The organism is Brachybacterium equifaecis (assembly GCF_023509525.1).
Lineage (GTDB): Bacteria > Actinomycetota > Actinomycetes > Actinomycetales > Dermabacteraceae > Brachybacterium > Brachybacterium equifaecis.
On record NZ_JAKNCJ010000005.1, the window covers coordinates 114994 to 170859 of the forward strand.

Genomic DNA, 55866 nt, shown 5'->3' on the forward strand with positions numbered 1-55866 from the left:
ACGTAGTTCGAGATCACGATGTTCGGGTCGCGGAACTTGATCGCGTACAGGAGCCGGTTGAAGAATCCGCCGAGGCTCGGCCCGCCGTCGCCCTCGAAGGTGTTGGTGCGCTGCGTGCCGGCGTCCTCCGCCTCGGTGCCCGCCTGGTAGTCGAACTCCTGCGGCTCGCTGCCCTCCGGCGCGCCGACGATCGAGTACTCGGGCGAGTGCTTGCCGAAGTAGACGCGCTCCTGGAACTCGCCGAGGGCGCCCTGTCCGGGAACCCCGGACTGCAGGAAGGCGGGCTCGCCGTCGGCGTTGCGACGGTTGCCGTAGGCCGCGGCGACGCCGTAGCCGTGCGTGTAGACGATGTGGCGGTTCACCCAGGGCTGGGTGTCCAGCGAGAATTTGTCGGGGCGCAGCTCGCGCACGCCGATCACGGTGTCCTGGAGGGCGCCGTCGATCTCGTAGCGGTCCACGGCGAGGATGTCGTCGAATCCCCAGTACAGGCGGTTCGCCTCGCGCTGCTCGAACGTCGGTGAGACGACGGCCGGGTCGAGCAGTCGGATCTGCGCGGTGGTGTCGGCGTCCTCGCGCAGCGCGCCGGGCTCCGCATCGGAGGAGGCCGAGTAGGCGACCTCCTCGACGTCGTCCACACCGTAGGCGAGCCGCGTCGCGTCGATGTTGTGCTGGATGTACTCCTGCTCGAGCGCGCGCTCGTTGGGGTTCACCTGGAACTGCTGGATCCCCCAGGGGAGAGCGGAGCCGACCACGAGGGTGGAGAGCACCATCAGCCCGGCGCCGACGGCGGGGATCCGCCAGTCGGCGCGCCAGATCCACAGCCCGAACAGCGCCGCCACGATGACGGCGGAGATCGCGAGGATCGTCTGCGCGGGGATCAGCGCGTGCACATCGGTGTACGAGGCGCCGTGGAAGCGGTCGTGCTGCCCCACGAGGAGGTCGTAGCGGTGGAACCAGTGGGATGCGCCGAGCAGCAGCACGTAGAGCATCGCGAGGATCGCCAGGTGCCGCCGTGCGGCCTTCGTGATCTCGAGCCCCCGCTCCTGGCCCCACGAGAGGCCCCCGTAGACGAAGTGGCCGGCCACCGCGCCCACGGCGCAGACCAGCACGGCGAACTGCGCGAAGGCGATGACCATGTCCACCAGCGGGAGGGTGAAGACGTAGAAGCCCGCGTCCTTCCCGAAGATCGCATCCGCCTGGCCGAAGTCCTGCGGGTGGAGGAAGAGCTGCACCTCCTGCCAGGCCCGCGAAGCGGCGAGGCCTCCGAACGCGCCGATCACCAGGGGTGCGGCCCAGGTGATGCCCTGGCGCAGCGGATCGACCGCGGCGCGGAACTGCTCGAGCGCCTCCTGCTCGCGCGTGACGGGCGGGTACACCGGTCGGCGCGCATGCGTCAGGCGCAGGATCAGGAACAGCGGGATCGCGAAGGCGAGGAACCCGAGCACGAACAGGACCACCTGCGTGCCCCAGCGCGTCAGCAGCACATCCGAATAGCCGACCTGGTCGAACCAGAGGTAGCGGGTCCACACCTCGGAGGCCGCGATGAGCAGCGCGATCAGTGCGCCGAGCGCGCCGACGGTGATGGACAGCGGCGAGATGGGACGGCGCGTGCCGTCCGCGGGTGCCGGCTGAGGGCGGGGAGGTCGGGGCTGGTCGCCGATGGGGGCGGAGAAGCTCACGATGTCCTCTCGGAGAGAGCGGGCAGGATGGCGGCCGGAGGGGCTCCGTCGCCGAGGCCCTGATCGTGCTCTCCGGATACAGTGAAGCGCCCCCGGATGTGCCGGTGGCCCCTCTATTGTGACTGTCGCACCCTGGAAGGACCGTGATGAGCGGCTCAGCCCCCCTCAGCTCCGACTCGACCCCTCAGGCAGGGGCCGAAGACGGCCGCTCCCCCCAGGTCGATCCCCTCGATCCGCCGACCGCCGCTCTCGGCGCCGCGGTGGTGGAGCTCGCGCGCCACACGGAGGACGACTCCCTGCGGCAGGTGCGCTGGTTCGGTCTCCTGCGCAGCGCTCTGCTCCTCGCGGAGCAGCCCTCTCTCGCCTCTCTGCTCGGCGAGGATCTCGCGGCATCGGTCGCGGACGATCCCCTGCACCTGACCTCGGTCGAGCTCGAGTCCGCCTCCCGCAGCGCAGATCCGCTCGAGTCCCTCGCGCAGCTCGCGTGGCCCGGGGGGATGGTCGGCCTCGCCGCCGCCTTCGCGCTCAGCCCCGGATCGTGGCAGGGCCCCTCACGGGATGCGGGCACGGCGCAGGCCGACGGCGACCGCCCCGCCCAGCCCGCGGCGGGAGAGCGCCTGCGGGCGATCGTCGCCGTCCTGGAGGACGGCACGCGGTTCAGCGCGGTGCGCCAGGGCGAGAGCAGGAGCCTCGCCCTGGGCACCGCACTGCTGCCGGATGTCGCCGAAGCGCTCCAGGACGCCGTGGCCGGCGGGCGCTGAGCGCCAGCCATAGGGCACTGCGCACCGCGGACTGCGGAGCGAGCGCCCGGCATATGGCACTGCGCACCGCGCACACCGCGCAGCCGCCGCCCCGGTTCCGGCTGCAGGGCTCAGAACGGGGCCGCGCCGACGAGCTCCGACTCCTCCTGCGCGCTGGCGCGCTCCGGCTCCCGCTCCCCCGCCTGTGCGGGCGCGCTCTCGGCGCGCGTCGGCACCTCCCCGGCCTCTGCCCGCAGCGCGGCGAGGCGGGAGTCGTCCAGCACTTCGCCCGTGCGCACGTCCATCGCGGGGGCGTCCCGCCGCGAGCGCCGCGCGAAGGCGGCCGCGCCCCAGGTGAGGTCGAGCCCCACCGCCTCGGCCTGGATGGTCTGCGAGTAGGAGTCGGCGCCGTCCTCCCCGGTCCACTGGCTCGTGCCGAGACGCCCCGTGACGATGAGCGGATCGCCCTTCTTCACGCTCAGCAGCACGTTCTCGGCCTGCTTCTTGGACATGTAGACGTTGAAGTACTCGGTCTTGCGGTCCTTCCAGGTCTTCGTGTCCTGATCGAAGTAGCTCGCGTTGGAGGCGATCCGGACGTAGAGCGACTGAGCGCCCGCCCCGGGCTTGGTGAACCTCGGATCGTGGGTCGCGTTCCCGAGGACGGTGACGATCACATCGTGCATGGCGGTTCCTTCCGCTGTCCCGGGCTCGTGCCCGGTGCCGGCCTCGTGCCGACACCCCTACGGTCGTCCCTGCGCGCCGAGCGCTCCAGGGCAGGGCGTTGCCGTGGGGACAGGGGCGCGTTGGGGAGGATTCGCGCCTTCCCTCCCGCCGCCCGCCTGTCGGCCCTGGACGCGCAGCGGCGGCCGACCCCCGCAGGGATCGACCGCCGATGTGCGATCTCAGCAGCCGGAGCTGCCGTGCGGGCTGAGCGCATGCGCTCAGGCGCTTGCTCGATCAGGCGCCGGGGTTCACCAGGCCCGTGGTCTTCGTCGCGTTCGCGAAGCGATCGGAGACGTCGGCCCAGTTGACGACGTTCCAGATGGCCTTGACATAGTCGGCCTTCACGTTCTGGTAGTCGAGGTAGAACGCGTGCTCCCACATGTCCAGCTGGAACAGCGGGACCGTCGCGACGGGGATGCCGTTCTGCTGGTCGTAGAACTGCTCGATGAGCAGGTTCTTGCCCAGCGGGTCGTACGCGAGGATGGCCCAGCCGGAGCCCTGGATGCCGAGGGCCGCAGCGCTGAACTGCGCGCGGAAGGCGTCGAAGGACCCGAAGAACTCGTCGATCGCGGCTGCGAGCTCACCGGTGGGCTTGTCGCCGCCGTTCGGGGAGAGGTTCTTCCAGAACACGGAGTGGTTGACGTGCCCGCCCAGGTTGAAGGCGAGATCCTTCGAGAGCTGGTTGATGCTGCCGAAGTCCTCGGCCTCGCGCGCCGCCGCGAGCTTCTCGAGCGCGGTGTTCGCGCCCTTCACGTAGGTCGCGTGGTGCTTGTCGTGGTGCAGCTCCATGATCTTGCCGGAGATGGCCGGCTCAAGAGCGCTGAAGTCGTAGTCGAGATCGGGAAGCGTGTACTCCGCCATGGGATCACCCTTTCAACGTCGGGATGCGAAAGCCGCTGATCGCAGCTCCTCGCCTTCGCAGCCATTGTGCCACCGGCACCTCTGAGACCCCTGGGCGGATCCCGGATCTCGTCTGTCCCCCGGACGGTCCACAATGGGGCGATGACCACCACGCGGCCGGGCCCCGGATCCTCAGCGCAGCCCGAGCGGGCGCTGGATCTCCTCTCCCCCGCGACCGCCGCCTGGTTCCGAGAGGCCTTCGGCAGCCCGACCCCTGCGCAGGCCGGGGCCTGGGAGGCGATCGCGCGGGGCGACGACACGCTCGTGATCGCGCCGACGGGCTCGGGCAAGACCCTCGCCGCGTTCCTCATGGCGATCGACGCCCTCGCCTTCCCGCGCGAGGACGCGCCCGCCCCGCAGTCCACCTCGGTCCTCTACATCTCGCCGCTGAAGGCCCTCGGCGTGGATGTCGAGCGGAACCTCACCTCCCCGCTGGTCGGGACGATGCGCGCAGCCGAACGGCTCGACCTGCCCCGGCGCGAGATCAGCGTGGGCGTGCGCACCGGCGACACCCCCGCGGCTGACCGTCGCCGCCTGATCTCCCATCCGCCGGACATCCTCATCACCACCCCCGAGTCCCTGTTCCTGATGCTGAGCTCGGCGGCGCGGGAGACTCTCGCCGGCGTGCGCACCGTGATCCTCGACGAGGTCCATGCCGTCGCGGGCTCGAAGCGCGGAGTGCATCTCGCACTCTCGCTCGCGCGCCTGGACGCGATGCTCCCCGTCCCCTCCCAGCGGATCGGCCTGTCGGCCACCGTCGAGCCGGCCGACGAGGTCGCCGCGTTCCTCACCGGGAGCGGCCGCCCGCGCGAGTGCGCGGTCATCCGCCCGCCGTCGGCCAAGCGCTGGGATCTCTCCGTCACCCTCCCGGTCCCGGACCTCTCGGCCATCGATCCGCCCGCCGATGCGGTCGACGAGGACGATGTCTCGGGCACGATCTGGCCCCACGTCGAGCGCGCCGTGCTCGATGAGATCGAGGAGCACCGTTCGACGATCGTCTTCACGAACTCCCGGCGCCAGGCCGAGCGCCTCACCGGCAAGCTCAACGCGCTGCACCGGCGACGAGCCCAGGGCTGGCACGCGGGCGAGGTCGCAGCGATCGGACCCTCGGACCTCGTGGATGCAGAGCCCTCGGACCACGTCGCAGTGGAGGACATCGCCCGCGCCCATCACGGCTCGATGTCCAAGGAGACCCGCAAGGAGATCGAGGAGCAACTGAAGGCCGGGGAGCTGCGCTGCGTGGTGGCGACCTCCTCCCTCGAGCTCGGCATCGACATGGGCGCTGTCGAACTCGTGGTGCAGGTGGAGACGCCCTTCTCCGTCTCCTCCCTGCTCCAGCGCATCGGCCGCGCCGGGCATGACGTCGGAGCGGTCTCCCACGGCGCCCTGCACCCTCTCCATGCGGCCGATATCGTCCGCGCCGCTGTCACAGTGCGCGAATCCCTCGCCGGGCGGATCGAGCCGCTCGCGGTGCCGCGCAATGCCCTGGATGTCCTCGCCCAGCACACCGTCTCCGCGGCGCTCGCAGAGGACCTCGATGTCGAAGCCTGGTTCGACCTGGTCCGCTCAGCCTCCCCCTACCGAGCGCTGCCGCGCTCCGCGTTCGACGCGACGATCGATCTGCTCGCCGGGCGCTACCCCTCGACCGCGTTCTCCGAACTGCGGCCGCGCCTCGTCCACGATCGCGAGGAGGGCACCCTCAGCGCGCGTCCCGGCGCGCAGCGCCTCGTGGTCACCAGCGGCGGAACGATCCCCGATCGCGGCCTCTACCCCGTCTTCCTCGTCGCAGGGGCCGACGACTCCCAGGCGAAGCGCGTCGGCGAGCTCGACGAGGAGATGGTCTACGAGTCCCGCCGCGGCGATGTCATCACTCTCGGCACCAGCTCCTGGCGCATCGAGGAGATCACGCACAGCCGCGTCACCGTCTCCCCCGCGTTCGGCCTCTCCGGCAGGATCCCCTTCTGGCACGGCGACGGCGTGGGCCGCCCGGCGACACTCGGCCGCGCGATCTCGAGCGCGCAGGCGGAGCTCTCCGCGATGGAGCCGGAGCGCGCACGCGCCGCTCTCACCGAGCTGGGCCTGGATGCGAACGCCTCCGGCCAGCTGCTGGCATACCTGGCCGAGCAGCAGGAGACCACCGGCATCGTGCCCGGCCCCGACCAGCTCGTCGTCGAGCGCTTCCTCGACGAGCTCGGCGACTGGCGCGTGGTGCTGCACTGCGCGCTCGGGCAGCGGATCACCGGGCCCTGGGCGCTCGCCGTCGGCGCGCGCGTGGAAGAGCGGTTCGGGCTGGACGGGCAGGTGATGGCGGCCGACGACGGCATCGTGCTGCGGATCCCCCACGGCGAGGAGCCGCCCGGCGCCGACCTCTTCCTGTTCACCCCGGAGGAGATCGAGGAGGAGGTGCGGCGGCTCGTCGGCTCCTCCGCGCTGTTCGCCTCCCGCTTCCGGGAGTGCGCCGCCCGCGCCCTGCTCCTGCCGCGCCGGGATCCCGGCACGCGAGCGCCGCTGTGGCAGCAGAGGCAGAAAGCCGCGAACCTGCTCGACGTCGCCCGCCCCTACCCGCAGTTCCCGATCATGCTGGAGGCCGCGCGCGAGTGCCTCCAGGATGTCTACGACCTCCCCTCGCTCGTGGACCTCATGGGCCAGGTCGCGGGGCGCCGCGTGCAGGTGCGCGAGGTCGAGACGGACACCCCCTCCCCCTTCGCGCGCTCGCTCCTGTTCGGGTACCTCGCCCAGTTCATCTACGACACCGACGCTCCGCTCGCCGAGCGACGCACCGCGGCCCTCGCCCTGGACCAGACGCTGCTGGCCGAGCTGCTCGGCACGGTGAGCCTGCGCGAGCTGCTGGATGCGGAAGTCATCGCCGAAGTCGTCAGCCGGCTCCAGGCCGTGGATCCGGAGCGGCGCCTGCGCGGAGCCGAAGACCTCGCCGACGCCCTGCGCCGCCTCGGGCCGCTCACTCCCGCCCAGATCGGCGAGCGCCTCGCGGAGGGGGCCGACGCCCAGGACGCGATCGCCCAGCTGCTCGTCTCGCGGCGCGCGATCGAGGTGCGCATCGCAGGCGCACCGCACATCGCCGCCATCGAGGATGCCGGTCTGCTGCGCGACGCGCTCGGCACCGCGATCCCCCCGGGGGTGCCGGAAGCGCACCTCGCACCCGCGGCCCGCGCGGTCCCGGATCTCCTGGCCCGCTGGGCGCGGGCCCGCGGCCCCTTCACCCCCGATGAGGCGATCGCCGCCTTCGGACTGGCCCCAGGGGTCGCGCGCTCGGCGCTCGAAACGCTCACCACCGACCGCATGCTCTCGAAGGGCGAGTTCACCCCCGGCCGCGAGGGCGAGGAATGGGTGGACGCCGAGGTTCTGCGCCGCATCCGCCGGGCGAGCCTTGCCGCCTCCCGCCGGCAGATCGCCCCGGTCCCAGGCCCCGTCTATGCGGAGTTCCTCTCGCAATGGCAGCACCTGCGGATGAGGGACGCCGAGGGCCGCACGCAGCGCGCCGCGTGGTCGGGGGCCGACGGTCTGCTGTCCGTGATCGACCAGCTCACGGGGGTGTCCCTGCCGTTGAGCGCCTGGGAGAGCCAGGTGCTGCCGGCGCGACTGGCGTCCTTCTCCCCGGGGCAGCTCGATGCGCTCTTCGCGAGCGGCGAGGTGGTGTGGAGCGGCCATGGACGACTCGGTGCGGCCGACGGCTGGATCCGCCTGCACCTCGCGGACGCCCTCGCGCTCGGCCTGGATGCCGGAGCGCTCGAGGCGGCCGCTGCCGCACTGCCCGAGGAGGGCCTGCCAGCTCGTCTCCTCTCCCTGCTGCGCTCCGTTCCCGGGGCCCTGCGCCACGGGGAGATCCTCACGGCACTGGCCGATCAGGGGCAGGCGGCTGCGCCTGCGGAGCTGCACGAAGCGCTGTGGGAGCTGGCCTTCGCGGGTCTCATCACGAACGATTCCTTCGAAACACTGCGCACCTTCGGTCTCGGCCCGGCGCCGAAGCAGTCCTCCCGCGGCGGCCGCTCGCGCCCTGCGAGCCGGCGCGGCGCCGCGCGACTCTCGGCCGCGATGATGCGCTCTGGTGCGAGCAGCCCCCAGGAGCTCGTCACCGCGAGCACGGGCGGGTCGGGCGGGCGCTGGTCGGCGCTGCGGGTGCCTGCGGTCGATGCCGGTGCGCGCTCGGCCGCGATCGCGACGCTCCTGCTGGATCGACACGGGGTCGTCACGCGCGGGGCGATGGGCGTGGAGGACATCCCCGGTGGGTTCGCTGGTGTGTACCGGGTGCTGTCGGCCCTCGAGGAGAACGGGACGTGCCGCCGCGGCTACTTCGTGGACGGGCTCGGCGCCTCGCAGTTCGCCCCCGTCGAGGGCGTCGATCGCCTGCGCGACCTCGAGCGGGAGATCGAGACCGCCGCGGCGCGAGCGCAGGACGTTTCCGCGGCCGGCGCAAGCCGCTCCGTGGCGCTCGCCGCGACGGACCCCGCGAACCCCTACGGCGCAGCTCTGCCCTGGCCGCCGCTGCCGATAGCCCCGCCGGAGGGTGCGACCCTCCGGCCTGCGCGGCGCGTCGGCGCGATCGTGCTCCTGCTGGGAGGCGCTCCCGCCGCCTACGTGGACAAGGGCGGCAAGTCGCTCCTGTGGTGGGCGGCGCCGGAGGAGACCCCGCTTACCGCGCAGCTGCTGGTCGCAGCGGTTGCAGAGGATTCGCTCCTCCCGGCCCTGCAGCTGGAGAGGATCAACGGCCACAGCATCGGCGATGTGCAGGTGAGCGCGATCGCCGAGGCGCTGGTCACCGCGGGCTGCTACCGCTCACCGCGCTCGCTCCGCCTGCGCGCGGGCGGCCGCTGATGCGCGAGATGCGAGGAGGCCCCGGTGCCTGAGGGCGATACCGTCTTCCGCCAGTGCGCGCGCCTGCACGATGCGCTCGCCGGCGGCACGCTCACCCGCGCCGAGCTGCGCGTCGCCGCGCTCGCGACCACCGACCTCACAGGCTGGAGCGTGCGGGAAGTCGTGCCCCGCGGGAAGCACATCCTCATCCGCCTCGATCCGCCCGCGGAGCTCGCGCAGGCCGGGCAGGTGCCGCTGACGCTGCGCAGCCACCTGATGATGGACGGCATCTGGAGCACCGACGGGAAAGCATTGCGCGCGAGCGATGCGTACAGCGGGCCGCGCGAGGCGCACACGATCCGCATCGCGCTCGAGGTGCAGCATCCCGATGGACATGTCGGCCGAGCCCTCGCCTTCGACGTGAAGCGGGTGCGCCTCGTGCGCGAGCGGGAGGAGGCGGAACTCGTCGGCCACCTCGGGCCGGATCTCCTGGACCCGGAGTGGGACGACTCCCTGCGGGACGAGGCGGTGAAGCGCCTGCTCGCGCGCCCCGAGCGCGCGCTCGGTCTCGCCCTGCTGGATCAGCGGAACCTCGCCGGCATCGGGAACATCTATCGCTGCGAGCTGTGCTTCCTGGAGCGCCTGCACCCGGCGAGGCCCGTGAGCGATGTGGCAGATCCGGTCGCACTCGTGGATCGTGCCCGCCGCCTCCTGTTCGTCAATCGCGAGCGCACCGTCCGCCAGACCACCGGCGGCATGATGGGCCGGCGCGACGGGGACCTGTGGGTCTACGCCCGCGACGGCACGCAGTGCTGGCGCTGCCGCACCCGCATCGAGCGCGGAGAGCTCGACGAGCCCGAGCAGGAGGACGCCGAGCCGCGCGTGATCTACTTCTGCCCGCAGTGCCAGCCTCCGCCGACCGACGGCACCCCCGCGCTGCGGCAGTTCGGGCGCCCCGGCGGGCGGCGGCCGCCGACGAGGAGATGGTGAGAGATAATGACGGATCGGCAAGAGACGCCCGCGACGGTGCACGTGCCTGGCTTCGGCCGGATCCCCGCCGGTGAGTACGGCTTCCCCGGACCTCAGCGCGACGCGATCGTTCACGCGATCCTCACCGGCGCGAAGAGCGGGACATCGAGCTTGCTCGAGGAATATCGTCGCGCTGACGAGAGCCTTCCCGCAGCGGGCGAGCTCGAAGTGGTTCTGGACTCCTCCGGGCGGCCCGTCTGCGTGACGCGCACGAGCGGCGTGGAGCTGCTGCGCCTCGCCGACGTCACGGATCAGCATGCGGCCGACGAAGGCGAGGGCTTCGCGGACGCCGCCGCCTGGCGGCGCGCGCACGAGAGCTTCTGGACGTCGCCGGGGTACGTGGAGGCCCTCGGCGAGCCGGCGATCGTCATCGCGGACGACACGCAGGTGGTCTACCAGCGCTTCGTGGTCATCGCTCGGCCCTGACCGGGTTCCCCCCTCATGCGTTCCTGGCTGGGAGCGGAACGACACCGCGTGGGACCTGGCCTCTGCGGATCGGTATGCTCGTGGCGTCCTGCACGCGGCTCCGACCGCCGCAGGCACGCCTCCATAGCTCAATGGATAGAGCAACGGCCTTCTAATCCGTAGGTTGCAGGTTCGAGTCCTGCTGGGGGCACCACAGGCGCAGAGATTTTCCTGCGCGCCTCAGTTCTCTTCCGACGCTCCTCCCCTCCAACGGTGGCGGTGGCGCGCGGCAAGAGCGATCATGGCCCCATGCGCGACGATTCAGGGGAATGGACCCACACGGGCACGCAGGTGCTCGCACTGCTCACCGAGTTCGATGTCTACGGACTGCAGCCCGGCGGTCCCGACGGCTGCCCGGAGGATGAATACGCCCCGGAAGCCACCCAGCTCGCGCGTCACCTGACCGAGAACGGCACGATCGACCTCGCGGCAGTGGACGCGATCTGGCTGCACTGGTTCTCCCAGACCATGAGCGAAGCCGCCGGTCCAGCGCGCACAGCGGAGTTCGTGGAACGCCTCAATGCCCTGGCCCTGCCGCCTGCACCGCTCGACAGCATGTCCTGACAGAGCGCTGCCGCTCTGGGGCGAACCGCTGGCCGGCGGATCACCCTCGCCCGAGCACGACCACCGCCGCCATCGCGCCGAGCACCGCCACCGCCATTGCCCCGTCGCGCCATGTGCACGTGACCGGCTTCCACATCGTGCGCGGTCCCTGCGCGAGGCCCCGGGACTCGAGGGTGAACGCGATGCGCTCGGAGGAGCGGATCGCGCCGACGAGCAGGGCGAACGCGCATGACGCGTGCTCCCGCAACGTGAGGCGCCGCCCCTGCTTGCCCCGGGGAGCGTTGGCACGGCGGATGAGTCGTGCCTGTGCGAGGGTGCGCCACTGCGCGGGCAGGGTGTCCAGCAGCCGGTGACCGGCCAGGAGCGCGTAGGCGTAGCAAGGGCTCACGTGCGCGTGGCGGATGAGGCTCATCATCAGTCGCTTCGGCTCGGTGACGTGCGTGAACGCGACCGCCCCCACCCCGATCACCAGAGTGCGCAGGGCCAGCGCGATGCCGATGGCGATGCCTTCGGCGCTCACCCGCACGGGCAGGTGCGGCCACAGCTCGGTCCCCGGTCTGCTGAGGGCGTTGACCATGACCACGCCCAGGCCGAATCCCGCGAAGGGGATCTGGGCGAGCAGCAGTCGGCGCACGCCGATACGGGCGGTGGCGAGCACCCCGACGACGAGCGCACCGTAGAGGATCCCCAAGGTGCGGATGTCGAGGATCAGCACGCTCACAGCAGAGACGAGGACGAGCAGCGCGAGCAGGACCGTCGGGCAGCGCTGTCCGAGCCAGGAGTCCCTCCCGGCGAGCGCCCGGCTGGCAGCAGCGCCGTTCATCGAGCCGCCCCCTCTCGGCGGCCCTTCGCGACCGGGAGCTCCGCGGCGCCGTCGCGACTGCTCACTGGTCCGGGGATCTCCGGCGCTACCCCTGGGCTCGCGAGAGCGAAGAGCGTCTCGCGCAGCGGCAGTCCCGCTCCGAGGATGCGGGTGAGCAGCGGCGGGACGGACATCCCGGCCCGGGCGGGGATCGACGGATCGGCCGTCAGCGCCTCGGGAGTCCCGCCGCGGGGCAGCGCGTGCAGGCGCCCGTTCTCCAGGAGCAGCGCCCGGTCTGCGCACTGGGCGATGGTGCGCAGATCGTGGCAGGTCATGAGGACCGCTGCTCCCCCGTCGGCGGCCTCCCGCAGCATCGCGAGCACCTCGTGGGTGCTCGCGCGGTCCAGTCCGAAGGTGGGCTCGTCGGCCAGGAGCACCCGGCGCCCGTGCGCGAGCATCGCCGCCAGGGAGAGCCTGCGCTTCTGCCCGCCGGAGAGGGAGAAGGGGCTGCGGCCGGCGAGGTCCGCGAGCCCGAGCCGTTCCAGCGCTTCGCCCGCCCCGGCCGGATCGCCCAGGGCGATCTCCTCGATCACCGTGGGCATGAGGAACTGGTGCTCGGGATTCTGGAAGGCGAGCCCGGTGCGCTCTCCGCTCACTTCCCCCTCCCACGGGTCCAGCAGGCCGGCCAGGAGCGTCAGGAGAGTCGACTTCCCGGCGCCGTTGCGCCCGATGACCGCCGTGATCTCTCCGGCGCGCAGCTCCAGGTCCACGCCCTGCAAGACCGGCGTCTCGCCCCATCCCGCCGTGACCGCCCGGGCTTGCAGCATCACCTCTGCGGCAGGTGCGCCCTGCGTGCGAGGGACCTCTCCCGCTTCGCTCGCGGCGGCCACGCGCCCTGCACCCACGGGGCCATGAAGCGGTGCGGAGTCACGGGACGCTGCTGGATCGAGCGCCGCTGTCCCCTCCTCCAGCCGGCGGGCGAGCTCCGGCAGGAGCGCGAGCTCGGTCTGGGCCGGAACCCAGCAGCCCTCCTCCAGCAGGGCTCGCCCGTGCTCGCGGAGCACCAGGTCCGTCGGCCCGTCGGCCCGCACGCGGCCCGAGCGGTCCAATGCGATCGTGCGGCTGGGCAGGCCCTCCACCCCTTCGCCCGCGGTCCATTCATCCAGGCGGTGTTCGACCAGAATGGTGGTGACGTCCGCGGGGACCACGCGCAGCGCCTCGCGCACCGCCGCGATCCCCTCGCCGTCGAGCATCGCCGTGGGCTCATCGAGCAGCAGCACGCCGGGCTCGGCCACAAGCGCTGCCGCGAGCGCGACCCGCTGCAGCTCGCCCCCGGAGAGCGCAGCGGCATCCCGGTCCTGGAGATGCGCAGCGCCGACTGCACCGAGCGCCAACGTGATGGCCTGGCCGATCAGTGCGGGGGCGACGCCGCGCGATTCGAGCGGCAGCGCGATCTCGTCGGCCACGATCCTCATGGCCACGCCGGCGGCAGGATCCTGGCCGACGAAGCCGACCGCCCCAGCGGTCGCCGCGACACCGCCCGCCACCGGGTCGATGCGTCCGCCCGCGGTGAAGATCTCGAGGCTCCCGGTCACGTGGGCGCGCACGTGCTGGGGGATCGCCCCGGCGAGCGCGCGCAGGAGCGTCGACTTCCCGGCCCCGGAGGGGGCGATGATCAGCACCGCCTCCCCCGGCTCGATCGTGCCGCTCCAGGGGCCGACGCCGTCGCCGCCGGGCAGCACGATCTCGAGCTCGCGGGCGCGGAGCTCAGCACCTTGCACTGACTCAGCGCTCACGCCGGGGCGTCCCCGCGGCCGGATCCGCGTCGGCACCGATCGCGAAGTTCACGAGCACTCCCGTGCGGGCGAGCGCATCCACGATCACCTTCGCGAGCAGCCCGCCGAGAACGATGCCCGAGAGCGCCTGGATCACCAGGCGCAGCATCCAGATGTCCTGGCCGTACCAGCCGAGCCGCAAGCTCGTCCAGAAGAACACGAGCGTCGCGCCGAGCAGCCCCGAGACGGCGAACCGCATCCATCCCCAGCGCCGGTACCGGCCGAGCGCGAAGGGGATCTCGCAGCCGAGCCCCTGGAGGAAGGCCGCCAGCAGCAGGAGGGGGCCGACGGGGCTGCCGAGGAAGACCACCTCCACGACGGCGGCGAGGATCTCCGCGATGATGCCGACGAAGGGGCGGCGGATGATCGCCAGCGCGATCGGCGCCACCAGCAGCCACGTGCCGAACAGGATGTGCTGGGAAAGGTCCCCGAGGGGGCCCATGGCGATCGCCAGGGCCGTCCAGGCCTGCACGAACACCCAGTACAGGAAGCCGAACACCACGCCGAGCACGACCATGAGCACGATGTCTTTCATCGCGAGGCCCCGGCGCGCCGGCACGCCGCCACGCGCTCCCGTCCCCTCTGCTGCGCTCATCGCACCCGTGGCGGCCTTCTCGCTCGCGGTCGAGCCGGTGGGCTCCTGCGCCCCGCTCATCGTGCCGACTCCGCGGCCTCGACCTGGACAGGTGCCTGCGCGGCGCCGGATGCGCTCTCGCCCCAGGAGGGACTGTTCAAGGACACCGTGAGGTGGGAGGTGACGTGCTGGACGCTGCGGCCCGCGATCACCCACGCCCGGACCACGGTCGCGAGGACGTCCCCGAGGTCGCCCTCGAGGCGGGTCGCGAAGTGCTCGGAGACCCGGAAGGTGCCCAGCTCCTTGGCGACCTCGATCGCCGCCCAGATGTCGCGCATGTGGTCGGGATCAGGCGCCGAGCCGCCCGGGACGGCCGCCGGATCGGCGAGCGGGTACAGCGCCCACTCCCCTGCCGCCCGGTGACCGGTGCGTCGGCCCGTCGGCGCCTCCACGGCGCGGGGGCCAGCGCCGCCGGGCGCCTCGCAGGCCACCTCCCCCGGGCAGCCGCGCGAGAGGGTGATCGCGAGAGAGACGTGATGACCGCTGGCGGCGAGAGCCTCGCCGAGATCGGTGAGCAGGCGCAGGATCGCCTCCTCGGACCCGCCTGCATAGGTGGAGACGTCACCGGTGACGGGCGTGAGGCCGCTGGTGTCGAGGGAGTCGAGGGCCCCGGTGATCACGCGCGCATAGTCGTCGGCCATGACCGACGCGGTGATGCGGCAGCCGACGCCGAAGGCGAGGGGGTCGGAGGTGCGAGCTGTGCCTAACGTCGTGGAGAGCGCCATGGAGATACCTTTCGGGCATCGGCACGGGCGCAGGCGAAGATCGCCTGGCGAAGCTTCCTGCGCCGGCATGATCCGGATCAGGTTCTACGGTCGGAGTTGGAGAACTCCCTCTCAGCCCAGCTCACTGGACTCCCGTGCTCGAGCTCGAGCCTACCCCCGCCGGGCCGCCGTCGTACCCTTGAACGGTGAGCAACAACAAGAGCACCAGCGACCGGATCATCTGGGTCGACTGCGAGATGACCGGCCTGGACAAGCAGCGCGACGCGCTCGTGGAGATCGCCGTTCTCGTCACCGACGGCGACCTGAACATCCTCGGCGAGGGCGTCGACGTCGTCATCAAGCCCCCGGCCGAGGCGCTCGAGAACATGGGCGGCTTCGTGCGCACCATGCACACCACCTCCGGTCTGCTCGACCAGCTCGAAGGCGGCATGACCCTCGAGCAGGCACAGGCCGAGTGCCTCGCCTACGTGAAGAAGCACTGCCCCGACAAGGGCAAGGCGCCCCTCGCGGGCAACAGCGTCGGCACCGACCGCGTGTTCCTGGACAAGGACGTCCCCGAGTTCGCGCAGTGGCTCTCCTACCGCACGATCGACGTCTCCAGCCTCAAGGAGCTCGCCAAGCGCTGGTTCCCGCGCGTCTTCTTCAACACCCCCGCGAAGAACGGCGGGCACCGCGCCCTCGCCGATATCCGCGAGTCGATCCAGGAGCTCAAGTTCTACCGGGAGGTGCTGTTCACCGCGGATCCCGGGCCGACGACAGCGCAGGTGCAGGAGGTCGCGCGGCGCTTCGAGATCACGGCCGACGGCGACCCCGCCCACCCCCAGCCCGTCGCTGCAGCTCCGGCCCCGGCGGTCCCCTGGCTCGCGCGCGACTCGCACCGCGAGTGGCTCGCCGCCGAGGGCGAGAACCTGCTGGTGTTCGGCTCGGAGTCCTTGCGCGAGGACGGCGGCTTCGGCTGGCTCGACGAGACCGGCGAGCTCGATGCAGATCGCCCCGCGGAGCTGTGGATCACCTGCCGCATGACCCACTGCTTCGCCCTCGCCGCGACGACCGGCTCCCCCGACTTCGGCCGCTACGCCGACCACGGGATCGCCGCTCTGCAGGGCGTGTTCCGCGACCGCGAGCACGGTGGCTGGTACTCCGCCGTCGCCGGTGAGAGCGTCGTGAACGACGCGAAGGAGGCCTACGCCCACGCGTTCGTGGTGCTCGCTGCCGCGTCGGCCGCTGCCGCCGGCCGCCCCGGAGCCCGCGAGCTCCTCGACGAGGCGCTCTCCGTGCTGGATGAGAAGTTCTTCGACGAAGCCTCCGGGATGAGCGTGGACACGTTCGACCGCACGTTCACGACCTGCGAGGACTACCGCGGCATCAACGCGAACATGCACACCGTGGAGGCTCTGCTCTCCGCGGCCGACGTCACCGGAGAGCGCCGCTGGCTCGACCGCGCAGTGGGCATTGCGACCCGGGCGATCGACGAGTTCGCGCGCGCCCAGGACTGGCTGCTGCCCGAGCACTTCGACACCGAGTGGAACCCGATCCTCGACTACAACGAGGACGAGCCCGCCCACCCGTTCCGCCCCTACGGTGCGACCATCGGGCACTGGATCGAGTGGTCGCGCCTCGTGCTGCACGCCCGCGCCGCTCTGATCGCGCGCGACGGCTCCGCTCCCGAGTGGATGCTCGAAGCCGCGATCGCGCTCATGGAGAAGTCCGACGCGGCCTTCGGCCAGGACGGGAAGCCCGGCTTCGCGTACACCGTGGACTGGGACGGGGACGTGGTGGTGCCCGAGCGGATGCACTGGGTCGCCGCAGAGGCGACGGCGGCCGCGGCCGTGCTGCACCAGGTGACGGGCGAGGCTAAGTGGGCCGAGCGCTACCAGCAGTGGTGGGAGCACATCAGCGAGTTCTTCATCGACACCGCCGACGGTTCCTGGTTCCACGAGCTCGACGCGCAGAACCGCCCGCAGTCCGCGACGTGGGAGGGCAAGCCCGACATCTACCACGCCTACCAGGCGACCTTGATCCCCCGCCTGCCGGTCACGCCGACGCTCGCCGCAGCAGTGCGCGCGGACCTTCTCGATACGATCGGCTGAGGCCCGCGGGGCGGCCTTCCTTCACACGCGCGAGACCGACGTCCTGTTCCAGAAATTGGAACAAGACGTCGGTCTCGGGCGCTGACAGGGCAGCTGCTAGCGCAGCTCCGGTGCGGCAGCTCGGTCGCTCCGCGTCGCGCGCTCCCGCTCCAGCTCCTCGCGACGCTTCCAGGCATCCATCATCCCGGCACGCACTCCCAGGCGGATCACCCAGTAGACGACATAGAGCACGACCGCCCACATGACGACGATGCCGATGAGTCCGGCCGCCCCGATCCCCAGTTCCATCCCGGTACCGCCCATCGCTCAGGTTCCTTCCCCAACTGCGCCTCGGTGAACGCATCTGGCGAGTCTCCGCCGCCGCGTGCCACGATGCAAGCCGGATCACATCGACAAGGGCCCGCTCCGGCGTCGATGCCGTCTGAGGGCGTGTATGCTTGTTTCTCGTTGCGGGTCTGACCTGCGCATGGTGGTCGTAGCTCAGTTGGTAGAGCTCCTGGTTGTGATCCAGGCGGTCGCGGGTTCAAATCCCGTCGATCACCCCTTGTGATGTCTCAGGACATCGTTCATGACGAAGGGCCCCGATCCCGATCGGGGCCCTTCGTCATGTGCGCAGCTCTCAGTGGCGCACCCTCACGCAGTGCGCGGGCGACGACGAGCGGGCTGCTGCCAGTTCCGGCAGCAGCCCTTTCTGCTCAGCTCCCCGCCTGCAGCTTCCCGATCTCCTCGCGAGCGGCCGCGACCAGCTCAGCATTGGTGTACGCGCGGCCCCAGAGTCCCCAGCCGCCCTCGGGCGCCTCGGTCAGGAGCACCCACGTGCGCTCAGCCAGGCTCTCGTCCCCAGCAGCTGCTGCAACGGTCGCCGTCAGCCGGGCGACGACGGCGCTCTGCTTGTCGCGGTCGAGTGCCCCCGCATTGGTGAGGACCTGCACGCGCACGTAGTCGCTGTCGCCGTCCACATTGGAGATGGCGCCGGCGGGCATCTCGTGCACGAATGCGGCCGTGTTCTTGCGGAACATCGGGATGTTCGGGACCTGCTCGATCCATCACTGCGGCGGCGAGATCTCTCGCGAGCTGGTGCGGGGCGGGGAAAGTCCCCGCGGTGGCAAAGACGTCGATCATCGGCATGGTGCGCTCCTTCCGGCGGCGCCCCATGACGCCGCGAACCGGACAATTCTTGGCACTCCGCAGTGTCGCACCTGCGGCGCCGTCAGCGCCGACTGCTCAGTGATGCCTCACAGCGCTCCGAGCACCGCCGCCACCGCTCCCCCGGCCCCGCCGACGAGCACGACCGCCCACGCAGGGACCTTCCACGCGGTCAGCAGCACGAAGCAGGCGAGGGCCAGTATGAACGCCGCGGGCGCGGTGATGGCCGTGGTGAAGACCGGGTCGTACAGCGCGGCTGCGAGGATCCCGACCACTGCTGCGTTCGCTCCGGCCATCGCCGCGCGCACGAGCGGCCTGGCCATCAGGCCCTTCCAGAACGGCAGCACCCCGAGGAGCAGCAGGAACCCGGGGGTGAAGATCGCGAGCAGCGCGATCACTCCTCCGGCGACGCCGCCGGGGCCGATGCCGGCCGCGGCGCCGAGGTATCCGGCCAGGCTGAACAGCGGCCCGGGCATCGCCTGCGCCGCCCCGTACCCGGCGAGGAACGCCTCGGGGCCGACCCACCCGGTCTGCACGACCTCGGCTTCCAGCAGCGGCAGCACGACATGCCCGCCGCCGAAGACGAGCGCCCCGGCGCGCAGATGCGCGTCGGCCAGCTGCGGCGCCCCGCTGCCGGTGGCGCGGGCGAGCAGAGGCATCCCCGCGAGGAGCACCACCAGGGCCGACAGGCACGCGATGCCCGCGCGCCGCCCGTACGGAACGCGGATCCCGCGAGCGGCCGGGAGCGGAGCTGCGTCAGCGCTCAGTCTGCCGCGCAGCAGCCAGAGACCGCCCGCCGCACCGAGGAGGATCGCGAGGATCTGCCCGATGGACCCGCCGAGCAGCAGGGCCGATCCTGCGGCGAGGACGGCGATGCTCGCGCGCGGCGCATCGGGCGTGAGAGTGCGGGCCATGCCGAGCACGGCGTGGGCGACGATCGCGACCGCAACGATCTTCAGCCCCGCGATGATGCCGGTTCCGACGGCGCTGGAAAGGGCAGCCGCGCCCAGCGCGAGGCCGATCATGAGCGCCGCCGATGGCAGGGTGAAGGCGACGAAGGCCGCAAGAGCGCCGAGGATGCCAGCCCGGTGCAGGCCGATCGCGAAGCCGACCTGGCTGGAGGCCGGACCGGGCAGGAACTGGCACAGCGCCACGAGATCGGCGTACTCCCGATCCCCCAGCCAGCCGCGCCGCTCCACCAGCTCCGTGCGGAAGTACCCGAGGTGCGCGACCGGCCCGCCGAACGACGTCAGCCCGAGCAGCAGGAACACGCGGAAGACCTCCGCGACCGATCCTGATCCCGGCATCACGTCATCCCCTCTGCCCGTCGCGCCTCTCAGCCCGCGGGGCGCTCGTACCGCCGGGCGCGGCCCTGGATCCCGGCGAAGCGGAACCCTGATCCCCCGACCTGCGGGGTCTCCTGATCGGAGGCGCTGCTGAGCTCGGCGCTGCGGTGCAGCTCCTCGTACGCATCCACCGCGAGCGGCTCGCGCGCATCGAGCATCGCGAGGCGCCGCGCGCGCCGGCCCGCGGCGTCGCCCTGGTCGCGGACGATGCCGGTGAGCATCTCCCCCGCGCTCCCGGAGCCGTAGCTGAACAGCGCCACGCGCTTCCCGGCGAGGTCGCCTGCATGGTCCAGGAGCGAGGCGAGCCCGTTCCAGAGGGAGGCGGTGTACGTGTTGCCCAGACGCCGGTTGTAGACCTCCGCCTGATCCAGCGGCGTCTCGTCGAGCTCGGCGCCGAGCTTCTGGCTGAGGTGGCGGTGCGCCTTGCGCGCCATCTTCGTGAACGGCTGGTGGTAGACGAACGCGTCGATCTGGTCGGCCGAGGGGCCGCCCTGCGCCTGCAGGTCCTCCCACGCCCCCATGAGCGCCTTCTGGTACGCACCCATCGACAGCCGGCCGTCGACGACCGCGGTCGAGGAGTCGTTGGGCCGCCAGAAGTCGTCGATGTCAGCGGAGTACACGCCCGAGATCGGCTCGATCTCCAGCAGCGCCGGATCGGCGCTGATCACCATCGCGACAGCGCCCGCGCCCTGCGTGGGCTCTCCCGGGGAGGCGAGCTGGTAGCGGGCCACGTCCGAGGCGATCACGAGGACCTTCTCCTGCGGGCGGCGGGCGACGATGCCGATCGCGCTCTGCACGGCGGCCATCCCCGCGTAGCAGGCCTGCTTGAGCTCCACCGAGCGCACATGCGGGGGCAGGCCGAGCAGGCCGTGCGCGATGACCGCGGCGGACTTCGAGTGGTCGATGCCGGACTCGGTGGCGAACAGGAGCGTGCGGATGCCCTCGATGCCGGTGCGCTCGAGCAGAGCGGAGGCGGCGGCCGCTCCCATCGTGACGACGTCCTCGTCGGCAGCGGGCAGGGACATCTCGTCCTGACCGAGCCCGCGCGAGTACTTCGCGGGGTCCACCCCGCGCGTCTCGGCGAGGGCCGACAGGTCCAGGACATGGTGGCCGGTCGCGATCTCGAGATCCTCGATGCCGATCGGCACGGCTCCGGCGGCGGGGGCGTGGGGAGAAGTGGTCATGCGCGCGGTGCCTTCCTGCGCTCGAGGCGGCGATGGGAGTCCATCAGCTCGCCGGGGTTGGTCTGCGCGGCGAGCAGCGACAACTCCCCGCACAGGACGGTCGCGGCCATGAGCGCAGCGAGGCGCCGGGTGTTCGCCCCGGGCTCGCGCTCCTCGCGGCAGCCGAGCCGCTCCATCGCGTAGTCGACGTGGTCCAGGTGCTTGCCGTTGCCGACGGTGCCGACGATCAGGTGCGGGAGGGTGCACGAGAAGTACAGCCCGTCCTCGCGGTCCTCCGCGTACGTGAAGCCCTGGGAGCCCTCGACGATGTTCGCGGCGTCCTGGCCGGTGGCGAGGTAGAACGCGAGCAGCATGTTCGCGTAGTGCGCGTTCGCCGAGCGGATCGCACCGGCGATCGTGGAGCCGACGTAGTTCTTGCGCAGCACGAGCTGGACGATCTCGGCGGCGCTCGAGCGCAGCTGCTTCGCCACGATCTCGTGCGGGATGAGGATCTCGGCGACCACGTTCCGGCCGCGGCCGAGCACGCCGTTGACGGCGGTCGCCTTCTTGTCCGAGCAGTAGTTGCCGGAGATCGAGCCGTACTCGAGGTCGAGGCCCCAGGAGAGGATCCGCTCCATGAGCTGCTCGGCGGCCTGGGTGACCATGTTGTGGCCCGAGGCATCGCCCGTGGTCAGCGCGAAGCGGAGGAACAGCAGATTGCCGACGATCTCGGGGTGGATCTCCTCGAGCCGAGCGAAGCGGCTGCCGGCGCCGACGACCTCGCGCAGCTCGCCGATGCGGTCCTGGACCACGAGGGAGGCCTGGTGGGCCGTCGCCGCATCGGGTGCGACGAACAGCGAGGAGCGAGTCATCCGCTCTCCGATGACGGTGGCGCGGATGCCGCCCTCGATCATCCGGGAGATGCGCGCGCCGCGGCCGACCGACGGCCACAGCGGCGTCTCGTAGGTCGCCAGCGGCACCTCGACCTCGCCCTCCACGGCGTTGCCGGACATCCGCAGCGGCCCGACCCAGCGGGTCGGGATGTCCGTGGTCGGCGCAGGGCCGGGCGCCGCCTGAGCGGGAGAGGCCGGCGCGGTCGGGCCGGCCGCGGTCGATCCGGACGCGGTCGGGGCCGGCGCGCTCGCAGCGGGGCCGGGATTCTGGTCGGTCATCAGCTCTCCTCAGAGGGAAGGATCGGAGTGCGGCTGCTCCAGGCGGCGGCGTCGATGCCCCGCAGGTCGCAGAACTCGCGCAGTCGGCCGCGGATCAGCAGGTCGGTGGTGGTGAGCTCGGCGGCCGTGGCCGCTCCGAGCAGGGCGGCGAGGTCGCGGGTGTGCTCCTGCCAGGTGCGGATCAGCGCGATCAGCCGCTCCTCCCCGCCGTCGACCACGGCCTTCAGGAAGGAGCCCGCCACGCCCACGCTCCGCGCTCCGAGAGCGAGGGCCTTCAGCACGTCCAGGGGGTTGCGGACCCCGCCGGAGGCGAACAGGGTGAGTCCGTCTCCGACGCGCACCCAGCCGTCGGGCCGCACGCTCTCCAGCAGCGCGGCGGGAGCGGACTGCCCGAAGCCCGTGAGGTAGGAGTAGTCCCCGCCGGGGCGGCGGTCGTTCTCGATCGCGAGGAAGTCGGTGCCGCCGCGGCCGGAGACGTCGGCCCACGTGACGCCGATGCCGGCGAGCTGCGCGAGCGTGCGGCGGGACAGGCCGAAGCCGACCTCCTTCACCAGCACGGGCACGGCGGAGGACTCGACGATGGCCTCCACATCCCGCAGCCAGTCGGAGAGCTCCGGGGAGCCCTCGGGCATGGCGATCTCCTGCACCGCGTTGACGTGCACCTGGAGGGCGTCGGCCTCGAGCAGGTCGACGGCGCGGCGCGCGTCCTCGGCGGAGCGGCCGACGCCCAGGTTCGCCATGACGATGCCGTCCGGGTTCTCGCGGCGGATGACGCGGAAGTGATCGGCGGTGCTCGGGTCGTCGAGCGCGATGGAGACCGATCCGCACCCCATCGCCAGCCCGGTCTCGCGGGCGGCGATGGCGAGCGCCCGGTTGATGCGCCCGGTGCTCTCGGTGCCCCCGGTCATGCCGTTGATGTAGAAGGGCGAGGCGACGGTGCGCCCGAACATCTCGACGGAGAGGTCCACGCGCGCGGGGGTGACCCCGGCCAGGGCGTGGTGGACGAACTCGAGATCGTCGAACTCCGTGGTGCGCTGGGCGTTCCACTGCGCGGCGGCGAGGCGGACGTGGTCCTCCTTGCGCTCGCTGCGGCCGGCGGCGTCGCGCACGAGCGCGTCTCGGGCGGCGTCGGCGGCGCGGGCGTCCTCGGGGGCTCGCGCGTCATCGGGGGCTCGCGCGTCATCGACGCGAGCATCGTCTGCGCTGCGGCTCATGCGGGTGCTCCTTCGGTCTCGGAAGGGTTCACGTGCAGGTCCAGGGGCAGGATGCCGACCTCGCGCCAGCGGGAGAGGATCTCCTGCGCGTCGGCCCCGTCGGGAAGGGCGACGATGCCGCAGTCTCCTCCCCCGGCGCCCGAGGGCTTGCCCGCGGCGCCCGCTGCCTCGGCGAGGTCGCACAGGGCGCCGAGCTGCGCGGTCTCGATGGTGCTGCCGCGCAGAGCGCCGAGTCCCTGCAGGAGGCGCCGGCACCGGCGCAGCACGGCGAGCACCGCAGAGGGGTCGGTGCCCCACGCGGCCACGAGCTCTTCGACCGCCTCGCGGGAGTCCTCGAGGAAGCGCGCGTACTGCGCGCTCACCTCGGCCTCGGGGCGGCTCACCCGATCGACGAGGCGCTCGGTCGAAGCGGGGGTCCCCGTCCAGCCCACGAGCATCGTGATCCCCGCAGGCTCCCCCAGTGGCGCGATCCGGCAGATCCCCCACTCGGGCGCGTCCAGCACCTCGGCCAGGGAGCCGCCCTCCAGGAGGGCGAGCAGCGCGCTGCGATCGGGGGCGGTGTAGCAGATCCATCCGCCGTACGTGCTCGCGGCGAGGTCCCCGCCGGAGGCCTTCGGGGACACGGAGATGGTGGCGAGCAGCGCGAGCTGGAAGCGCTGCCAGGTGCTCAACTCGAGACCGTGGAAGCGGTTCAGCGCATCGATGATCGCGACGGTGACCGCGCCCGAGGATCCCAGGCCGAACTTGAGACCGCTGGGATCATCGAGCTCGGAGGAGATGCGCAGGTCGAAGTAGCGCGGGGCGAGGCCCCGCTCGGCGCGCAGCTTGTCCATGATCGCGATGGCGGCGGTGACGTAGTCGAAGGGACTGTGGTCCACGACGATGCTCTCGCCCTCGCGCACCCAGGTGAGCGGCCCGCGCCCATAGCGGGAGGAGTGCACCATGCCGCGGCCCTCGGCCTCGGTGAGCTCGACCGTGAGGAAGCGGTCCACGGCCATCAGCACGGCGGGGTGGCCGGGTTCGACGACCGCGTACTCGCCGGCGATGTAGAGCTTCCCGGGCGCGCGCGTGGTGATCATGCGCCCTGCTCGTCGAGCAGGCGGGCACCTGGACCGGGACCGACCACGCGCACCTCGCCGAGGCCCTCGACGGCCGCCGCCACCTGATCGGCGTGCTCGGGGGTTGTCAGCAGGCACACATTGGGGCCGGCGTCGGCCGTTCCGTAGACCGGCACGCCCTGCTCGCGCAGGCGCACGGCGACATCGAACACCGCGACGCTCCCGGGGGCGAGGTAGCGCACGGGAGGCTCCGTGGAGGAGATCACCGCATGCATCCGCAGCGCGTGGGACTCGGTGATCTCGCCGATACGGGTGGCGTCCCCGGCGGCGCAGGCGCGGGTCATCTCCTCGAGGCTGGCCTCGGTGGAGCCGATCCACGCCTCGTAGAACGGAGAGGTCTGCGCGGTCAGGCGCATGGCCTCGCGGCTGGAGACGGCCTTCTCGCGGGCATCGACGGTCACGATCACCAGGCGCAGGTCCGGGGCCTCGATCTCCTCGGCGAAGGAGGACTCGTCATCGGTCCCGGCATGCCAGACCGCGTACCGGTCGATGATCGAGCGGGAGGCGGAGCCGGAGCCCCGGCGAGCGAGTCGGGAGAGCGCGCGCTCATCGAGCTCCAACCCGTACGCGGTGGAGGCGGCGAGGGCGAGCGCGGCGAAGCCGGAGGCCGACGAGGCGAGCCCCGCACCCGTCGGCGCCTCGTTCACCGAGGTCACGGCGGCGCGGCGCTCGGACCCGGCAAGCGCGCGCACGTGGTCGAGGAATGCGACGGTGCGCTCGAGGGGCTTGCCGGAGGCGGGCGCGTCGTTGAGGATGAAGGAGTCGGTGGCCGCACCTTCCTCCAGCAGCTCGACCGTGGTGGTGGTCGCGAAGGCGTCGAGGGTCATCGACATGCTGCCGGCGACCGGGAGGATCAGCTCATCATCGCGCTTGCCCCAGTACTTCACGAGCGCGATGTTCGGGTGCGCGACGGCGGTGGCGGCGGGGCGGGATGTCTTCTCGGTGCTCATGCTGTCTCCACTGTGGTCTGCCAGGTGCGGGCGGCGCCGGCGGACTCCAGCGCATCGGCGAGGGCGGGGGCGTGCTCTGCGGAACGGGCCAGAGCGATCACGCAGCCGCCCCGACCGCCGCCGGTGAGCTTGGCGCCGAGGGCTCCTGCGCTCTCGGCGGCAGCGACGAGCCTCTCCAACGATGGATCGGAGACCTCGAGCTCGGTGAGCAGGCGGTGCGCCTCGAACATCGCGGCTCCGAGATCGGACGCCGCGCCGCCAGCCAGGAAGCCGAGCGAGTCCTCGGACAGCGCGGCGAGGCGCGTGATGAGGCCGTCCACGCGCACCGGGAAGGCCTCGCGCAGCTCACGCACCGCGCCGACGGCCACGGAGGTCGATCCGGCGTGGCCGCTGTCGGCGAGGACGAAGGTGAAGGGAGCGCCGACGCGGATCGCGGTGGCGGCGCCGCCCTGGAAGCGGATCGGGGCGTCGGAGGCGACGGCTCTGCCGTCGAGACCGCTGGAGCGGCCGTGGGCGATGTGCTCGGCCTGCATGATGACGTCGTGCACCGCCTCGGCGCTGAGCTCGGTGCGGGTGAGCGCGGCGACAGCGCGCGCGACGGCGGCGGCGACGGCGGCGCTGGAGCCGAGGCCGCGCTCGTACGGGATAGTGCTGCGCAGGCGCAGGTGCAGGCCCAGATCCGGCCTGTCCGAGAGGGCGAGCGCGGCGCGGGCGGCGGTGCTCAGCGGGAGGATCCGCTGAGGAGCGTCGGCCGCGTCTCCGCTGTAGAGCTCGCTGTCGAGCACCAGCCGGCCCTCGGGAAGCGGGCTGACCTCGGCGGTCGCCGTGAGGGCGTGCAATGGGATCGCGACGGCGGGCGCCCCGTACACGGCGGCGTGCTCCCCGAACAGGATCGCCTTGGCATGCGCGGTGCCGGCAGCGGGAACGTCCTCGCCCAGGCTCCGGGGTGCGCGATGTTGCGACGGGCTGAGCGAGGTCATGGATCAATCCTGGCACGCACCGCGCGCCACTCTGCCAATCTCCTGAGCGGAGGTTGCGAAGGTTGTGTGAACACCTCTGCGAAGAGGTCTCACATGCGCGACCAGCCCGGGGTGGAGGGGCCGGTGAGGGGGCGCCAGCCCGTCTCGGACATGAACCGCACGGAGGAGACCCGCAGGGAGCGTCGCTGCACGTCCAGGCGCGTGCCGACGACCGCCTGCGCGAGCTCGGTGTAGAACTTCGCGGGCTTGCCCGCCCCGGCTTCGGCGGCGAGATCCTTCGCCCAGCGGCTGCGCGTGATGGGCTCCCCGCCGACGTTGTAGAACCCGCTGCGGGCGCGCAGGGCGGAGACGAACGCCTGGCCGGCGTCGCGGTGGTGCAGGAGCGTCACGTAGTTCTCCGGCTTGCCCAGCAGGATCGGATCGCCCTCGCGCACGGCCTTCAGGGCGTGGGTGGTCTGGGGGTCACGACCGAAGAGCTGGCCCAGGCGCAGGATCACGGCGGTGCGGCCGGAGGTCGCGAAATCGACCGCGGCGCGCATCTCCTTCACCCGCGGCTTGAACGCCTGGTTGCGCACCGAGAGCGGCTCGTCCTCGCCGATCCACTCGGAGCCGTTGTCGGGGTACAGGAAGATCGTGGACTCCTGGATGAGCCGCCCGGCCCCGGCCTCCGCGGCCGCCTTGGCGATCGCGACGGAGGCCTCCAGGTGGAGGCGATCGTCCTCCCTCCAGGAGAGGGGGCGCATCGCGGCCATGCCGATCGGCACGTGCGCCAGAGTGTTCACCACGACGTCGTGGCCGCGGAAGGTGCGCGTGAGCTCCTTCTGGTCGAAGACGTCGGCGACCACGGCGCGCGCGCCGCGGCCCTCGATCACCGGGATCCCCCGCTCGCGCCGCGTCACGCCCGTCACCTCATGCCCGGCGGCGATGAGGGCGGCGACGGCCTCCTGGCCGAGGACTCCCGTCGCACCTGTCACAGCGATCTTCACGGCCGACTCCCTTCGATCCCGATGCCGGAGCGCACCGCGCACCACACTGCGCCGAGTCTAGGCGATTCCCCAGATCAGGCGCCCGTGTCGCCCTCGTTCTCGGACTGGCACGACGCTCGCGCTCAGACCTTCGCCTGAGGATGCCGTTCGCGGTCCGCGATGCGAGCCTCGAGGAGGAACTCGAGCACCCGTCGGGCACAGGCCTGCATCTCTGCGAGGGTGATGCCGCCAGGCTCCCCCCATGACTCCACGACCGAATCCTCGCGATCGGTTCCCCAGTGCTCGCGACCACCAGGCATGAGCACATCGACTCCGGCGCGCACCCGATAGGCGCTGTCGCGCAGTGCCGGGAAGTCAGGGTCCGGAGCCATCTGCATCCACCAATCCGTCACGACGAGGCCCTCGTAGCCCCATTGCCCTCGCAGGATCGTGGTGACGAGGTCGTAGTGGTAATGGCCCCAGACGCCGTTGATGCGGTTGTAGCTCGTCATGATGGTGCGCGGGGCGGCCTCGCGCACCACCTGCTCGAAGCCCCGCAGATAGATCTCCCGCAGGGCGCGCTCTGACACGCGGGAGTCGGCGTAGGTGCGGTTGGTCTCCTGGTTGTTGGCCGCGAAGTGCTTGGGGCATGCCGAGACGCCCTGCGACTGCACGCCGCGCACGACTGCCACGGCCATCGATCCCGTGAGCAGAGGATCTTCGGAAAAGTATTCGAAGTTCCGACCGCACAGAGGGTCGCGGTGGATATTCATTCCGGGGCTGAGGAGGATGTCGGACCCCTTGCGGATCATCTCCTGCGCGTGCAGGGCGGCCATAGACTCGACCCCCTCAGGATCCCATGTGCTGGCGAGCGACGTGCCGCAGGGCAGGAGCGAGGCGTAGGCCGCCAGCCTCAGCCCGGAAGGGCCGTCCGTCGTGATTGCTGCGGGTATGCCGCGATCACGGAGCTCCTCGGTCACTCCGCCGAGCGCCCCAGCGTTGCCGGCCGGGCCGAGAGGGGAGTCCATGATGATGTCCCCGTAGGTCAGCGCAGCGAGTTCGCGAGGGGCCAGGCTCGCCACGAAGTCCTCGAGACCCGACCGGCCTGCGACGACATCGGTGAAGCTCGGCACTGATGCCGCTCCGCCGGCCCCGGCGCTGCCCGCCGATTCCGGCTCACGGGTGCCGTGCACCGGTTCGGGGAGCCGCTCGACGATGCGTGCACGCAGCTCATGCGGTGCCAGCGGCACGGGCTCGTAGCTGAGGACTGGGGTCTCGCCGTCGACGGCTTCCGCGGCATCGCGGCGGATGACCATGCGCTCGAACGGCGAGCGGGGGCCTGCAGCCGCCTCGAGCTGCTCGAGGACCACCAGATCCGGCACATGGACTGCCCCCGCGAGCTGCGCCGAGCGGACGTCGGCGCCGACGTGGAAGCGATGCTCGCCTGCCTGCAGGACCCAGGCGCTGCGATGACCCGTCGCCCCCGAATCGTCGTACGAGGCGAGCGATCGCTGCGGGATGGGTATCTCGAGCTCCTGCACAGCGCCGGGCTCGAGCTCATCGGTGCGGGCGAATCCGACGAGCTGCCGGGAGGGCGTGCTGAGCGCGCCCGAGGGAGCCTCGAGATAGACCTGCACGACGTCCGATCCTCTGCGCGCCCCCGTATTGCGCACCCGCGCCTTGACGCGAACCTCCCCGCTGTCGCCCTCGACACTCGCCACCTGCTCGAATGTCGTGTATCCCAGTCCGAAACCGAAGGGGAACAACACGTCCTGCGGGGCAAGGGTCTCGAACCAGCGATAGCCGACGTAGATGTCCTCGACGTAGTCGTTTCCTTCCGGATCTCCTGAGTTGCGCGCGGAGGGGTTCGCCTCATAGGAGACGGCGATCGTGTCCGTGAGCCTCCCCCCGGGCTCGACGACACCGGTGAGGACGTCCGCAATCGCGCGGCCGCCCTCCATCCCGCCGAACCAGGCCAGCAGCAGTGCATCGACCTTGTAGTCCAGCAGCCAGGAGAAGTCGATGAGTCCACCGGTGTCGACGATCACCACCGTGCGCTCGAATGCGTCAGTGACCTGAGCGAGCAGGCGACGCTCGCTCGAGGTGAGGTAGAACGAGCCCTCTTCGAGCACGTTCTCGCGGTCCTCTCCGGCCGCGCGGCCGAGCACGATCACCGCGATGCGGCTGCGCTCCGCTGCACGTCGGACCACCTCGTCCTCGATCTCCATCTCCGGATAGCTCATCGGCCACTGCCCCCAGATATCACCGGGCTCTGCCGGGTTCTGGGCGCACCAGGTCTCGTAGCGCTCAGCGAGACCCTCGTCGATCTGCACTCGGCCGCCTTCTCGCAGCGAGTCCACGAGCGTGGTGCAGTACGGCGGATTGACGTCTCCCCCCGAGCCGTAGCCCACGGCGAGCCAGTCCTTCTGCATCCTCCCGAAGAGAGCGACGCGCTCCCCCTCAGCGAGCGGAAGCGCACCTTCATTGCGCAGCAGAACGCTTCCGCGCGCGGCCAGGTGCCGAGCGTGCCGGACGAGGTCCGGATCGACCCAGCGGTCGCCGTCCAGGGCTCGAGTGGACGCCTGCGAGAGGAGAGGACCGGACTGAGGGGCGTAGGGGTCGGTGAGGGGCATGGAATCTCTTTCGCAAGGGAGAACAGAGCACAATGCGCTCCGTCCTCATTCCGGAGCTGACCGCGAGCTCCTTTTTGGCGGTATAGTCTAGGTCACGCTCACTGAGAGCGCTCTCAGAGCATAGCCGCTCACCCGGACAAAGGAGTTCCCATGAAGCCCACCCGTCGCACCGTCCTCGCAGGGACGGCCGCCGCCGCCGCTGCCGCCTCGCTCGCCGCCTGCGGCGGAGGATCCGGCAGCGACTCGGCCACAAACGCCGACGGCAAGGTCGAGCTCACAGTCGCCACCTTCAACGAATTCGGCTACGAGGAGCTCTTCACCCAGTACATGGACGAGAACCCCGATGTCATCATCAAGGCGAAGAAGGCCGCGACGAGCGACGACGCCCGCAAGAACCTCATGACCGGCCTCGCCGCCGGCAAGGGGCTCGCGGACATCGAAGGCGTCGAGGTCGCATGGTGGGCGGAGCTGGCCCAGTACGCCCAGAAGTTCGAGGATCTCGCCAGCCCCGAGGTCGAAGGCCGCTGGGTCGAGTGGAAGACAGAGGCCGCGACCGTCGACGGCAAGCTGCTCGGCTACGGCACCGACATCGGCCCGGAGGCCATCGCCTACCGTTCCGATCTCTTCGCCAAGGCTGGGCTGCCATCCTCCCGCGAGGAGGTCGCCGCACTGCTCGAGGGCGGATGGGACACCTACTTCGAGGTCGGACAGCAGTTCGTCCAGGCGGCGGGCATCCCGTGGTACGACGGCGCCGGAGGCACGTACAACGGCATGATCCAGCAGGTCGCCAACCCGTACGAGAAGTCCGACGGCACTCCCATCCCGCTCAAGGACAATGCCGACGTCAAGTCCGTCTACGACCAGCTCGCCGCGCACAAGGACCTCTCCGCAGGGCTCGCCCAGTGGTCGGAGGACTGGACGGCCGCGTTCCAGAACGATGGGTTCGCAACGATGCTCTGCCCGGCCTGGATGACCGGCCCGATCCAGGGGAACTCCGAGGGTGTCGAAGGCTGGGACATCGCGAACGTCTTCCCGGGCGGCGGCGGCAACTGGGGCGGCTCCTACCTCTCCGTCCCTGCTCAGGGGAAGAACGTCGAGGCTGCCAAGAAGCTCGCTGCATGGCTCACTGCTCCCGAGCAGCAGATCGTGGCTTTCAAGGCGAAGGGGACCTTCCCCAGCCAGAAGAAGGCGCTCGAGTCGGCCGACGTCACCGGCGTGACCAACGAGTTCTTCAACGACGCCCCTGTGGGCCAGATCTTCTCGGACCGGGCGACGGCCATCGAGACCCAGCCTTTCGTGGGCCCGAAGTTCTTCGTGATCAACACGGTCGTGGCGGACGCCATCACCCGATGGGACGTCGACGGCGGCGACCCGGCAGCGTCCTGGGATCAGGCGATCACCCAGTATGACGAGCTCGGCCTGAGCTGATCCTCGCGCCGGTCACGGGCGCCGCAGGAGACACCCTCCTGCCGCGCCCGTGACCCGTTCGCCCCTCTGCACCCCTGACCCCTTCTCTGCGAGGACACCCATGAGCAGCTCTCCAGCGCCCGCGCGCGCGCCGCTGACGTGGCGCCAGCGACTGTCCCGGTGGGACCAGCGCCTCTCCCCCTACCTCTTCATCAGCCCGTTCTTCCTGCTGTTCCTGGTCACCGGCCTCTTCCCCATCGTGTACACCGCGTGGGTCTCCCTGCATGACTGGGACCTCATCATGGGGCAGGGCCCCTTCGTGGGCCTGCAGAACTTCCAGGACGTCCTGGGCTCTGCGAACTTCTACAAGGCGCTGCGCAACACGTTCTCGATCTTCCTGCTCTCATCAGTGCCGCAGGTGATCGCAGCAATCCTCATCGCCTATGTGCTGGACGCGAACCTGCGCGCCAAGACCTTCTGGCGCATGGGAGTGCTGCTCCCCTATGTGATCGCCCCGGTGGCCGTCTCCCTGATCTTCGGCAAGATCTTCGCCGACGAATCGGGCCTGGTGAACTCTCTCCTCGGCACGATGGGGATAGACGGCATCGGGTGGCACAAGAGTCCGTTCGCCGCGCACCTCGCGATCGCCACGATGGTGAACTTCCGCTGGACGGGGTACAACGCCCTCATCTTCCTCGCTGCCATGCAGGCCGTCCCGCGCGAGATCTACGAAGCGGCCATCATCGATGGCGCGAGCCGCATGCATCGCTTCCTCCACGTCACGGTCCCCATGCTGCGACCCACCATCATCTTCGTCGTCATCACGTCCACCATCGGCGGACTGCAGATCTTCGATGAACCGCGCATGTTCGACACCAGCGGACTCGGTGGTGCCGACCGGCAGTGGATGACGATGACGATGTACCTCTACGAGCTGGGATGGGGGCCTCAGGTCTCCTTCGGGAAGGCATCGGCCGTCGCCTGGCTGCTCTTCCTCATCATCGTCCTCATCGGGCTCCTGAACTTCGCCATCACCCGCCGGATCGCCTCCGGCGGAAGCGCCCACCCCACGACCCGCCGCACGCGCGGCCGCAGAGGCTGAGGAGAACACCATGGAATCCGTCGCCGCCATCGAGCAGCTCGCGGGCAAGGGCGCCGCCCGCGCTGCCCGCCGCCGCCTCAAAGGAGGGGGAGGCGCCGAGGCCCGCCCCCGCTGGTGGAACTATCTGATCCTGGGGATCTTCCTGCTGATCTCCGCGTACCCGCTCTACTTCGCGATCCTCCTGGCCTCCTCAGATGCCGGCATGATCGCACGCAATCCGATCCCCTCGCTGATCCCGCGCGGAAACCTGCTGAAGAACCTCAGCGCCGTGATCAACTCCGACATCGACTTCTGGCAGGCGCTGTGGAACTCGATCATCGTCGCGGTGATCACCTCCGCTTCGGTCGTGTTCTTCTCGACGCTGGCGGGCTATTCCTTCTCGAAGCTCCGCTTCCGCGGGAAGAAGGCTCTGCTCGCGTTCGTCATCGCGACCATGGCGGTGCCGGTGCAGCTGGGGGTGATCCCGCTGTTCATCATCATGGCCAAGCTCGACTGGGTCGGGGACCTCAAGGCGGTCATCGTCCCGGGCATGGTCACTGCGTTCGGAGTGTTCTGGATGACGCAGTACCTCGAGGACGCCCTGCCCTTCGAGCTCATCGAGGCCGCGCGCATGGATGGCTGCTCCCTGCTGCAGTCCTTCTTCCACGTGGCCCTTCCTGCCGCGCGGGGCGCCGGTGCCATGCTGTTCCTCTTCACGTTCGTGGGGTCCTGGACCAGCTTCTTCTGGCCCTACATCATCCTGGGGGCCGACAACCCGACCCTTCCCGTCGCTCTCCAGCAGCTGCAGGCCTCATACTTCAAGGACTACTCGCTGATCATGGCCGGTGTGGTCGTCTCCGTGATCCCGCTGCTCCTCCTGTTCATCGTCGCCGGCCGCCAGCTGGTCAACGGCATCATGCAGGGAGCGGTGAAGGGCTGACCCACCGGCGCAGGAAGACCGATGTCCCCCAACTCTCCTCACCCCGCACCCACTCTCGAGGCCGTCGCACGGGCCGCAGGCGTCTCCCGTGCGACGGCCTCGCGCGTCGTTCGAGGGGATGTCCACGTGACAGGTCCCAAGGCGGACGCCGTGCACCGCGCCGTCGTGGACCTCGGATACGTGCCCAATCGAGCGGCGCGCAGCCTGGTCACACGCAGCACGGATGCGATCGCGCTCGTGGTCCCCGAGTCGGGAGACCGAATCTTCAGCGACCCCTTCTTCGCGACCGCGGTCGCGGGGATCACGGAGCGGCTGGCCCTCATCGAGAAGCAGCTCCTTCTGATCATGGCCGGCCGCGGCGAGGGCCCCGATCGGATACGCCGCTTCGTCCACGGGGGTCATGTCGACGGCATGATCCTGCTCTCCCACCACGAAGGCGATCCCCTGCTGGAAGTCCTTGCCGAGGCTTCTGTGCCGATGGTCCACTTCGGGCGTCCTCCTGCGGGGCGCACGGCGCTCTTCGCGGATGTCGACAACACGGAGGGCGGGCGGCTTGCGGGCCGGCACCTCTTCTCCGTCGGGCGCCGGCGGCTTGCCCTGATCTCCGGCAGTCCCGACATGGGGGCGGCCGTGGATCGGCGTGCAGGCTTCCTGGAGGTGGCTGCGACCCTCGGGGCAGAGATCTGCGCTGTGGAAGAAGGCGGGTTCACTCTCTCCGGCGGCGAGGCCGCCATGGATCGACTGCTGCGATCGGGCCGCAGCTTCGACGGCCTCTTCGCCGCTAACGACCTCATGGCCATCGGCGCCCTGCGCCGGCTCCATGCTGCCGGTGTGCGCGTGCCTGACGACGTCGCACTCATCGGCTTCGACGACATCGCCGTGGCTGGCGATCCGATCAACGCCCTCACGACAATCGTGAACCCGGTGCAGAGAGTCGGGGCCGCGACGGTCGAGCTCCTGCTGGATGCCATCGCCGGGGTCGATCGATCGCCGGTGATCGTCCGCGACCTCGCGCTGCGCCTCCGACGCACGGCGTGAGCGGGTGGCTCCAGCGGGCATCTGCCACCGGTCTCCCATAGGATCGGGTTCCGTGGACACCTCAGCCATCGGCTTCGACCGCGACCGCTATCTCGCCCTCCAGTCCGAGCAGATCGCCGCGCGGCGACGCTCCTTCGGCGGCACCCTCTACCTCGAGTTCGGCGGGAAGCTGTTCGACGACCACCATGCCTCGCGCGTGCTGCCCGGGTTCGCCCCGGACACCAAGGTCCAGATGCTCCGCACCATGGCCGAGGACGTCGAGGTCGTCATCGTCATCTCCGCCCTGGATCTGGTGCGCAACAAGGTGCGCGCCGATACCGGCATCACCTACGAGGTCGAAGTGCTGCGCATGGTGGACGCTTTCACCGCGTACGACCTGAAGGTCGGCTCCATCGTGGTGAGCCACTGGTCCGACGAGCTGAGCCAGGCCGTCGAGTTCAAGCGGAAGCTCGAGCGCCTCGGCCTCACCGTCTACCGCCACTACCCGATCGCCGGCTACCCGCACGACGTCTCCCGGATCGTCAGCGACCAGGGCTTCGGCCGCAACGAGTACATCGAGACCGACCGGGACATCGTGGTGGTCACCGCCCCCGGGCCGGGAAGCGGCAAGATGGCCACGTGCCTGTCCCAGCTGTTCCACGACCACCAGCGCGGGCTTCCCTCGGGCTATGCGAAGTACGAGACGTTCCCGGTGTGGAACCTGCCGCTGGACCACCCGGTGAACCTCGCCTACGAGGCCGCGACCGCGGATCTGGACGATGTGAACCTCATCGACCCGTACCACCTCGCGGCGTACGGCGAGCAGGCGGTGAACTACAACCGCGACGTGGACGTCTTCCCCGTGCTGAAGCGCCTGTTCGACGAGCTGTACGACCGCACCGTCTACGAGTCCCCCACCGACATGGGCGTGAACATGGCCGGTCTCGCGATCAGCGACGACGCCGTGTGCCGTCGGGCCTCCGAGCAGGAGGTGATCCGGCGCTACTACGCGGCGCTCGTCGAGGAGCGCCGCGGGGGGCTGGATCCCGTGTTCAGCGACCGCATCTCTCTGCTGATGAGCAGGATGGGGCTCGCCGCCTCGGACCGCCCGGTCGTCGCCCCGGCCCTCGCGCTCGAGCGGGAGACGGACGCCCCCGCGGCCGCGATCCAGCTGCCTGACGGCACCATCCTCACCGGGAAGACCTCGGCCCTGCTCGGCAGCTCCTCCGCGCTTCTGCTGAACGCGCTGAAGCACCTCGCGGGGATCGATCCCTCGGTGCAGCTGCTCTCCCCCGAGTCGATCGCGCCGATCCAGGAGCTGAAGACCGTGCACCTGGGCAGCAGCAACCCCAGGCTGCACACGGACGAGGTGCTGATCGCGCTGTCGACCTCGGCGCGCTTCGACGAGAACGCCCGCCGCAGCCTGCAGGCGCTCCACTCGCTGCGGGGCCTGGACGTCCACTCCACCGTGATCCTCGGCAGCGTGGACGAGGGCATCTTCCGCAGCCTCGGCGTCGCCGTGACCTGCGAGCCCGTCTACTCCGACAAGCGCCTGTACCGCAAGCGCTGAGGCGAGGGCCGACGGGAACAGCTGCGCCCTCGGAGGTCAGAGTGCGGCTGCACCGATCCAGTAGCGGCGCGTCGGCACGGGGCCGCCGAAGTCCACGACGTCCTCCAGCACCCCGCCGCAGCCCTCGATCACAGCCGCAGACGCGCCGTTGTCGTCATCGCAGGTCAGCAGCACCTCGTCGATCCCGAGCTCCCAGAGCCGGTCCACACACAGCTCCAGCATCTCGTGGGCGTGGCCCTGGAGCCGGTGCTCGGGAGCGACCGCGTAGCCGACGTGACCGCCGATCGCGAGCTGCGCTGCGCTGAGGGCACGTCGGATCGAGACGCGGCCGACGATCACGCCGCCCGCTTCCGCGACGAGCAGCTCGCGCGGCGCGTCGCTCTCGGCCGCCTCGTGCGCGATCTGCGCGAGGATCTCGGCGAAGGGCCGGTCCGCGCCCGCCAGCACCTCGAAATGCTCGGTGGCGAGCTGCGCGTGCAGGGCCCGCAGCGCAGGCTCGTCGGCCATGCGCGCAGCGCGCAGGATCAGCGGCATCGGGCGCCGACCGCCCTGCGCCGCGAGGCGATCACTCGGCCGCGCGGACCAGTCGCTCGTGCCCGGTCTCCTCGAGCTCCGCGATATCGGAGTTCGCCTTGAGGAACTCGGAGAACGTCTTGTAGCCGAGCGCCTTCTCGCTGAAGGAGGGGTCCATGCGGCGCATGTGCGTCTTCACGGCGGAGCTGTGCAGCCAGTCGCCATCGCCGCGGTCCCCGAGCTGCAGGGCGCGCTCGAGGAGGTCCGCGGCGACATCGTGCGGGTCCTCCGCATGCTCGTCATGGTCGTCGTGGCCCTGGACGATGCTGCGCGGCGCGAGGAAGAGCTGGTGCTCATCCAGCGGCGGCTGCTCGCTGCGCTGGGTCTTGCTCGCCTTCTGCTCCGCGCTGGTCGTGTGCTCCGTGCCGGACTCCGCTGACTGCTCTGCGGCTGCCTGCTGGCTCTCGGCGGAGCCGCCGCGGGATCCGCGGACGCGGCCCCGCCCGCCGGAGCGTCCCCGGCCCTTCTCGGGGGCCGACGGCGGCGTGACGCCGGGGAGCTGGTCGTAGGCCTCGAACTCGTCGCACGCGGCGGCGAGGGACTTCGCGGTGGAGCCGGCCACGCCGATCCCGATCACGTAGCGGCCCAGGCGACGGCAGCGCTGCGCGAGCGGGACGTAGTCCGAGTCGCCGCCGACGATCACGACGTGCGTGAGGTCGGGGATGCGGAAGAGGTCCTCGACGGTGTCGATCGCGAGGCGGATGTCGGCGCCGTTCTTCGCGTAGGCGGCGGCGGGGAACAGTTGCACGAGATCGACGGCGCGAGCGACGAGCTGGCTGCGGTACTCGGCGTTGACCGCGGAGGACCAGTCGGCGTAGGCGCGGGTCAGCATGAGGGAGCCGAAGGACGCGGCGTAGTCGATGATCGCGCCGACGTCGACGGTCGCGGCTGCGAGGGACTCGGCGATCTCGGGGTCGGTGATGTCGGCGGCGATGCGCTGGCGGTCCCGGCTGTAGGAGTTGCGGCCGTGGACGCGGTCGTACCAGGACATGACGATGTTGTCGAAGTCGAGATAGACGGCCACTCGGGGGTCTGCGGTATCAGCCATGCCTCCAGTGTGCCGCACGCGGCGGCTGATCAGGCGATCCAGGTGCTGGTCATCGCATGGACGGCGCTGAGGGGCCCGAAGTTCTCACGCTCTCTGCGCGAGGCCCGGATACTCGAGCACGTAGCCCTCGGGGTCGAGGGCGAGCTCGACGCTGACGTCTCGCGAGCGGCTCGTATACCGCACCGAGCTCGGGTTCGGGCTCGAGCCGTAGATCTGATCGCTGCGGATCACCTGCAGGGATGGCACATCGATCCAGGCCATCACCAGCTCGGTATCCGGAACGTTCCCCTCCAGCAGCCCCAGGCGACGGATCGGCATGAGATTGGTGAGCGGGCACTTCCCCAGATCGCAGTCCACTGCACCCCGGAGATCCTGCCCCGGAAAGATCCCAGGCTCCGGGAGATCGTTCTCCCCCTCGACGAGGGTCCGGCTGGACCAGGTGCCGCTGTCTGAGCGCGTGAGGGTCAGGTGGCGCGACCATCCGGGGCCCGCAGCGGTGACGCTGATCCGGCGCGTCGCCCAATCGGGGCCGACCTCAAGCGTCCATGCCGTGGAGTACTCCTCGGTGATCGAGGAGCCGACGGCGCGCAGTCCGCGGAATGACTCCTCGACGCGGCAGTCATCGATGCGCGTCGGATCGTCGATTCCCGTCCAGGTCAGGTGCGTGCTTCCCATGGCGACAACCTAGCAAGGGGGTGGGACAGGCAGCGGGCTTCAGCGGGTCGCTTCGCGGCGCCCGGCTCGGTGTCGCCACCGCTCCAGGAATCCGCGTCGAAGGAGAACTGCCGGCTGCGCTGCTGCGCGGACCCACCACTCATCGAGCGGCACCACGGCGAATCCCAGCGCCTCGATCTCAGCGCGGATGCCGAGGAGCGCCTGGTAGATCTGTTCGGCTCTGCCCTCCGGCAGGTTCGCTTCCTCGTCGTTCCCCATGGGCCCGTACGCCTCGTCCATCGTGGAAGTCCACGCGGAAATGCGCTGCATGAGAGTCGGCGGAAAGACACCTTCGAACGCCGGGCCTTCGCACCAGTGGCCAGAGCTGTCCCGCCACTCGAGAATCATGCAGTAGTCCCACGACAGTTCGATCTCACTCATCACCCTCGATCCTCCCTCCTCTATTCAGCGCTCCAGACGACCGACAGCACGACCTCTTGCTCGCTCAGCAGGCCTATGCGTGCCTGCTCAGATCAGTGGCGGCAGCAGTTCCGCCCGCGCGAGGGCCCACACCTCTTCGCTCCGCGCGGCGAGAAGCCCCTTCTGCGCGTGCGTGCGGGCTGCGTAGGCATGCCCGTCGAGCCGCCTCACCACGCCGCCTGCCTCGGTCAGGAACAGGGCGCCAGGGATGTGGTCCCACGGCAGCGTCCTCCAGTAGAGGACGTAGTCGACTGGCCCCTGAGCGAGTGCCACATAGTCGGAGCCTGCGCACATGCTGGCGGGGACCTCTGCACCGAGCCGGTGCACAGCAGCGTCGGCCCGGGCCCGCACGTCCTCGGACAGGAACCGGCGCAGGACGGAGCCGCGCAATCCGTCAGAGGCTGAGGTGAAGTCCGGTACGCGGATCGGAGCACCATCCAGCCAGGCACCGGACCCGCGTTCGGCGATCGCCATCGATCCGCTGATCGGGTCGTGGATCCAGGACGCCACGGCCTGCCCGTCGTGCATCAGCGCAAGCATCGAGCGGAAGGGCTGCTTCCCCTGGGCGAAGCTGCTGGTCCCGTCCAACGGGTCGATGAGCCACACTCTGCCCGTATTGCCGAGACGCTCGAGGACTCGCGGATCGTCTTTGCTGGCCTCCTCGGCGACGCATACCGAATCGGGAAGCAGGGCCTGCAGTCGCGGAATGAGCGCCGCTTCGGCAGCGAAATCGGCGGAGGTGACCCACTCGCCGGGAGTGACCTCCTGCGGGTTTGCCTCGATGTGCTGGTACACCGGCAGGATCGTCTCGCAGGCCACCTCGGCCAGGAGAGCAGCGACATCCGTCATCAGAGTGTCCATGCGGGGCATCCTCCCATCGCAGGGTCGGGCAGCCCGCGCGCATCGAGCTGCCCCGTACTCCTCGCGGCCCCGTTCACCACCCCAGCTCGTCCGCGGCGGGGGTGCGGGCATGCCACGCTTCCTTGCCGCGGCGCTCGGTGGCGATGAGCCCCGCGTCGCCGAGAATGCGCAGGTGGTGGGACGCGGTCGGCGGAGAGATGCCGAGGGCTGCGGCGACATCGCTCGTGCGGGACGGGATCCGGAGGTGGTCGAGGATGCGGGCTCTCGTCGAGCCGATGAGCGCAGCGGCCGCGCGGGGCAGATCGCGATCGGCGGTCGCGGTCGCGTTCCTGGCGGGGTAGTAGATCGTCGGGGTCCACGGCTCCTCCGTGGTGATGGCTCCTCGCGGCCAGCCCAGAACGGTGGGGACCAGGCGCAGACCCCTCCCCCGGCAATCGGTCTCGATCGCGAAACGGCTCTCGGAGCGCTGGAGCGTCGTGCCGCGCCATCGCAGCCGAGGATCGAGGTTCTCGATGACCGATTCCAGGCCGTGCTGCGCGAACTGGCGGGCGCGCGCTGCGATATCGGCATCGAGCACGGCCCGGAGGCGGGGCCACTGCGCCTGCATCCCGTGCATCCAGAAGGACTCCCACGCAGCGGCGATCTGGCTCCGGGCGTGTTCCGGATCCGCGAGCCACTCTCCCGGGAGCACCCGGCCCTCGGCGGCGGCCTGATGGAGCCCCGCGTCGACGATCCCCAGGGGCGTGGACCACGTGGCGCCCACCAGCTCCTCGGGTGTCGTCGCCTCAGGCTGGACAAGGAAGTCTGGGGTGTACCCGCGGGCCCCTGCAAGACGCGCCAGGACCTGCAGCGCCCCGGCCGGGATATCCCGCCGGAGCCTCTCGATCAAGGCTCGGTGCAGCGGGGCCGGCTGCCGCGACATCAGGCGCCGGATGGCGCGCGTGCCCTCGATGCCGGGCGCGACGGCGAACCTGACCGCGACGAGCTCGGGAGATCCCAGGATGAAGCGATCGGTGCCCATGCCGTGAGGCTACCTCTCCACTTCGATGCTGCTCGAAGTGGTGGGCCTGCAGTGCTGCCCTCGGCAGGATGAGCGGATGACGACTTCATGCGACGTGTTCGATCTGCACTCCGGCCGGCCTGCAGGCGGCGGTCTCGACCCCGCGCAGGTGGTCGCAGCGCCCTGGCGATCGTTCGGCGGCCAGGCCGCGATCGCCGGGCCGGTCGCGACGGTGCGCTGCTTCCACGACAACACCTTCGTGCGAAAGGTGCTCTCGACGCCTGGGAGAGGCCGCATTCTCGTGGTCGACGGGGCGGGGTCTCTGTCGCATGCCCTGATGGGCGATGCGGTGGGCTCTCTCGCGCTGGAGAACGGGTGGGCCGGGGTGGTGGCGCACGGCGCGGTGCGCGACAGCGCGGCCCTGGAGCGCCTGGATCTGGGGGTGTTCGCGCTCGGGACCGTGCCGCGGCCCTCGCGCAAGGAGGGCTTCGGAGCGGCTGGCGTGGTCCTGGACATCTGCGGGGCCCGGATCGCACCTGGAGATCTGCTCGTCGCCGACGCCGACGGCATCGTGGCCGTGTCCGGGGCGACCAAGGATCTTCCGCACCGAGCGCCGTGATCCTCTCGCTGGAGACGCGCGCCGGGCTGCGGCCGCTGATCGCACCGGTGTACGTCCCGTCCCTTGTGTATGGGGCGGGAGCGTCGGCTCTCCTCCCCGCTCAGGTGCTGCTCGCGCTGCAGATGGGCTTCACCGCCGCTGGCGTGGCCGCGCTCATGACATGGATCGGCGCCTTCGCGATCGCGTCCTCGATGCTCGCAGGCCTCCTGGTCGACCGGTTCGGCGAGCGGGCCTGCCTGTGCCTGGTCACGGGGATCGGCGTTCTGGGCCTGGTGGTTGCGGCCGTCTGCAGCGCGGCCGCGGCGCCCGGGGCGCGCTGGGTGCTGATCGGAGCGCTGACCGTGTTCGATCTCGTGGACGCCGTATGGTCCATCGCCCGACAGGGCCTGGTCGCCGACCTGGCGCCCACGGCCATGCGGGGCCGCGCCATGAACCTGTACGGCGCGTGCCAGCGCCTCGGACGGATCGGCGGCCCCCTGATCGCCGCGGCCGTCCTCGCTGCGACCGGGCCCGCGGCTGTACTGCCGATCGCCGCGCTGATCGTCCTGGGCGCACTGTTCCTCCTGCTCCGTGTCGCCCCCGCCTCCGCACGCGCAGTCGCGGCGCCGGAGCCGCGCTCTCCGGCTGCGCCCGTTGCTGTCGCCAACGCCGTTCCTGAGAGCCGCCCCCTCGACGCGCCGCGCGTCCCGGTGCGGCTGTGGCGCCATCGCATGGCGCTGCTCGGGACCGGAGTGCTGATCCTGTCCGCGCTGCGCAGTGCGAACGAGACCCTCGTGCCCCTGTGGGCCGCTTCCGGAGCGGGTCTCGTCGGCACGGAGGTCGCTCTCGTCCTCGCACTGGCCTCGAGTGCCCAGCTGCTGCTGTTCTGGCCGGCCGGGCTCGCCCTGGATCGCTGGGGCCGCTCCCCTGTCGTGGTCACCGCGATGGGCCTCATGGGCATCGGTCTGTGCCTGGCCCCCACCAGCCGCGGCGCGATCTGGCTGCTCGCCCGCGCGATGATCATCGGCCTCGGAGACGGGACCGGTGCCGGGATCATCAAGACGCTCGGTGCCGACCTGGCGCCGAGAAGCCGGCGATCCACCTTCCTCGGACGATGGCAGGCCATCGCGTCCGCGGGCAGCCTCCTCGCCCCCGCGGTTGGCGCGGCAGCCATCGCCATGACGTCGCTGCAGACCGCGCTGGTCCTCAACGGCGCGATCGGACTCGCCGGCGCTGCGTGGATGGCCTGGTGGACCCCGAAGCTCCTCCCCCGGCCTGGCCGTGCCGATCGAGCCGCCGCCCCTTAGCTTTCTCCGCCTCGAACAGCACAGACTCGGCGACGCTGACAGCACCAGGGGACCTTCCAGCCTGCTGGACGAGGCCGCGACAGACGGGAGATCAGGGCAGGGGCTCCCATGCCTGCACCGATAGCTCCGCTCGCTCCAGCACCCTCCGCGGCACCGCGCGCATCGCGACGTCACGGACTGCCGTCACGGGCCAGGAAGATGCCTGCGCGATCCGTCCCGCTCGCCGGGACTGCGCCGCGATCGCCTGCGCACGGGGGCGGCGCGCGCGGTCGTACTGCGCCAGGGCGCCGCCCAGGGCAGCAGGGCTCGGCTGTGTCTGCTCGAGAAAAGGGGCCAGCACCGAGACGAGCACGGCGGCGTCCTCGAGCGCCTGGTTCGCGCCCTGCCCCAGATTCGGTGTCATCGCATGTGCCGCGTCCCCGAGGAGCGCCGTCGACCCGCGGACGAACGAGGGCAGTCCCGGTCGAAGCTCCTCGATCGGGAGGGACTGGATCGCGCGAGGATCGAGAGCCTCCAGGACGTGGGGCGCGTCCCCGCCCTAATCTCCGAACGCCGCCCGGACGGCCTGGCAGGTCGCGGGCGGCGGCTCCTCTTCGCGTCCGTTCACGGTCGCGAACCAATACACCCGGCCGTCGTCGAGGGGCGCCATTCCGAAGCGCTTCCCGCGCCCCCACATCTCTCCGGGCGCACCAGGGCGGACCGCTCGGGAGGTGACGCCTCGCCATGCGTGGTACCCGGCGAAGCGGATACCGGGGTCGCCTGGCCACCCGGCACGGGTTCGGCTGCGGATCCCGTCGGCAGCGACGACGACATCGAAACCCTCGTCGCTCAGGGCCGCGCGCTCCGTCATCTCCTCGCCCCAGACGATCCGGTCGGACACCGCTTCGATCAGCGCCCTGCCGAGCCTGCCGCGCTCGATCACCCGGGTCGAGTCGAGCATCGACGCGCTCGACCGGACCAGCCAACGCCCGTCCGAGTCCAGGAGCCCGCCCCGCGCTGGCGGAGGCGATGAGAGGACCCTGTCCATCCGCGGCCCCAGGCCGAGAGCATCGAGCGCCCTCAGGCCGTTGCCGAACAGTGAGATCCCGAAGCCTCCGAGAGGCGATCGCTCGTGACGTTCGAACACCGTCACATCTCCGCCGCGCGCGACGAGCCCCGCCGCTACGGCGAGGCCGCCGACCCCGGCACCGATCACACAGATTCGCATGCTGCACCCCACCCGTTCCACTGTCGAATTCTCCAGTTGGATAAGATGGTAGCTCCTAGGATCTCCATGTGGAGAAGAAGAGGGCGATGACGACGACAACAACGCGTGAGCGGCTCCTGAACGCCGGGGTCGAGGTCTACGGGAATTCCGGAGCCCGTGCGGCGACCGTCAGAGCCATCGAGGACCACGCCGACCTCCCGCACGGGACGCTGCGCCACCACTTCGGCAATCAGGAAGGGTTCCTCGCGGCGCTCACGCAGCACCTCCTCCTGCTCGACTCGCCCACAGGTGACGAGGCTCCCGCGCAGATGGTCGTCCGCTGGCTCGACGAGGGACGCATCGCGACGAGGGCGCGCTACGAGCTCACGCTGCTGGGTATCCGAGACGAGCGAGTCGGTGCGATGCTGCGCGAGGGTCGGGACACCTTCGTCGCAGCTCTGGTCTCCCGCGGGGTCGCCCCTGCTCGAGCGCGCCTCGCTGTGGCCGCTCTCGACGGCGTCGTGCTGGATGGTCTGCTCCGACGGGACCTGGGAGCGGACCCTGCCCCGCTGCTGGCGCTTCTCGAGCACGACGAAGCCCCCCGGTCATCTGACCGAGGGGCTTCGCATCGGCTGCGCCATCAGGGACTCGAACCCCGGACCCGCTGATTTGAAGCGCCCTGGGTTTCGTTCCGTGGTTAGACGGTCGCGGGCGCGGTCGTCGTGGTGCGAGTGTAGGCCGCTTCGACGTCTGCCGGGGTGCGGTATTCGAGAGCTTCGTGCAGGCGAGCGGTGTTCCACCAGTGGACCCAGCCCATCGTGGCGATCTCTACGGCCGCAACGGACTCCCAGACTCGCTTGGAATGGATGAGCTCGGCCTTGTAGAGACCGTTCACCGTCTCCGCGAGGGCGTTATCGTAGCTGTCTCCGACGGTGCCGACCGACGCTTTCACGCCAGCGACGATGAGAGCATCGGAATATGCCAGCGAAACATATTGGCTTCCTCGGTCCGAGTGGTGGACCAGGCCGTCTGATTTTCGCTGCGCGCCCGTTGAATGCAGAGCGTGCTCGAGTGCGAGCAGTGGCAGGCCCTCGGTGTGGAGGCTTGGTGCCACAGCCCAGCCCACGATCTTGCGGGTGAAGACATCGGTGATGAAAGCGGTGTAGCAGAATCCCTATACCGTCCGGACATACGTGATATCGGCGACCCACAGCTCATGCGGGCCCTGCGCAGTGAACTTGCGTTCCACCAGGTCAGGCCTATGGTCCGGCGCGCTGCTCGGGCAGGTCGTGACCGGTTTCCGGCCTCGGCGCACTCCCTGTAGGCCGGCGTTCTTCATGAGCCTGGCGACCTGATCGCGACCGATCGTCCAGCCGGCGTGACGCATTGCGTGCCACATCTTGCGGACACCGTAGACACTGTAGTTCTCGCGGTGGATCCTCACTATTTCGGGGATGAGGATTGAATCTCTCAGCTTCCGCGCGGAGGCGGATCGCGTTTTCGCGGCGCGGTAGCCGCGGGAGGTGATGAACCCACGTTCTGTCGCACTGAGGGTGCGGCAGATGGCCTCGACCCCGAAGTTTTCGCGATGCTTGTCGATGAACGCGATCATTTCGTCGTGGGGCGGCCTGGTTCCTTGGCGAAAAACACTGACGCGGCCTTGAGGATCTCATTGGCTCGCTGGGATTCGGCGAGCTCTCTGCGCAGGCGTCGGTTCTCAGCCTCGAGAGACTCGGCTGGCGCAGCGTCTCTCGAGACTGGACCGTGCCTGTTGCACCAGACGCGGAGGGTCTCCGGGCCGATGCTCAGCTGCGCCGAGATCGCGCGGATCGATTGCGAGCGGGGGCCGCCCTCGCGGGCCTGTCGTTCATGGACCAGGCGTACTGCGCGCTCGCGCAGCTCGGGACTGAACTTCTTGGGCATGCTCCGATTCTCCTTGCTGAGACTCGGAACGAAACCCAGGGCGCTTCATGGGGGCTTCATCGAGCCGGTGGCAATCCGGCCCGTGGTTGCCTCATCATGGAGCGATGACTGCTGAGCGTTGCCGATCCACCGCCGATCCTGCCGAACCCCTTTCCGATGCCGAGCTGCTCATCGGCCTGGTGGTCTCACCATCCCTGAGTGCGGTGCTCGGCCCCGAGGTCACCACCTCGGTGCGCAAGATTTTGGTGCAGCGGTATCCGGGAGTGCGCTGGCAACTGAAGATGGCCGAAGACCGGCTGGTCGACCCACCCACCGAGACCTTGGACCTGCTGGAGGCGGCCCGAAACCGCGTGCTGGAGGAGAACTGGGATTTGGCCGTGGTGCTCACCGAGATCCCCCTGAAGACCGGCCGACGTCCGGTGCTCACCCAGCTCAGCCCCGTGCACGGGGTAGGACTGGTCTCCGTCCCAACCCTGGGACCCGTGCACGTGCGGCAGAAGGTGCAAGAGACCACCGTGCACGTGGTCGGGCAGCTCCTGGGCTACGACGCCGAAGACCTCAACGCCCAGCGGGATCTTGCTCGAAGAGCCCACCAGCTGTCCACCGATCTCGACGAACGCCCGGACGACAACGTCGTGCAGTTCACGGCCCGAGTGCTGAGCGGCAACGTGCGGTTGCTGCTGGGCATGATCCGCGCCAACCAGCCTTGGGCCTTCGTGGCCCGGCTCTCCCGGGCGCTGGTCGTGGCAGCGGCCACCGGCATGCTGACATTGGTGGCCTCGGACCTATGGGTACTGGCCATGGCCTACGGGCCGGTGCGCCTGGCCCTGCTGGCGGTGATGGCGATCGGGGCGGTGAGTGCCACCCTGATCCTGGGAGCCGGCTTGTGGGAGCGCCCACGGCGGCGAGCCCAACGTGAGCAGGTGATCCTGTTCAACTTGGCCACCACCGCGACCGTGGCCATCGGGGTTGTGGTGTTCTACCTCGTCTTATTCATCCTGTCCTGGGCCGGCGCGCTGCTGCTCATCGACGAGCAGGTACTGGCCGATGTCGCCGGTCACCCAGTGAACGCTTTGGACTACGCGAAGATCAGCTGGCTCACCGCCACCCTGGCCACCGTGGGCGGAGCTCTAGGAGCTGGACTGGAGGACGAAGATGTGGTGCGCGCCGCTGCCTACACCCGGTCCAGCACCTGACACAGCCCCAGCACAGAAGAAACTGAAACGGGACTGATGCACGATCAGGTCAGCTGGGGTTAGGCCGCCAGGCTGACGGTCGGGTTCATGATGGTCTCGAACTCGATGGGGGTCAATCGACCCAGGCGGGCCCGGCGGCGGCGTCGGTGGTAGGTACGCTCGATCCAGGTGATGATCGCGATCCGCAGCTCTTCTCGGGTCCGCCACCTCTTGCGGTCCAGGACGTTCTTTTGCAGCAGAGCGAAGAAGGACTCCATCGCGGCATTGTCCCCGGCAGCACCGACTTTCCCCATCGATCCGATGAGGTGATACCGGTTCAGTGCGTGCGAGAATTTCCGTGACCGGAATTGGGCGGGTTCAATCGGTCGATGCAACACCGGCTTGATCCAGCGATTCTAGATGCTCGTGGAAGACCTCTGCGGGCGTCTTCCACCCGAGGGTCTTCCGGGGGCGATTGTTCAACGTGTATGCCACCGCCCGCAGGTCAGCCGCGCTCCAGCGGGACAGGTCGGTGCCCTTGGGGAAGTACTGGCGCAGCAGGCCGTTGGTGTTCTCGTTCGTGGGTCGCTGCCAGGGCGAGTGGGGGTCGGCGAAGAAAACTTTCGTACCGGTGTCCAGGGTGAACGCTGCATGCGCGGCGAGTTCCTTCCCGCGGTCCCAGGTCAAGGTCTGGCGAAGCTGCTGAGGCAGGTCCGCAAGCGACGCCGTCAGCGCGGCGTTCATCGCGACAGCGCCGTAGCCGCCCAGCGCCGGCCCGTTCTTCACCGTGGGCTTCTCGCCCCAGCCGTCCAGACGGGGCAGATGCACCAGGATCGTGGCCCGGCTGGAACGCTCCACGAGCGTCCCGATCGCAGAACGACCGGTGCCGATGATCAGATCGCCTTCCCAGTGCCCCGGCACGGCACGATCGGCAGCTTCCGCTGGGCGCTGGGAGAGCACGACATCCTCGGTGACGTGCCCCTGGGCCTTGTTCCGGGACCGTTCCCGTGGCCGGCGCAGCGCCCGCCCGGTCCGCAGGCAGGCGACGAGCTCCCGTTTGAGCGCGCCGCGGCCCTCGATGAACAACGACTGGTAGATCGCCTCGTGGCTGATGCGCATGGACTCATCATCGGGGAACTCGATCTTCAATCGGTGGGAGATCTGCTCCGGGCTCCATGCCAGCGACCACCGGCGATCCGCCCGCAGCGGCTTGTTCAACCCCTTCCAAGGCTCAGGAGTCGGCCCGTCTGCGAGGGTGCCATCAGGACGGCGCACTCGCCCCGCGAGACGCTCTCGCACGTACTCGCGCAACGCATCGTTCACGGCCAGCTTCGCGACCTTCGGGCGCTTCGCGCTCTCCTGCGCCTTCCACTGCGCCACCAGCGCCCGGTACTCCGACTTGCCGGATCTCGTGGCCGCATTGCGGCGAAGTTCCCGAGATACCGTGCCCGGGCTTCGTCCCATTGCACGCGCGATCTCCCGCACTCCCTTGCCTTTCGCGCGCAGCAGCGCGATCTCCTCGCGCTCCTCGAACGACAGGTACCGGCCCGAGGGCTCCACCAGACTCAACGGCCTCATACCGCCAGCATGACGAAACCAGCGCATCCCGACCGGCACGGACACCCCTACCGCGATCGCAGCTTCCGCGGACGTGATCCCCGTCGCGATCAGCCGCCAGAACTGTCGCTGCACCGCCTTCGACGGCGCAGGCCGTCCCGGCGAACGCATCGGCGGCCGCAGCGCCCGATCCGCACGCCACTGCCGACGAACCCCTTCAGGCGCGTCACCTGTCTTCGCACTCCAGTCCTTCGTCGCCATCGCGAACCTCCCCTATCGAGGTGTTGCGACGACTGGTTGAATCCGCCTACCCGCTGAGTCCGGCCTCCCGCATCACGCGGGCGACCCGCTTGTGGTTGACGCGGTCCTCGGGCGCGGCCCCGTCGTTGAGCTCGGCCGTGATCCGCGGGACGCCTTGGGCATCGTCCTCCGCGTGGATGATGCGGATCCGCTCGAGCAGCTCGCCATCGGAAGCGGCCCGCGCGGACCGAGCTGGGGTGCCTGTCTGCCAGGCGTAGTAGGAGGAGCGCTCGATCTCGACGAGCTCGCACAGTCGCTTCACCGGGTAGGTGGTGGAGTTCTCGGCGACGAACTGGAAGCGACTCACCAGCGCGTCTCCCCGGCGAAATACTTCGCGGCCTTCTGGAGGATCTCCCGCTCTGTGGTGAGCTTCGTCGTCTCGGCTCTCAGGTGGGCGTTCTCCGCCTCCAGCCGTGCCACGCGCTGCTCGAGCGGCTCATCAGGATCCGATGTGGAAGCCGTCGGCGCGGACCGCAACGGGCTGTCTGTCAGCGTGCCGTCAGCCGCCGTTTTCTTCCCGGTCCCGTGAGTCTCCGGCCACTGCCGCAGCGTTCCCCGGACGATCCCGAGGTCCTCCGCGATATCGCGGAGCGTCGCTCCCGGAGTCGACTCATACAGGTCGACCGCCTGCCGGCGGAACTCCTCGGAGTAGTTCTTTCTGGCCATGGTTCATAATCTCGCTTCCCCAGCCAATGCTGGAATCAGCGTGTCCACGAACAAGGGTCAGGCCCCCTCTCCCCGAACGCCTACGAGCGCGCCTACACCGCTACGCTGGCGCTCGCAGCGTAAACAACCCCCGTGTCCACGAACCGGGGGTAGGCCCCCCCGACGCCACGCTCGCCCACCAGCATCCGTCCAAAAGTCGCAGCGAGCTGCCCCAGGCCCGCGCCAGGCATCGTCCAGGACGGGAGCAGCGAAGGTTCCGTGCACAGAGCCGGCCCGCGGCCGTCGCTTGCGCGACGATCGCGGGCCGGGTGTATGACATCCCTGAATCAGGCGGGGATCATGCCATGCGGGTCGATGATGAACTTCTCCGAGGCACCGGAGTCGAACGTTGCATACGCGTCCGGGGCGTCGTCGAGGCTGATGACCTTGGTGTTGAGCATGTCGCTGAGGTAGGGCATGCGGTCCCACAGGATCGCCATCATCAGTTCGCGGTTGTAGTGCATGATCGGGGCCTGGCCGCCGGAGATCCGAGGCGACTTGATCCACGCCTTGCCGAAGTCGAGCGAGAAGGTGCCCTCCTGCTCGGCCTTGGAGGACGCCAGCGGGTTCGGGCCGTAGACGCCGACGATGCCGGTGGCACCGCCTGCGCGGGTGGCGTCCATGACCTGGTTGATGGCGTGTGCCGGGTTCATGTCCTCGGCCTCGCGGCCGATCCCGTGGGCTTCTGAGCCGACGTAGTCGACGGCGCAGTCCACCATGGGCTCGCCGAGGATGGCCTCGATCTGATCGGTCAGCGGCACGTCCTGGTTCAGGTCGATGGTCTCGCAGCCGTTGTTCTTCACCAGGTCCAGACGGTCCTGATGGTAGTCACCGACGATGATGCAGGAAGCGCCCAGGAGCCGGGCCGCCGCGGCGCCGCAGCGTCCCACAGGTCCGGCGCCGGCGATGTAGACGGTCGAGCCGGGCTTCGCCCCGGCCTCCATGAGGCCGTGGAACGCGGTGGGCAGGATGTCCGAGAGCAGGGCGAGGTCACGGATCTTCTCCATGGCCTGGTCCTTGTCCGGGAAGCGGAGCAGCTGGAAGTCGGCGTAGGGGACGAACAGGTACTCCGCCTGTCCGCCCTGGAAGTCGCCCAGGTTGAACCCGTAGGCGCCGCAGGCCGCGTCGGGGTTCACGGTCTCGCACGCCTCGGTGTGGCGGGCGCGGCAGTTGCGGCATCGGCCGCAGGCGACGTTGAAGGGGACCGAGACCAGGTCGCCTTCGGAGAGGAACTCGACGTCGGAGCCGACCTCGACGACCTCGCCGGTCATCTCGTGCCCCATCACCATGCCCTGGGGTACGGGGAAGGAACCGCGGTAGATGTGCAGGTCGGAGCCGCAGATATTGGTGGCGACGATCTTGAGGATGACGCCGTGCGGGGCGCTCTTGCCGTTCGGCATCTCGAGCTTCGGGAAGTCGAGGGTTTCGACGCGCATGTCCTTGACGTTCTGGAACACGACGGCGCGGTTGCTGCTTGCCATGACGATCTCCTCCAGTTGTGGATGGCCCGGTCGCGGAAGTGCCACGGTCATTCGGATGCCCGTCGCCCGCGACCTCGCCTCTCTTCGAGCATAGGCCACCCACGAGTCCATCCTCCACAGCTGTGCGGGCCACCGTTCCAGTAGTGAATGCCGCAGATGGGGGCCGGCCAGGACAGGTGGCGCTCCGACGCTGTCCCGCGTCAAGTAGTTGGCACGTTTTCGGTGGTGGGAAAGGTAGGGGTGTAGGGGTCGGCGTGGCCGAGGTGGACGTCCAGCGGTCGGTTCCAGGCCAGGGCCTCGTGAGGACGGATCTGGTTGTACTCGCTGCGGTAGGCGTCGGCGTGCTCGACCAGCGCCAGGACGTCGTCGATCTCCTCGAGGAACAGTCTTTCGTACTTCAGCGTGCCGAACCCGCGTTCACGGGACCCGTTCTGTCCCGGAGTGCGAATTCTGGTGCGGACGTGGCGCAGCTCGGGATGGCTGGTGATGAAGTGCTCGAATCGGAATGAGCGGAACGGGCCGCCGTTGTCCGTCACGATCGTGAGGGCGGGGATGACCTCGCCGTTCTCGTCTGCCTGGCAGGTCTCGATCAGCGGATGACCGAACAGGGCTTCGTAGTGTTCCAGGGCGGTCTCGATCGCGGTGATCGCGTCGTGCTGGTTCGCGGTGGGAGAGACGTGCCAGGGATACTCGTACTTGCTCCAGTAGTCCCGGCATCCTGCGATCCTCCAGGTCCCGCCGGTGTTGGTCTCGAACTCGGAGAAGTCCAGCTGCCATACCTGGTTCGCCCCGGTGGGTTCCTCCGCGAATGCCGCCTTGCGCCTCTGGGCGAGCTGGCGGCGTTCGCGCTGGTAGGCGGCGGGAAGGATCAGTCCCTCGTCGCGCAGCACGCGCAGGATGGTCGCCTGCGAGCAGGTGATCCCCTCGTGGCGGACCATCGCCCAGACCTTCCGGTGGCCCCACGCGGGATGCGCGAGGGCGTGAGCCCGAGCGGCCTCCCGCACGCTCTGCCGGGCTGGCCGGGGCCAGGGGCCCCTGGCCTGCTTACCGGAGCGTTGGCGGGCCTGGCGGCGCCTCCAGGTCCGTTCGGGCACGCCGATGATCTGGCAGAACCTAGTGGTCGGCATGCCCGCGTCGCAGCGGATCACCTCGAGGTCCTCGAAGGGCCCAGATGCCCCTCCGCGCTCTTCTTCCAGACCCGGGCTTCGAGGTGAGCCTCACCGAGGGCCTGGGTGAGGTCGGCCACCTCGGCCTCGAGCTGCTGCTCCCGGCTGGAGGGCTTGGACTTCCCGGCCACGATGCCCGAGCGGCCACCCTCGAGGAACTGGCGCTTCCAGTTCCCCACCGACTGCTCGGAGACCTTCGCTCGCCTGGCGGCCTCGGCGACGGTGACCTCGCCAGCCAGCACGGACAGCACGATCCGGACTTTCTCCTCGGACGGAACGACAGGTGGTCTTGCCATGATGATCAGACTCCTTCAGGTCAGACCCGCAAACAACTGGTCCTGCCACCAAGTCTGACGCGCGACAGAAACATAGGGACACCCCCCGAAGGACGGAAGCGGATAGACCACTCGTTTGGAGGCAATGCGGAATGACTGGCCAACGTTGTGCTCAAGAAGTCAAGATCTAACCTTGAGGAGACCTTGATCTAGGGGTCATAGGCTGGTGCAAATCGTCCTCTGACTAGGAGAAATCATGCGTTCTCGTCGCTCTCTCGGCCGTCTCGCGGCCGTCGTCGTCACCGGTGCGATTGTGTTTGCCGGCTGCACCGACAGCGGGTCTGAGGAGGGTCAGACGCCGGGCGAGTCAGAAGCGTCGGAGGCGTCCGATGGAGGCAGCCACGGCGGCATGGAGCACCCGATGGATGGCGGCCCTGCGCCCGAAGGTATGGCGTCTGCGGAGGATCCCGAGTTCCCGGTCGGCACGGAGGTGACGCTCACGGCGGACCACATGGAGGGCATGGAGGGGGCGACGGCGACGATCTCGGGCGCCTTCGACACCACGACCTACTCGGTCAGCTTCACGCCGACCGATGGCGGTGAGCCGGTCACTGACCACAAGTGGGTCGTTCACGAGGAGCTCGAGAACCCGGGCGAGGCACCGCTGGCAGAGGGCACCGAAGTGGTCATCACCGCCGATCACATGACCGGGATGGAGGGTGCTGAGGCCACCATCGACAGTGCCACCGAGGAGACCGTGTACATGGTCGATTACGAAGCCGACGGGATGATGATGACGAACCACAAGTGGGTCGTCGAGAGCGAGATCGAGCCCCTCCAGTGAACTTTCCGGCAAGACCGCGTAGCGCGTTGGGTCCCTCCGGCGGTGGATCCCGCCGCGGGACCGGCCAGCTGCCCCGACGATCACTCTTGATCGGTGTCGGACTGCTCCCGCTCGTGGTCGCTGGCTGTGGGACCCGCGGAGCTGAGGACGCTCCCGTCACGGAAGATGAGGACCTGCTCCAGGAACATGGGTTCGCTGACGCCGACGCACAGGAGATCATCGACCAGCTTGAAGCGCTCCCGGTGGCTGAGCGACCGCAGAACCTGATCGCCAGCGTCACCCCGACATCCCTTCAGCTCAGTGACGATGCAGGGCGCGAGGCCGAGTTGCCCCTTCCACCGGATCAGTTCTACCTGTCGGTGGCCCCATTCGTGGAGGCCACCCACGAGTGCGCCTTCCACAGCCTGACGACGTGCCGCGGGGAGCTGCGCAGCCGCGAGATCTCCGTGAGCGTGGTCGACAGCAGCTCGGGCGAGGTCCTTGAGGAGGGCACTCGCACCACGCATGACAACGGATTCGTCGGTTTCTGGCTGCCGCGCGGGATCACCGCGGAGCTCACGTGCACCCTCGAGGACTACACGGGGACCGCGTCCATCTCGACCCAGGCGGAGGATGATCTGACCTGTCTGACCAGTCTCCAGCTGACGTGAGCCGACGCAGCCTCCCCACTGCACTTCGACATCCCGCCATCAGCCCAGACGCGCCGGGGCCCGGCCTGAGTCGGCGGACCACCCTCCGATTGGGCGGCGGTCTGCTCGTCCTTGCTCCCCTCCTTGCGGCGTGCAGCGGTTCCTCGGACGCGGCAAGCCAGGCGAACGCCGGGTACGTCTCCGGTGATGGTGTCGTCGTGGAGATTCCTCCCGAGGTCCGCGCCGCTCCTCTAGAAGTCCGGGGAACGACATACAGCGGAGACGACTTCGACTCCGCGGCGCTGTGCGGTGCACCTTTGGTGATCAACGTCTGGTACGCCTCGTGTCCACCGTGCCGGGTTGAAGCGCCGGCACTGAAAGCGGTGCACGCGGACTATGGGCCACCGGGAGTGGAGTTTGTGGGCGTGAACACCCGAGATAAGGCCGGGCCGGCCGCCGCGTTCGAGGAGACCTTCGGGATCACCTATCCCTCGATTCCGGACCCCGACGGGGCGGTGATCGCGTCGATGGACGGCAGCGTCTCGCCCAACGCGGGCCCCACGACTTTGATCCTCGATGCTGAAGGGCGGGTAGCTGCCCGGATCACGGGCGCGGCCGACCAGAGCACCCTGGACAGTCTCCTGGACGCCGTGCTGGAGGAGGGTGCCTGATGGGTGAACTGTTCGCCACCACCGTGCTGAGTGGGCCCCTGGCCGTGGCGCTCCTGCTGTCGATGGTGGCCGGTCTGGTCGCGTTCCTCTCGCCGTGCGTGCTTCCGGTGGTCCCCGGCTACCTCGGATACATCACCGGGCTCACCGGAGGAAGCGCCGGGCCGCCCCGCACCGGCGATCCCGGGGAACGGCCATGGCGCCTGGTCACCGGCGCTGTGCTGTTCGTCGCCGGGTTCGCTGCGGTATTCCTGGTCATCGGCGGATTCGTCGGTGCACTCGGGTCATTGGTGATCCAGTACACCAGCGCGATCAATCGGATCTCCGGAGTGCTGGTGATCCTCATGGGCCTGGTGTTCGTGGGAATCTTCCCCCGCCTCTCCGGTGAGAAACGGATCCGGAAGCGCCCCGATGCCGGACTCGCCGGCGCCCCGCTGCTCGGGATCACGTTCGGCTTCTCCTGGACCCCGTGCATCGGTTCGACGTTCGCCGCAGTCGCCGCACTCAGCCTCGGGGAGGCATCCGCCAGCCGCGGCGCCCTCCTCGCCTTCGGCTACGCGATCGGGCTCGGGATCCCGTTCATCCTCTTCGCCCTCGTGTTCCAGCGCGCCCTAGGAATCTCCAAGATGCTGTCCCGGCATCGCCGCACGCTCCAGATCGTCGGCGGGTCCGTCCTGATCACCATCGGGCTGCTGCTGATCTCCGGGGTGTGGGAGCAGTGGATGGCGCTCCTGCAGGTCCAGATCGGCACCTTCACCACGATCGTCTAAGGGTGCTGCTCTCGAGGATCAGCGTTCAACGGTCGCTCGAGGAAGCCGGATGGTGAAGACGGCTCCGCGCCCGGGCCCCTCACTGGCGGCAGCCATGGTCCCGCCGTGCGCATCCACGAGGGCGCGACTGATCGTCAAGCCGATTCCCGAGCCGGAGTTTTCGCGGGTGCGAGCGCTGTCGGCGCGGAAGAAGCGTTCGAACAGCCGCACCTGGTCACGCGCGGTGAAACCCTCACCGTCGTCGGACACCGCGATCTCCACCACGTCGCCGGTGGTGAGCGCTGAGAGAGTGACGGCGCCCCCGGGCGAGGTGTGCCGCAGGGCATTGCTCAGGAGGTTTCCGAGTACCTGGGCGAGGCGGTCCGGGTCGGCGTGAATGATCGGGGAGCGGCGCATAACGAAATCTCGTCGCAATGCCACACCCGCTGCCGCGAACCTCTCCTCCCATTCCTGGAGTGTTGAGTCCAGCAGGTCGCGGACCGACGTGGGCCGCAGCTCCACCGGGAGCTGTCCCTCTTCGGCACGGGACACCTCGCTGATGTCGTCGGCCAGCCGGGACAGGCGTATGGTCTGACCGGCAAGGATGGGCATGGCCGCCTCCGGCTCGATGACACCATCAGCCATCGCCTCGTGATGTGCCGAGAGAGTCGCAATGGGAGTACGTAGCTCGTGGGCGAGGTCAGAGAGCAGCCGGCGGCGATTCTCTTCGACGGCATCTAGGCGTGCAGCCATGTCGTTGAGCGTGGCGGCCAGAGAGTCCAGCTCGGTTCCCGCACCGAGGGCGGGCACCCGAGTGGAGTAGTGGCCTCGGGAGAGTTCGTCCACGGCCAGGGTGAGGCGGTGGAGTGTCTGCCGGAGTCGTCGCGCCAGTCTCCAGGTGACCAGGCCTGCCGCTAGGAGGGAGACCACCAGTCCGACCCCCAGGGCGAGGGCGAGGGCGTCACGGTAGGCGCGCTCGATATGCAG

50 protein-coding genes, 2 tRNA genes, 3 pseudogenes and 1 riboswitch (2 of these 56 cut by a window edge) are annotated in these 55866 nt (G+C 69.9%); of the genes and pseudogenes, 21 read left to right on the forward strand and 34 right to left on the reverse strand.

Annotation, left to right across the window (positions count from 1 at the left end; genetic code table 11):
• Positions 1–1679, reverse strand: partial view of a UPF0182 family membrane protein gene (locus Bequi_RS10475; protein WP_249737885.1) — the 5' portion only. Its footprint begins 1417 nt before the window's first position; only the first 1679 of its 3096 coding nucleotides appear in the window; the start codon lies at positions 1677–1679; its stop codon lies beyond the left edge, outside the window.
• Between the two features lie 146 nt (positions 1680–1825).
• Between Bequi_RS10475 and Bequi_RS10480 the strand changes: the two genes are divergently transcribed.
• On the forward strand, positions 1826–2440 hold the full coding sequence (locus Bequi_RS10480; protein ID WP_249737886.1) for a PPA1309 family protein: 615 nt from the start codon (positions 1826–1828) through the stop codon (positions 2438–2440).
• Between the two features lie 110 nt (positions 2441–2550).
• On the opposite strand, the gene Bequi_RS10485 is transcribed toward Bequi_RS10480, so the two are convergent.
• Positions 2551–3102, reverse strand: coding sequence for a single-stranded DNA-binding protein (locus Bequi_RS10485; RefSeq protein ID WP_249737887.1), 552 nt, complete (start codon positions 3100–3102; stop codon positions 2551–2553).
• 274 nt (positions 3103–3376) lie between these two features.
• Positions 3377–4003, reverse strand: a complete 627-nt coding sequence (locus Bequi_RS10490; RefSeq protein WP_249737888.1) for a superoxide dismutase — start codon at positions 4001–4003, stop codon at positions 3377–3379.
• Positions 4004–4144: 141 nt separating this feature from the next.
• Between Bequi_RS10490 and Bequi_RS10495 the strand changes: the two genes are divergently transcribed.
• The 5 genes from Bequi_RS10495 to Bequi_RS10515 all read left to right on the forward strand — a co-directional run bounded on the left by Bequi_RS10495 (position 4145) and on the right by Bequi_RS10515 (position 10912).
• Positions 4145–8875 carry an ATP-dependent helicase gene (locus Bequi_RS10495; protein ID WP_249737889.1) on the forward strand — a complete coding sequence of 1577 codons (4731 nt, stop codon included), beginning with the start codon at positions 4145–4147 and terminating at the stop codon, positions 8873–8875.
• A 24-nt stretch (positions 8876–8899) separates the two neighbouring features.
• Positions 8900–9844 (forward strand): DNA-formamidopyrimidine glycosylase family protein, encoded by a 945-nt coding sequence (locus tag Bequi_RS10500; protein ID WP_249737890.1) that lies wholly within the window; start codon positions 8900–8902, stop codon positions 9842–9844.
• Between the two features lie 6 nt (positions 9845–9850).
• The gene (locus tag Bequi_RS10505) at positions 9851–10309 is read left to right on the forward strand and encodes an ASCH domain-containing protein (protein WP_249737891.1); all 459 of its coding nucleotides are present in this window, start codon (positions 9851–9853) and stop codon (positions 10307–10309) included.
• A gap of 117 nt (positions 10310–10426) precedes the next feature.
• Positions 10427–10502, forward strand: a tRNA-Arg gene (locus Bequi_RS10510).
• 59 nt (positions 10503–10561) lie between these two features.
• The gene (locus Bequi_RS10515; protein WP_249737892.1) at positions 10562–10912 is read left to right on the forward strand and encodes a hypothetical protein; all 351 of its coding nucleotides are present in this window, start codon (positions 10562–10564) and stop codon (positions 10910–10912) included.
• Positions 10913–10952: 40 nt separating this feature from the next.
• Here Bequi_RS10515 and Bequi_RS10520 read toward each other — a convergent pair whose 3' ends face one another.
• Genes Bequi_RS10520 through Bequi_RS10540 form a run of 4 tightly spaced genes read right to left on the reverse strand, consistent with a single transcriptional unit; the run spans position 10953 to position 14908 of the window.
• Complete coding sequence (locus Bequi_RS10520) at positions 10953–11735, reverse strand: energy-coupling factor transporter transmembrane component T family protein (RefSeq protein ID WP_249737893.1); 783 nt, start codon at positions 11733–11735, stop codon at positions 10953–10955.
• A complete protein-coding gene (locus tag Bequi_RS14270; RefSeq protein WP_347271993.1) occupies positions 11732–13510 on the reverse strand; it encodes an ATP-binding cassette domain-containing protein in 1779 nt (592 codons plus the stop codon). The genes Bequi_RS10520 and Bequi_RS14270 overlap by 4 nt, the downstream gene beginning before the upstream one ends.
• A complete protein-coding gene (locus Bequi_RS10535) occupies positions 13500–14204 on the reverse strand; it encodes an ECF transporter S component (protein WP_249737894.1) in 705 nt (234 codons plus the stop codon). Before Bequi_RS10535 ends, Bequi_RS14270 begins: the two co-directional genes overlap by 11 nt.
• A complete protein-coding gene (locus tag Bequi_RS10540; protein ID WP_249737895.1) occupies positions 14201–14908 on the reverse strand; it encodes a Ykof family thiamine-binding protein in 708 nt (235 codons plus the stop codon). Before Bequi_RS10540 ends, Bequi_RS10535 begins: the two co-directional genes overlap by 4 nt.
• A 37-nt stretch (positions 14909–14945) precedes the next feature.
• Positions 14946–15054, reverse strand: a riboswitch (TPP riboswitch).
• 39 nt (positions 15055–15093) lie between these two features.
• On the opposite strand from Bequi_RS10540, the gene orn reads away from it, so the two are divergent.
• The gene (gene orn / locus Bequi_RS14405; RefSeq protein WP_347271994.1) at positions 15094–16998 is read left to right on the forward strand and encodes an oligoribonuclease; all 1905 of its coding nucleotides are present in this window, start codon (positions 15094–15096) and stop codon (positions 16996–16998) included.
• A 96-nt stretch (positions 16999–17094) separates the two neighbouring features.
• Here orn and Bequi_RS10555 read toward each other — a convergent pair whose 3' ends face one another.
• Complete coding sequence (locus Bequi_RS10555) at positions 17095–17301, reverse strand: hypothetical protein (protein ID WP_249737896.1); 207 nt, start codon at positions 17299–17301, stop codon at positions 17095–17097.
• A 166-nt stretch (positions 17302–17467) separates the two neighbouring features.
• On the opposite strand from Bequi_RS10555, the gene Bequi_RS10560 reads away from it, so the two are divergent.
• Positions 17468–17540: transfer RNA gene (locus Bequi_RS10560), tRNA-His, on the forward strand.
• A gap of 153 nt (positions 17541–17693) precedes the next feature.
• Here Bequi_RS10560 and Bequi_RS10565 read toward each other — a convergent pair.
• The 10 genes from Bequi_RS10565 to Bequi_RS10610 all read right to left on the reverse strand — a co-directional run bounded on the left by Bequi_RS10565 (position 17694) and on the right by Bequi_RS10610 (position 29685).
• Complete coding sequence (locus tag Bequi_RS10565; RefSeq protein WP_249737897.1) at positions 17694–18017, reverse strand: tautomerase family protein; 324 nt, start codon at positions 18015–18017, stop codon at positions 17694–17696.
• Positions 18018–18233: 216 nt separating this feature from the next.
• Positions 18234–19451 (reverse strand): chromate efflux transporter, encoded by a 1218-nt coding sequence (gene chrA, locus Bequi_RS10570; protein ID WP_249737898.1) that lies wholly within the window; start codon positions 19449–19451, stop codon positions 18234–18236.
• Positions 19452–19480: 29 nt separating this feature from the next.
• Positions 19481–20674, reverse strand: coding sequence for a hydroxymethylglutaryl-CoA synthase (locus Bequi_RS10575; protein WP_249737899.1), 1194 nt, complete (start codon positions 20672–20674; stop codon positions 19481–19483).
• Entirely contained in the window at positions 20671–21825 is a 1155-nt protein-coding gene (locus Bequi_RS10580) for a hydroxymethylglutaryl-CoA reductase (RefSeq protein ID WP_249737900.1), read from the reverse strand. The genes Bequi_RS10575 and Bequi_RS10580 overlap by 4 nt, the downstream gene beginning before the upstream one ends.
• Positions 21825–23039, reverse strand: a complete 1215-nt coding sequence (gene fni / locus Bequi_RS10585; protein ID WP_249737901.1) for a type 2 isopentenyl-diphosphate Delta-isomerase — start codon at positions 23037–23039, stop codon at positions 21825–21827. The genes Bequi_RS10580 and fni overlap by 1 nt, the downstream gene beginning before the upstream one ends.
• Entirely contained in the window at positions 23036–24118 is a 1083-nt protein-coding gene (locus tag Bequi_RS10590; protein WP_249737902.1) for a phosphomevalonate kinase, read from the reverse strand. The genes fni and Bequi_RS10590 overlap by 4 nt, the downstream gene beginning before the upstream one ends.
• Positions 24115–25107 (reverse strand): diphosphomevalonate decarboxylase, encoded by a 993-nt coding sequence (mvaD, locus tag Bequi_RS10595; protein ID WP_249737903.1) that lies wholly within the window; start codon positions 25105–25107, stop codon positions 24115–24117. Before mvaD ends, Bequi_RS10590 begins: the two co-directional genes overlap by 4 nt.
• Entirely contained in the window at positions 25104–26087 is a 984-nt protein-coding gene (gene mvk / locus Bequi_RS10600; RefSeq protein ID WP_249737904.1) for a mevalonate kinase, read from the reverse strand. Before mvk ends, mvaD begins: the two co-directional genes overlap by 4 nt.
• A gap of 89 nt (positions 26088–26176) precedes the next feature.
• A complete protein-coding gene (locus Bequi_RS10605; RefSeq protein WP_249737905.1) occupies positions 26177–27073 on the reverse strand; it encodes an NAD-dependent epimerase/dehydratase family protein in 897 nt (298 codons plus the stop codon).
• Positions 27074–27195: 122 nt separating this feature from the next.
• Positions 27196–29685 (reverse strand): glycoside hydrolase family 3 protein, encoded by a 2490-nt coding sequence (locus Bequi_RS10610; protein WP_249737906.1) that lies wholly within the window; start codon positions 29683–29685, stop codon positions 27196–27198.
• Positions 29686–29835: 150 nt separating this feature from the next.
• Between Bequi_RS10610 and Bequi_RS10615 the strand changes: the two genes are divergently transcribed.
• The 5 genes from Bequi_RS10615 to Bequi_RS10635 all read left to right on the forward strand — a co-directional run bounded on the left by Bequi_RS10615 (position 29836) and on the right by Bequi_RS10635 (position 35700).
• Positions 29836–31113 (forward strand): ABC transporter substrate-binding protein, encoded by a 1278-nt coding sequence (locus Bequi_RS10615; RefSeq protein ID WP_249737907.1) that lies wholly within the window; start codon positions 29836–29838, stop codon positions 31111–31113.
• Positions 31114–31213: 100 nt separating this feature from the next.
• On the forward strand, positions 31214–32194 hold the full coding sequence (locus tag Bequi_RS10620; RefSeq protein ID WP_249737908.1) for a carbohydrate ABC transporter permease: 981 nt from the start codon (positions 31214–31216) through the stop codon (positions 32192–32194).
• 10 nt (positions 32195–32204) lie between these two features.
• Positions 32205–33113, forward strand: coding sequence for a carbohydrate ABC transporter permease (locus Bequi_RS10625; protein ID WP_249737909.1), 909 nt, complete (start codon positions 32205–32207; stop codon positions 33111–33113).
• A gap of 21 nt (positions 33114–33134) precedes the next feature.
• Entirely contained in the window at positions 33135–34151 is a 1017-nt protein-coding gene (locus tag Bequi_RS10630) for a LacI family DNA-binding transcriptional regulator (protein ID WP_249737910.1), read from the forward strand.
• Positions 34152–34203: 52 nt separating this feature from the next.
• Positions 34204–35700, forward strand: coding sequence for a DUF1846 domain-containing protein (locus Bequi_RS10635; RefSeq protein ID WP_249737911.1), 1497 nt, complete (start codon positions 34204–34206; stop codon positions 35698–35700).
• Between the two features lie 36 nt (positions 35701–35736).
• Here Bequi_RS10635 and Bequi_RS10640 read toward each other — a convergent pair whose 3' ends face one another.
• The 6 genes from Bequi_RS10640 to Bequi_RS10665 all read right to left on the reverse strand — a co-directional run bounded on the left by Bequi_RS10640 (position 35737) and on the right by Bequi_RS10665 (position 40337).
• Positions 35737–36234, reverse strand: a complete 498-nt coding sequence (locus tag Bequi_RS10640; RefSeq protein ID WP_249737912.1) for a GNAT family N-acetyltransferase — start codon at positions 36232–36234, stop codon at positions 35737–35739.
• 31 nt (positions 36235–36265) lie between these two features.
• Complete coding sequence (locus tag Bequi_RS10645; RefSeq protein WP_249737913.1) at positions 36266–37321, reverse strand: NYN domain-containing protein; 1056 nt, start codon at positions 37319–37321, stop codon at positions 36266–36268.
• An 84-nt stretch (positions 37322–37405) separates the two neighbouring features.
• Entirely contained in the window at positions 37406–37996 is a 591-nt protein-coding gene (locus Bequi_RS10650) for a putative glycolipid-binding domain-containing protein (protein WP_249737914.1), read from the reverse strand.
• 39 nt (positions 37997–38035) lie between these two features.
• Entirely contained in the window at positions 38036–38416 is a 381-nt protein-coding gene (locus Bequi_RS10655) for a hypothetical protein (RefSeq protein WP_249737915.1), read from the reverse strand.
• 87 nt (positions 38417–38503) lie between these two features.
• Positions 38504–39427: an inositol monophosphatase family protein gene (locus Bequi_RS10660; protein WP_347271995.1), complete on the reverse strand. Its 924-nt coding sequence runs from the start codon at positions 39425–39427 to the stop codon at positions 38504–38506.
• Positions 39390–40337: an ArsR/SmtB family transcription factor gene (locus Bequi_RS10665; protein WP_249737917.1), complete on the reverse strand. Its 948-nt coding sequence runs from the start codon at positions 40335–40337 to the stop codon at positions 39390–39392. Before Bequi_RS10665 ends, Bequi_RS10660 begins: the two co-directional genes overlap by 38 nt.
• Positions 40338–40413: 76 nt before the next feature.
• On the opposite strand from Bequi_RS10665, the gene rraA reads away from it, so the two are divergent.
• Both rraA and Bequi_RS10675 read left to right on the forward strand, forming a co-directional pair.
• On the forward strand, positions 40414–40935 hold the full coding sequence (rraA, locus tag Bequi_RS10670; RefSeq protein WP_249737918.1) for a ribonuclease E activity regulator RraA: 522 nt from the start codon (positions 40414–40416) through the stop codon (positions 40933–40935).
• On the forward strand, positions 40932–42221 hold the full coding sequence (locus Bequi_RS10675; RefSeq protein WP_249737919.1) for an MFS transporter: 1290 nt from the start codon (positions 40932–40934) through the stop codon (positions 42219–42221). Before rraA ends, Bequi_RS10675 begins: the two co-directional genes overlap by 4 nt.
• A gap of 91 nt (positions 42222–42312) precedes the next feature.
• Here Bequi_RS10675 and Bequi_RS10680 read toward each other — a convergent pair whose 3' ends face one another.
• The gene (locus Bequi_RS10680; protein ID WP_347271999.1) at positions 42313–42738 is read right to left on the reverse strand and encodes an FAD-dependent monooxygenase; all 426 of its coding nucleotides are present in this window, start codon (positions 42736–42738) and stop codon (positions 42313–42315) included.
• Positions 42739–42759: 21 nt separating this feature from the next.
• On the reverse strand, positions 42760–43449 hold the full coding sequence (locus Bequi_RS10685; RefSeq protein ID WP_249737921.1) for an NAD(P)-binding protein: 690 nt from the start codon (positions 43447–43449) through the stop codon (positions 42760–42762).
• A gap of 47 nt (positions 43450–43496) precedes the next feature.
• Between Bequi_RS10685 and Bequi_RS10690 the strand changes: the two genes are divergently transcribed.
• Complete coding sequence (locus Bequi_RS10690; protein ID WP_249737922.1) at positions 43497–44075, forward strand: TetR/AcrR family transcriptional regulator; 579 nt, start codon at positions 43497–43499, stop codon at positions 44073–44075.
• A gap of 29 nt (positions 44076–44104) precedes the next feature.
• Here the strand turns inward: Bequi_RS10690 and Bequi_RS10695 are convergent.
• Positions 44105–45330 (reverse strand): annotated as a pseudogene (locus Bequi_RS10695) (IS3 family transposase).
• Between the two features lie 104 nt (positions 45331–45434).
• Between Bequi_RS10695 and Bequi_RS10700 the strand changes: the two are divergent.
• Entirely contained in the window at positions 45435–46526 is a 1092-nt protein-coding gene (locus Bequi_RS10700) for a hypothetical protein (RefSeq protein ID WP_249737923.1), read from the forward strand.
• 59 nt (positions 46527–46585) lie between these two features.
• Here the strand turns inward: Bequi_RS10700 and Bequi_RS10705 are convergent.
• The 6 genes and pseudogenes from Bequi_RS10705 to Bequi_RS10730 form a co-directional block, all read right to left on the reverse strand.
• A pseudogene (locus tag Bequi_RS10705) lies at positions 46586–46879 on the reverse strand (integrase core domain-containing protein); the annotation flags it as partial.
• Positions 46880–46883: 4 nt separating this feature from the next.
• On the reverse strand, positions 46884–48323 hold the full coding sequence (locus tag Bequi_RS10710) for an IS30 family transposase (protein WP_430623115.1): 1440 nt from the start codon (positions 48321–48323) through the stop codon (positions 46884–46886).
• A 49-nt stretch (positions 48324–48372) separates the two neighbouring features.
• A pseudogene (locus tag Bequi_RS10715) lies at positions 48373–49028 on the reverse strand (transposase); the annotation flags it as partial.
• A 326-nt stretch (positions 49029–49354) separates the two neighbouring features.
• Positions 49355–50548 (reverse strand): alcohol dehydrogenase catalytic domain-containing protein, encoded by a 1194-nt coding sequence (locus Bequi_RS10720; protein ID WP_249737924.1) that lies wholly within the window; start codon positions 50546–50548, stop codon positions 49355–49357.
• Between the two features lie 200 nt (positions 50549–50748).
• Entirely contained in the window at positions 50749–51675 is a 927-nt protein-coding gene (locus Bequi_RS10725) for an integrase core domain-containing protein (RefSeq protein WP_249737925.1), read from the reverse strand.
• A 17-nt stretch (positions 51676–51692) separates the two neighbouring features.
• Positions 51693–52010, reverse strand: a complete 318-nt coding sequence (locus Bequi_RS10730; protein ID WP_249737926.1) for a helix-turn-helix domain-containing protein — start codon at positions 52008–52010, stop codon at positions 51693–51695.
• A 235-nt stretch (positions 52011–52245) separates the two neighbouring features.
• On the opposite strand from Bequi_RS10730, the gene Bequi_RS10735 reads away from it, so the two are divergent.
• The 4 genes from Bequi_RS10735 (at position 52246) to Bequi_RS10750 (ending at position 54900) form a co-directional block, all read left to right on the forward strand.
• Complete coding sequence (locus Bequi_RS10735) at positions 52246–52833, forward strand: YdhK family protein (RefSeq protein WP_249737927.1); 588 nt, start codon at positions 52246–52248, stop codon at positions 52831–52833.
• A 113-nt stretch (positions 52834–52946) separates the two neighbouring features.
• On the forward strand, positions 52947–53483 hold the full coding sequence (locus Bequi_RS10740) for a CueP family metal-binding protein (protein ID WP_347272000.1): 537 nt from the start codon (positions 52947–52949) through the stop codon (positions 53481–53483).
• 197 nt (positions 53484–53680) lie between these two features.
• The gene (locus tag Bequi_RS10745) at positions 53681–54133 is read left to right on the forward strand and encodes a TlpA family protein disulfide reductase (protein WP_347271996.1); all 453 of its coding nucleotides are present in this window, start codon (positions 53681–53683) and stop codon (positions 54131–54133) included.
• Positions 54133–54900 carry a cytochrome c biogenesis CcdA family protein gene (locus tag Bequi_RS10750; RefSeq protein WP_249737929.1) on the forward strand — a complete coding sequence of 256 codons (768 nt, stop codon included), beginning with the start codon at positions 54133–54135 and terminating at the stop codon, positions 54898–54900. The genes Bequi_RS10745 and Bequi_RS10750 overlap by 1 nt, the downstream gene beginning before the upstream one ends.
• A gap of 18 nt (positions 54901–54918) precedes the next feature.
• On the opposite strand, the gene Bequi_RS10755 is transcribed toward Bequi_RS10750, so the two are convergent.
• Positions 54919–55866 carry the 3' portion of a sensor histidine kinase gene (locus Bequi_RS10755; RefSeq protein ID WP_249737943.1) on the reverse strand. Its footprint extends 129 nt past the window's final position, so only the last 948 of its 1077 coding nucleotides appear in the window; its start codon lies off the right edge, out of view; its stop codon occupies positions 54919–54921.

What these genes read in the sequence shown, in the direction of transcription:
- Bequi_RS10480 (WP_249737886.1), top strand. Translation starts at nt 1,826, where the DNA reads ATGAGCGGCTCAGCCCCCCTCAGCTCCGACTCGACCCCTCAGGCAGGG.
- Bequi_RS10485 (WP_249737887.1), bottom strand. Translation starts at nt 3,102, where the DNA reads ATGCACGATGTGATCGTCACCGTCCTCGGGAACGCGACCCACGATCCG.
- Bequi_RS10490 (WP_249737888.1), bottom strand. Translation starts at nt 4,003, where the DNA reads ATGGCGGAGTACACGCTTCCCGATCTCGACTACGACTTCAGCGCTCTT.
- Bequi_RS10495 (WP_249737889.1), top strand. Translation starts at nt 4,145, where the DNA reads ATGACCACCACGCGGCCGGGCCCCGGATCCTCAGCGCAGCCCGAGCGG.
- Bequi_RS10505 (WP_249737891.1), top strand. Translation starts at nt 9,851, where the DNA reads ATGACGGATCGGCAAGAGACGCCCGCGACGGTGCACGTGCCTGGCTTC.
- Bequi_RS10520 (WP_249737893.1), bottom strand. Translation starts at nt 11,735, where the DNA reads ATGAACGGCGCTGCTGCCAGCCGGGCGCTCGCCGGGAGGGACTCCTGG.
- Bequi_RS10535 (WP_249737894.1), bottom strand. Translation starts at nt 14,204, where the DNA reads ATGAGCGGGGCGCAGGAGCCCACCGGCTCGACCGCGAGCGAGAAGGCC.
- Bequi_RS10540 (WP_249737895.1), bottom strand. Translation starts at nt 14,908, where the DNA reads ATGGCGCTCTCCACGACGTTAGGCACAGCTCGCACCTCCGACCCCCTC.
- Bequi_RS10555 (WP_249737896.1), bottom strand. Translation starts at nt 17,301, where the DNA reads ATGGGCGGTACCGGGATGGAACTGGGGATCGGGGCGGCCGGACTCATC.
- Bequi_RS10565 (WP_249737897.1), bottom strand. Translation starts at nt 18,017, where the DNA reads ATGTTCCGCAAGAACACGGCCGCATTCGTGCACGAGATGCCCGCCGGC.
- chrA (WP_249737898.1), bottom strand. Translation starts at nt 19,451, where the DNA reads ATGCCGGGATCAGGATCGGTCGCGGAGGTCTTCCGCGTGTTCCTGCTG.
- Bequi_RS10575 (WP_249737899.1), bottom strand. Translation starts at nt 20,674, where the DNA reads ATGACCACTTCTCCCCACGCCCCCGCCGCCGGAGCCGTGCCGATCGGC.
- Bequi_RS10580 (WP_249737900.1), bottom strand. Translation starts at nt 21,825, where the DNA reads ATGACCGACCAGAATCCCGGCCCCGCTGCGAGCGCGCCGGCCCCGACC.
- fni (WP_249737901.1), bottom strand. Translation starts at nt 23,039, where the DNA reads ATGAGCCGCAGCGCAGACGATGCTCGCGTCGATGACGCGCGAGCCCCC.
- Bequi_RS10590 (WP_249737902.1), bottom strand. Translation starts at nt 24,118, where the DNA reads ATGATCACCACGCGCGCGCCCGGGAAGCTCTACATCGCCGGCGAGTAC.
- mvaD (WP_249737903.1), bottom strand. Translation starts at nt 25,107, where the DNA reads ATGAGCACCGAGAAGACATCCCGCCCCGCCGCCACCGCCGTCGCGCAC.
- mvk (WP_249737904.1), bottom strand. Translation starts at nt 26,087, where the DNA reads ATGACCTCGCTCAGCCCGTCGCAACATCGCGCACCCCGGAGCCTGGGC.
- Bequi_RS10610 (WP_249737906.1), bottom strand. Translation starts at nt 29,685, where the DNA reads ATGCCCCTCACCGACCCCTACGCCCCTCAGTCCGGTCCTCTCCTCTCG.
- Bequi_RS10615 (WP_249737907.1), top strand. Translation starts at nt 29,836, where the DNA reads ATGAAGCCCACCCGTCGCACCGTCCTCGCAGGGACGGCCGCCGCCGCC.
- Bequi_RS10620 (WP_249737908.1), top strand. Translation starts at nt 31,214, where the DNA reads ATGAGCAGCTCTCCAGCGCCCGCGCGCGCGCCGCTGACGTGGCGCCAG.
- Bequi_RS10625 (WP_249737909.1), top strand. Translation starts at nt 32,205, where the DNA reads ATGGAATCCGTCGCCGCCATCGAGCAGCTCGCGGGCAAGGGCGCCGCC.
- Bequi_RS10630 (WP_249737910.1), top strand. Translation starts at nt 33,135, where the DNA reads ATGTCCCCCAACTCTCCTCACCCCGCACCCACTCTCGAGGCCGTCGCA.
- Bequi_RS10640 (WP_249737912.1), bottom strand. Translation starts at nt 36,234, where the DNA reads ATGCCGCTGATCCTGCGCGCTGCGCGCATGGCCGACGAGCCTGCGCTG.
- Bequi_RS10645 (WP_249737913.1), bottom strand. Translation starts at nt 37,321, where the DNA reads ATGGCTGATACCGCAGACCCCCGAGTGGCCGTCTATCTCGACTTCGAC.
- Bequi_RS10650 (WP_249737914.1), bottom strand. Translation starts at nt 37,996, where the DNA reads ATGGGAAGCACGCACCTGACCTGGACGGGAATCGACGATCCGACGCGC.
- Bequi_RS10655 (WP_249737915.1), bottom strand. Translation starts at nt 38,416, where the DNA reads ATGAGTGAGATCGAACTGTCGTGGGACTACTGCATGATTCTCGAGTGG.
- Bequi_RS10660 (WP_347271995.1), bottom strand. Translation starts at nt 39,427, where the DNA reads ATGCCCGCACCCCCGCCGCGGACGAGCTGGGGTGGTGAACGGGGCCGC.
- Bequi_RS10665 (WP_249737917.1), bottom strand. Translation starts at nt 40,337, where the DNA reads ATGGGCACCGATCGCTTCATCCTGGGATCTCCCGAGCTCGTCGCGGTC.
- rraA (WP_249737918.1), top strand. Translation starts at nt 40,414, where the DNA reads ATGACGACTTCATGCGACGTGTTCGATCTGCACTCCGGCCGGCCTGCA.
- Bequi_RS10700 (WP_249737923.1), top strand. Translation starts at nt 45,435, where the DNA reads ATGACTGCTGAGCGTTGCCGATCCACCGCCGATCCTGCCGAACCCCTT.
- Bequi_RS10710 (WP_430623115.1), bottom strand. Translation starts at nt 48,323, where the DNA reads ATGGCGACGAAGGACTGGAGTGCGAAGACAGGTGACGCGCCTGAAGGG.
- Bequi_RS10720 (WP_249737924.1), bottom strand. Translation starts at nt 50,548, where the DNA reads ATGGCAAGCAGCAACCGCGCCGTCGTGTTCCAGAACGTCAAGGACATG.
- Bequi_RS10725 (WP_249737925.1), bottom strand. Translation starts at nt 51,675, where the DNA reads ATGCCGACCACTAGGTTCTGCCAGATCATCGGCGTGCCCGAACGGACC.
- Bequi_RS10730 (WP_249737926.1), bottom strand. Translation starts at nt 52,010, where the DNA reads ATGGCAAGACCACCTGTCGTTCCGTCCGAGGAGAAAGTCCGGATCGTG.
- Bequi_RS10735 (WP_249737927.1), top strand. Translation starts at nt 52,246, where the DNA reads ATGCGTTCTCGTCGCTCTCTCGGCCGTCTCGCGGCCGTCGTCGTCACC.
- Bequi_RS10750 (WP_249737929.1), top strand. Translation starts at nt 54,133, where the DNA reads ATGGGTGAACTGTTCGCCACCACCGTGCTGAGTGGGCCCCTGGCCGTG.